The 55,196-nt window shown below is 61.6% G+C and carries 60 protein-coding genes and 1 pseudogene (1 of these 61 running past the window's edge); 30 read left to right on the top strand and 31 right to left on the bottom strand.

The genetic code is table 11. The features are described 5' to 3' along the window. Positions 1-88: 88 nt before the first annotated feature. Positions 89-1,462 (bottom strand): annotated as a pseudogene (glmS, locus tag CHB90_RS07100) (glutamine--fructose-6-phosphate transaminase (isomerizing)); the annotation flags it as partial. Between the two features lie 97 nt (positions 1,463-1,559). Then, positions 1,560-2,072, bottom strand: coding sequence for a transcription termination/antitermination protein NusG (gene nusG / locus CHB90_RS07105; RefSeq protein WP_089277170.1), 513 nt, complete (start codon positions 2,070-2,072; stop codon positions 1,560-1,562). A 443-nt stretch (positions 2,073-2,515) separates the two neighbouring features. Here nusG and CHB90_RS07110 point away from each other — a divergent pair, with 443 nt between their 5' ends. From CHB90_RS07110 to CHB90_RS07185, 16 genes are all read left to right on the top strand, one after another. Next, positions 2,516-2,890 (top strand): MarR family EPS-associated transcriptional regulator, encoded by a 375-nt coding sequence (locus CHB90_RS07110; RefSeq protein WP_089277171.1) that lies wholly within the window; start codon positions 2,516-2,518, stop codon positions 2,888-2,890. A 3-nt stretch (positions 2,891-2,893) separates the two neighbouring features. Further along, positions 2,894-4,030, top strand: a complete 1,137-nt coding sequence (gene wecB, locus CHB90_RS07115) for a non-hydrolyzing UDP-N-acetylglucosamine 2-epimerase (RefSeq protein WP_089277172.1) — start codon at positions 2,894-2,896, stop codon at positions 4,028-4,030. Positions 4,031-4,032: 2 nt separating this feature from the next. After that, positions 4,033-5,310: a UDP-N-acetyl-D-mannosamine dehydrogenase gene (wecC, locus tag CHB90_RS07120; RefSeq protein ID WP_089277173.1), complete on the top strand. Its 1,278-nt coding sequence runs from the start codon at positions 4,033-4,035 to the stop codon at positions 5,308-5,310. Positions 5,311-5,474: 164 nt separating this feature from the next. After that, positions 5,475-6,473 (top strand): hypothetical protein, encoded by a 999-nt coding sequence (locus CHB90_RS07125; protein ID WP_141135813.1) that lies wholly within the window; start codon positions 5,475-5,477, stop codon positions 6,471-6,473. A gap of 81 nt (positions 6,474-6,554) precedes the next feature. Continuing rightward, positions 6,555-7,742, top strand: a complete 1,188-nt coding sequence (locus CHB90_RS07130) for a polysaccharide biosynthesis protein (RefSeq protein ID WP_089277175.1) — start codon at positions 6,555-6,557, stop codon at positions 7,740-7,742. Beyond that, positions 7,742-7,939: a hypothetical protein gene (locus CHB90_RS07135; RefSeq protein WP_089277176.1), complete on the top strand. Its 198-nt coding sequence runs from the start codon at positions 7,742-7,744 to the stop codon at positions 7,937-7,939. Before CHB90_RS07130 ends, CHB90_RS07135 begins: the two co-directional genes overlap by 1 nt. 79 nt (positions 7,940-8,018) lie before the next feature. Continuing rightward, positions 8,019-8,873, top strand: a complete 855-nt coding sequence (locus tag CHB90_RS07140) for an FkbM family methyltransferase (protein WP_089277177.1) — start codon at positions 8,019-8,021, stop codon at positions 8,871-8,873. 153 nt (positions 8,874-9,026) lie between these two features. Next, positions 9,027-10,103, top strand: a complete 1,077-nt coding sequence (locus CHB90_RS07145; protein WP_089277178.1) for a glycosyltransferase family 4 protein — start codon at positions 9,027-9,029, stop codon at positions 10,101-10,103. Positions 10,104-10,219: 116 nt separating this feature from the next. After that, positions 10,220-11,059 (top strand): class I SAM-dependent methyltransferase, encoded by an 840-nt coding sequence (locus tag CHB90_RS07150; protein WP_170941000.1) that lies wholly within the window; start codon positions 10,220-10,222, stop codon positions 11,057-11,059. Beyond that, positions 11,052-12,191, top strand: coding sequence for an N-acetyl sugar amidotransferase (locus tag CHB90_RS07155; RefSeq protein ID WP_089277180.1), 1,140 nt, complete (start codon positions 11,052-11,054; stop codon positions 12,189-12,191). Before CHB90_RS07150 ends, CHB90_RS07155 begins: the two co-directional genes overlap by 8 nt. After that, a complete protein-coding gene (gene hisH / locus CHB90_RS07160; protein WP_089277181.1) occupies positions 12,188-12,799 on the top strand; it encodes an imidazole glycerol phosphate synthase subunit HisH in 612 nt (203 codons plus the stop codon). Before CHB90_RS07155 ends, hisH begins: the two co-directional genes overlap by 4 nt. A 2-nt stretch (positions 12,800-12,801) precedes the next feature. Further along, positions 12,802-13,584: an AglZ/HisF2 family acetamidino modification protein gene (locus tag CHB90_RS07165; protein WP_089277182.1), complete on the top strand. Its 783-nt coding sequence runs from the start codon at positions 12,802-12,804 to the stop codon at positions 13,582-13,584. Continuing rightward, positions 13,581-15,695, top strand: a complete 2,115-nt coding sequence (locus tag CHB90_RS07170; protein WP_089277281.1) for a bi-domain-containing oxidoreductase — start codon at positions 13,581-13,583, stop codon at positions 15,693-15,695. Before CHB90_RS07165 ends, CHB90_RS07170 begins: the two co-directional genes overlap by 4 nt. Next, positions 15,692-16,411 carry a class I SAM-dependent methyltransferase gene (locus tag CHB90_RS07175; protein WP_089277183.1) on the top strand — a complete coding sequence of 240 codons (720 nt, stop codon included), beginning with the start codon at positions 15,692-15,694 and terminating at the stop codon, positions 16,409-16,411. Before CHB90_RS07170 ends, CHB90_RS07175 begins: the two co-directional genes overlap by 4 nt. A 47-nt stretch (positions 16,412-16,458) precedes the next feature. After that, on the top strand, positions 16,459-18,048 hold the full coding sequence (locus CHB90_RS07180; protein ID WP_245823190.1) for a heparinase II/III family protein: 1,590 nt from the start codon (positions 16,459-16,461) through the stop codon (positions 18,046-18,048). Then, positions 18,036-19,238, top strand: a complete 1,203-nt coding sequence (locus CHB90_RS07185; protein ID WP_212591577.1) for a glycosyltransferase family 4 protein — start codon at positions 18,036-18,038, stop codon at positions 19,236-19,238. Before CHB90_RS07180 ends, CHB90_RS07185 begins: the two co-directional genes overlap by 13 nt. On the opposite strand, the gene CHB90_RS07190 is transcribed toward CHB90_RS07185, so the two are convergent. The 10 genes from CHB90_RS07190 to CHB90_RS07235 form a co-directional block, all read right to left on the bottom strand. Beyond that, a complete protein-coding gene (locus CHB90_RS07190; RefSeq protein WP_089277185.1) occupies positions 19,214-19,606 on the bottom strand; it encodes a hypothetical protein in 393 nt (130 codons plus the stop codon). The two genes, CHB90_RS07185 and CHB90_RS07190, sit on opposite strands and share 25 nt — an antisense overlap. Then, entirely contained in the window at positions 19,603-20,787 is a 1,185-nt protein-coding gene (locus CHB90_RS07195; protein ID WP_089277186.1) for a hypothetical protein, read from the bottom strand. Before CHB90_RS07195 ends, CHB90_RS07190 begins: the two co-directional genes overlap by 4 nt. Next, positions 20,784-21,050, bottom strand: a complete 267-nt coding sequence (locus CHB90_RS07200) for a spike base protein, RCAP_Rcc01079 family (protein ID WP_089277187.1) — start codon at positions 21,048-21,050, stop codon at positions 20,784-20,786. The genes CHB90_RS07195 and CHB90_RS07200 overlap by 4 nt, the downstream gene beginning before the upstream one ends. 837 nt (positions 21,051-21,887) lie before the next feature. Then, the gene (locus CHB90_RS07205) at positions 21,888-22,145 is read right to left on the bottom strand and encodes a hypothetical protein (protein ID WP_089277188.1); all 258 of its coding nucleotides are present in this window, start codon (positions 22,143-22,145) and stop codon (positions 21,888-21,890) included. Beyond that, positions 22,145-22,819, bottom strand: a complete 675-nt coding sequence (locus CHB90_RS07210) for a YcbK family protein (protein ID WP_089277189.1) — start codon at positions 22,817-22,819, stop codon at positions 22,145-22,147. Before CHB90_RS07210 ends, CHB90_RS07205 begins: the two co-directional genes overlap by 1 nt. A gap of 73 nt (positions 22,820-22,892) precedes the next feature. After that, positions 22,893-23,201 (bottom strand): hypothetical protein, encoded by a 309-nt coding sequence (locus tag CHB90_RS07215; RefSeq protein WP_089277190.1) that lies wholly within the window; start codon positions 23,199-23,201, stop codon positions 22,893-22,895. A gap of 16 nt (positions 23,202-23,217) precedes the next feature. Continuing rightward, positions 23,218-25,143, bottom strand: a complete 1,926-nt coding sequence (locus CHB90_RS07220; RefSeq protein WP_089277191.1) for a DUF2793 domain-containing protein — start codon at positions 25,141-25,143, stop codon at positions 23,218-23,220. A gap of 10 nt (positions 25,144-25,153) precedes the next feature. Continuing rightward, positions 25,154-29,152, bottom strand: a complete 3,999-nt coding sequence (locus CHB90_RS07225; RefSeq protein ID WP_089277192.1) for a baseplate multidomain protein megatron — start codon at positions 29,150-29,152, stop codon at positions 25,154-25,156. 10 nt (positions 29,153-29,162) lie between these two features. Beyond that, positions 29,163-29,603 (bottom strand): NlpC/P60 family protein, encoded by a 441-nt coding sequence (locus tag CHB90_RS07230; protein ID WP_089277193.1) that lies wholly within the window; start codon positions 29,601-29,603, stop codon positions 29,163-29,165. Further along, positions 29,603-30,487: a DUF2163 domain-containing protein gene (locus CHB90_RS07235; protein WP_089277194.1), complete on the bottom strand. Its 885-nt coding sequence runs from the start codon at positions 30,485-30,487 to the stop codon at positions 29,603-29,605. Before CHB90_RS07235 ends, CHB90_RS07230 begins: the two co-directional genes overlap by 1 nt. Before the next feature lie 79 nt (positions 30,488-30,566). Between CHB90_RS07235 and CHB90_RS07240 the strand changes: the two genes are divergently transcribed. Both CHB90_RS07240 and CHB90_RS07245 read left to right on the top strand, forming a co-directional pair. After that, positions 30,567-30,860 carry a type II toxin-antitoxin system TacA family antitoxin gene (locus tag CHB90_RS07240; RefSeq protein WP_089277195.1) on the top strand — a complete coding sequence of 98 codons (294 nt, stop codon included), beginning with the start codon at positions 30,567-30,569 and terminating at the stop codon, positions 30,858-30,860. After that, complete coding sequence (locus tag CHB90_RS07245) at positions 30,848-31,372, top strand: GNAT family N-acetyltransferase (RefSeq protein WP_089277196.1); 525 nt, start codon at positions 30,848-30,850, stop codon at positions 31,370-31,372. The genes CHB90_RS07240 and CHB90_RS07245 overlap by 13 nt, the downstream gene beginning before the upstream one ends. A 4-nt stretch (positions 31,373-31,376) precedes the next feature. Here the strand turns inward: CHB90_RS07245 and CHB90_RS07250 are convergent, their stop codons facing one another. The 6 genes from CHB90_RS07250 to CHB90_RS07275 are packed head-to-tail and all read right to left on the bottom strand — an operon-like array spanning position 31,377 to position 36,502. Further along, positions 31,377-32,003 carry a DUF2460 domain-containing protein gene (locus CHB90_RS07250; protein ID WP_089277197.1) on the bottom strand — a complete coding sequence of 209 codons (627 nt, stop codon included), beginning with the start codon at positions 32,001-32,003 and terminating at the stop codon, positions 31,377-31,379. After that, on the bottom strand, positions 32,003-34,450 hold the full coding sequence (locus CHB90_RS07255) for a phage tail tape measure C-terminal domain-containing protein (RefSeq protein WP_089277198.1): 2,448 nt from the start codon (positions 34,448-34,450) through the stop codon (positions 32,003-32,005). The genes CHB90_RS07250 and CHB90_RS07255 overlap by 1 nt, the downstream gene beginning before the upstream one ends. Then, the gene (locus CHB90_RS27535; RefSeq protein ID WP_089277199.1) at positions 34,443-34,658 is read right to left on the bottom strand and encodes a DUF7697 family protein; all 216 of its coding nucleotides are present in this window, start codon (positions 34,656-34,658) and stop codon (positions 34,443-34,445) included. Before CHB90_RS27535 ends, CHB90_RS07255 begins: the two co-directional genes overlap by 8 nt. Positions 34,659-34,672: 14 nt before the next feature. Next, positions 34,673-35,110: a hypothetical protein gene (locus CHB90_RS07265; protein WP_089277200.1), complete on the bottom strand. Its 438-nt coding sequence runs from the start codon at positions 35,108-35,110 to the stop codon at positions 34,673-34,675. A 2-nt stretch (positions 35,111-35,112) separates the two neighbouring features. After that, entirely contained in the window at positions 35,113-36,054 is a 942-nt protein-coding gene (locus CHB90_RS07270; protein ID WP_089277201.1) for a phage tail tube protein, read from the bottom strand. A gap of 25 nt (positions 36,055-36,079) precedes the next feature. Then, entirely contained in the window at positions 36,080-36,502 is a 423-nt protein-coding gene (locus CHB90_RS07275; RefSeq protein WP_089277202.1) for an acyl-CoA transferase, read from the bottom strand. 41 nt (positions 36,503-36,543) lie between these two features. Here CHB90_RS07275 and CHB90_RS07280 point away from each other — a divergent pair, with 41 nt between their 5' ends. Next, positions 36,544-37,410, top strand: a complete 867-nt coding sequence (locus CHB90_RS07280; RefSeq protein ID WP_141135814.1) for a hypothetical protein — start codon at positions 36,544-36,546, stop codon at positions 37,408-37,410. 39 nt (positions 37,411-37,449) lie between these two features. Here the strand turns inward: CHB90_RS07280 and CHB90_RS07285 are convergent, their stop codons facing one another. The 5 genes from CHB90_RS07285 to CHB90_RS07305 form a co-directional block, all read right to left on the bottom strand. Continuing rightward, complete coding sequence (locus CHB90_RS07285) at positions 37,450-38,079, bottom strand: DUF6441 family protein (RefSeq protein WP_089277204.1); 630 nt, start codon at positions 38,077-38,079, stop codon at positions 37,450-37,452. Continuing rightward, entirely contained in the window at positions 38,076-38,387 is a 312-nt protein-coding gene (locus CHB90_RS07290) for a head-tail joining protein (RefSeq protein ID WP_089277205.1), read from the bottom strand. Before CHB90_RS07290 ends, CHB90_RS07285 begins: the two co-directional genes overlap by 4 nt. Positions 38,388-38,397: 10 nt before the next feature. After that, entirely contained in the window at positions 38,398-39,420 is a 1,023-nt protein-coding gene (locus CHB90_RS07295) for a major capsid protein (protein WP_089277206.1), read from the bottom strand. A 69-nt stretch (positions 39,421-39,489) separates the two neighbouring features. Beyond that, positions 39,490-39,870 (bottom strand): head decoration protein, encoded by a 381-nt coding sequence (locus tag CHB90_RS07300; protein ID WP_089277207.1) that lies wholly within the window; start codon positions 39,868-39,870, stop codon positions 39,490-39,492. A 108-nt stretch (positions 39,871-39,978) separates the two neighbouring features. After that, positions 39,979-41,391 carry a S49 family peptidase gene (locus tag CHB90_RS07305; protein WP_089277208.1) on the bottom strand — a complete coding sequence of 471 codons (1,413 nt, stop codon included), beginning with the start codon at positions 41,389-41,391 and terminating at the stop codon, positions 39,979-39,981. Between the two features lie 80 nt (positions 41,392-41,471). Here CHB90_RS07305 and CHB90_RS07310 point away from each other — a divergent pair, with 80 nt between their 5' ends. Together CHB90_RS07310 and CHB90_RS07315 are read left to right on the top strand one after the other, a co-directional pair. Continuing rightward, the gene (locus CHB90_RS07310; RefSeq protein ID WP_089277209.1) at positions 41,472-41,723 is read left to right on the top strand and encodes an AbrB/MazE/SpoVT family DNA-binding domain-containing protein; all 252 of its coding nucleotides are present in this window, start codon (positions 41,472-41,474) and stop codon (positions 41,721-41,723) included. Continuing rightward, positions 41,720-42,118 carry a type II toxin-antitoxin system VapC family toxin gene (locus CHB90_RS07315; protein ID WP_089277210.1) on the top strand — a complete coding sequence of 133 codons (399 nt, stop codon included), beginning with the start codon at positions 41,720-41,722 and terminating at the stop codon, positions 42,116-42,118. The genes CHB90_RS07310 and CHB90_RS07315 overlap by 4 nt, the downstream gene beginning before the upstream one ends. Here the strand turns inward: CHB90_RS07315 and CHB90_RS07320 are convergent, their stop codons facing one another. From CHB90_RS07320 to CHB90_RS07335, 4 genes are read right to left on the bottom strand one after another with little or no spacing between them, the layout of a single operon-like run. Further along, entirely contained in the window at positions 42,119-43,639 is a 1,521-nt protein-coding gene (locus CHB90_RS07320; protein ID WP_089277211.1) for a phage portal protein, read from the bottom strand. Continuing rightward, positions 43,639-43,848, bottom strand: coding sequence for a phage head-tail joining protein (locus tag CHB90_RS07325; protein ID WP_089277212.1), 210 nt, complete (start codon positions 43,846-43,848; stop codon positions 43,639-43,641). Before CHB90_RS07325 ends, CHB90_RS07320 begins: the two co-directional genes overlap by 1 nt. 10 nt (positions 43,849-43,858) lie before the next feature. Further along, on the bottom strand, positions 43,859-45,883 hold the full coding sequence (locus CHB90_RS07330) for a phage terminase large subunit family protein (protein ID WP_425426594.1): 2,025 nt from the start codon (positions 45,881-45,883) through the stop codon (positions 43,859-43,861). 46 nt (positions 45,884-45,929) lie between these two features. Then, a complete protein-coding gene (locus tag CHB90_RS07335; RefSeq protein ID WP_089277214.1) occupies positions 45,930-46,496 on the bottom strand; it encodes a hypothetical protein in 567 nt (188 codons plus the stop codon). Positions 46,497-46,635: 139 nt separating this feature from the next. Between CHB90_RS07335 and CHB90_RS07340 the strand changes: the two genes are divergently transcribed. From CHB90_RS07340 to CHB90_RS07370, 7 genes are all read left to right on the top strand, one after another. After that, the gene (locus CHB90_RS07340; RefSeq protein ID WP_089277215.1) at positions 46,636-46,854 is read left to right on the top strand and encodes a hypothetical protein; all 219 of its coding nucleotides are present in this window, start codon (positions 46,636-46,638) and stop codon (positions 46,852-46,854) included. Positions 46,855-46,856: 2 nt separating this feature from the next. After that, positions 46,857-47,066 carry a DUF6900 domain-containing protein gene (locus CHB90_RS07345; RefSeq protein WP_089277216.1) on the top strand — a complete coding sequence of 70 codons (210 nt, stop codon included), beginning with the start codon at positions 46,857-46,859 and terminating at the stop codon, positions 47,064-47,066. A gap of 12 nt (positions 47,067-47,078) precedes the next feature. Beyond that, positions 47,079-47,291: a hypothetical protein gene (locus tag CHB90_RS07350; RefSeq protein WP_089277217.1), complete on the top strand. Its 213-nt coding sequence runs from the start codon at positions 47,079-47,081 to the stop codon at positions 47,289-47,291. Between the two features lie 32 nt (positions 47,292-47,323). After that, complete coding sequence (locus CHB90_RS07355) at positions 47,324-47,623, top strand: hypothetical protein (protein WP_089277218.1); 300 nt, start codon at positions 47,324-47,326, stop codon at positions 47,621-47,623. Beyond that, positions 47,620-47,982, top strand: a complete 363-nt coding sequence (locus CHB90_RS07360; RefSeq protein ID WP_089277219.1) for a hypothetical protein — start codon at positions 47,620-47,622, stop codon at positions 47,980-47,982. The genes CHB90_RS07355 and CHB90_RS07360 overlap by 4 nt, the downstream gene beginning before the upstream one ends. A gap of 103 nt (positions 47,983-48,085) precedes the next feature. Beyond that, positions 48,086-48,316: a hypothetical protein gene (locus CHB90_RS07365; RefSeq protein WP_089277220.1), complete on the top strand. Its 231-nt coding sequence runs from the start codon at positions 48,086-48,088 to the stop codon at positions 48,314-48,316. A 37-nt stretch (positions 48,317-48,353) separates the two neighbouring features. Beyond that, entirely contained in the window at positions 48,354-48,872 is a 519-nt protein-coding gene (locus CHB90_RS07370) for a DUF3489 domain-containing protein (protein ID WP_089277283.1), read from the top strand. A 21-nt stretch (positions 48,873-48,893) separates the two neighbouring features. Here CHB90_RS07370 and CHB90_RS07375 read toward each other — a convergent pair whose 3' ends face one another. The 4 genes from CHB90_RS07375 to CHB90_RS07390 are packed head-to-tail and all read right to left on the bottom strand — an operon-like array spanning position 48,894 to position 52,244. Further along, complete coding sequence (locus CHB90_RS07375; RefSeq protein ID WP_089277221.1) at positions 48,894-49,121, bottom strand: DUF7220 family protein; 228 nt, start codon at positions 49,119-49,121, stop codon at positions 48,894-48,896. Further along, positions 49,118-49,627, bottom strand: coding sequence for a hypothetical protein (locus CHB90_RS07380; RefSeq protein WP_089277222.1), 510 nt, complete (start codon positions 49,625-49,627; stop codon positions 49,118-49,120). The genes CHB90_RS07375 and CHB90_RS07380 overlap by 4 nt, the downstream gene beginning before the upstream one ends. Continuing rightward, positions 49,624-50,988 carry a site-specific DNA-methyltransferase gene (locus tag CHB90_RS07385; protein WP_089277223.1) on the bottom strand — a complete coding sequence of 455 codons (1,365 nt, stop codon included), beginning with the start codon at positions 50,986-50,988 and terminating at the stop codon, positions 49,624-49,626. Before CHB90_RS07385 ends, CHB90_RS07380 begins: the two co-directional genes overlap by 4 nt. Next, entirely contained in the window at positions 50,985-52,244 is a 1,260-nt protein-coding gene (locus CHB90_RS07390) for a site-specific DNA-methyltransferase (RefSeq protein WP_089277224.1), read from the bottom strand. Before CHB90_RS07390 ends, CHB90_RS07385 begins: the two co-directional genes overlap by 4 nt. 668 nt (positions 52,245-52,912) lie before the next feature. On the opposite strand from CHB90_RS07390, the gene CHB90_RS07395 reads away from it, so the two are divergent. Next, complete coding sequence (locus CHB90_RS07395; RefSeq protein ID WP_170941001.1) at positions 52,913-54,013, top strand: MraY family glycosyltransferase; 1,101 nt, start codon at positions 52,913-52,915, stop codon at positions 54,011-54,013. Between the two features lie 121 nt (positions 54,014-54,134). After that, positions 54,135-55,196 carry the 5' portion of a polysaccharide biosynthesis/export family protein gene (locus CHB90_RS07400; RefSeq protein ID WP_089277226.1) on the top strand. It continues 69 nt past the right edge of the window, so the window shows 1,062 of its 1,131 coding nt (coding positions 1-1,062); the start codon lies at positions 54,135-54,137; its stop codon lies off the right edge, out of view.

Here is a 55,196-nt window from a genome sequence, read left to right on the forward strand (position 1 = left end):
GGGGCATATCCTTTTCTCAGCAGAGAATCGCGGCGTCTGAACACCGCCATGATATGCCGCCCCTCAGGGCGTCACCAACTTTCGCGCCTATCTCTTCGGCGACGCGTTTGTAGTCGTCCTCGTGATCGAGTGCCTGTGCCACGTAACCGGGCGCTGTTTGAAGCATTGCAATATACGCGCCGGAGCTCTCGGCGTCGAGCTGCCCGCGATCCATGCCTGCCTAAATAGACAAAAGCGCCAGCACAAGCAGTTGCGCCGTAAAGGCTTTGGTCGAGGCCACCCCGATTTCGGGGCCAGCATGCAAAGGTAACGCCACGTCCGCCTCGCGCGCAATCGATGATGTTCTCACATTCACCACAGCGATAGTGCGCGCGATGTGTTCTTTGACGTGGCGCAGTGCGGCAAGTGTATCAGCGGTTTCACCAGACTGGCTGACAAAGATTGCGATGGTATTCCTGGTTAAAACAGGATTGCGGTAGCGAAACTCTGATGCGATATCAATTTCCACGGGAACACCGGCAATTTGCTCGAACCAGTATTTGGCGACATGACAGGCATAATGTGCGGTTCCACAGGCGACCATGATCACTCGATCAGCGCCGGCGAAATCCACGGCCTTGGGCAGCTCTAGCACGCGTCCCTCCGGACACAGGTGAAACCCAAGGGCAGCCTGAAGAATTGCGGGCTGCTCTGCCATCTCTTTGGCCATGAAGTGGCGATGGCCTGATTTGTCGACCCGTGTGTTTTCGACCGCGATTCGCGTGATCGGTCGCGATACGATCTTTCCTTGGGCGTCATGGATGCGCACATTGCTGCGCGTGAGAACCGCATAATCGCCTTCTTCCAGATAGATCAGCTGATCTGTCAGCGGTGCGAGGGCGATGGCATCCGAGCCGACGAACATCTCGCCATTTCCCACGCCGATAACCAGCGGCGAGCCACGCCGCGCGGCAATCAAAAGGTCGTTCTCGCCCTCGAACAGAAATGCCAGGGCAAAGGCACCGTCTAATCGCGCCAACGTCGCTTGGACGGCATCGGGCGGCGACATGCCCTGATCCAGATAGCTGCTCGCAAGATGCACGATGGTCTCGGTGTCGGTTTGTGACGCAAAATCGGCACCATTCGCGCTCAACTCTTCTCGCAGGGCGCGAAAGTTCTCGATAATGCCGTTATGGACAACCGTGACGCGCCCGGCTTGATGGGGGTGCGCATTTGCAACTGACGGACCGCCATGTGTTGCCCAGCGTGTATGGCCAATTCCTGCTTTGCCTTTTAGCGGCTCGTGCACCAGCAGATCTGAGAGATTGATCAGTTTGCCGAGAGCTCGGCGACGCTGGATCGACCCGTTATCTAGTGTGGCAATGCCTGCGCTGTCATAGCCGCGATACTCGAGGCGCTGCAACGCATCGAGGATGATGGGAGAAACTTCATGTTTGCCGAGAATACCGACGATGCCGCACATAGGCGCTCCTAGAAATGGGGTGCAAGGTTTCGAAACTGATCATGAGTTACGCGTCGGAAAGGCACTTCCGCCAGACCGAAAAGCTCTGCCGACACGATCATCTTGGCCGCAAGTGTTTGGCCTTGGATGCTACGCGCGTCTGAGCGCCCATCAGCTCGATAAGCACATGTACTCGACGATCCGGCGAAACGCTTTGGATGGTTGCCACGAAATCGGCGAACGGTCCTCCGGACATTACAACCCGATCACCGGTTCCGAAATCTTGTGGCGGTAGAAGCTTGCCGTCTAGATCGCAGCGCCGCATGAGTTCGCTGACCGACCCTCCGGGAACAGGTGTCGGCTCGGTGCCGAGGCAGACGAGGCGTGTGATGCCGGTGGTCGAATTCACCGCGCGCCAGCCGCCCCGCGCCGGATCGAGAGCGACAAAGATGTAGCCGGGAAAGAGCGGCCGCATCCGGGTGATGAACTTGCCATTGGTGCGCCGCGTCTCTTCCTGCATCGGCAGAAAGGTGCCGAAGCCTTGTCGCGCGAGGTTGCGCTCGGCGATGCTGTGGCTGTTCGGCTTCAACTGAGCCAGGAACCAGTTGATGTCGTTATCGAGTTTGCTCATGATTGCGGTCCTTGCACGATGGTACTCTACGTTCGATCCTGAGCGATATCAACGCTCGGCATCGCCCTCGAGCTCCTCTGCGGATTAGGGGCCTTTAGCGTGTCCGAAACCGTCTGAACCCTCCAACCCGAGCGGCAAGAAATGCGGGGATGGCTCCCTCACGGTCCTGAGCACCTTGCTTCGACGCTGAAAGCCGTTGCAGCCCCCAACGCCCTTCGGTACTCGAATGCGTATGGACCGAAGCTTGGGAGACGATGGCCTCCCTTTGGTGGTACCGCTCTCGGATTGCATTGCCCAAGAGTCACGCCTTCAATCATTCGTTGACTCTTGGCAGTGGGTAACTTAACGCTCATTTTTGAGCGATCATGAAGTTTCGGTTCCCCATCGCGGAGAAAAATGCAGCAAGGCACCTTCTGGCAGTCCTTGTGCGGTAGCTTTAGGAAATGGTTACGAAGCAGGACAAATTTCGCGAGGAGGTGAGATTTCGCCTTCTGCGGCTCTTGAATGAAAACCCGGAAATGAGCCAGCGGGAGCTCGCCCGGGCAGTCGGCGTCAGCAACGGGGGCGTCCACTACGTGATCAACGCGCTCGTCTCCAAGGGTTTGTTAAAGCTCTCGAACTTCACCGCTGCCGAGGACAAGCGGCGATGTGCCTATCTGTTGACACCGAAGGGTGTCGAGGAAAAGGCCAGACTCACGCGCCGTTTCGTTCTACGAAAGATGGCCGAGTACGAGGCGCTGCAAGCCGAAATCGAGGAAATCAAAGCAGACCTGTCCGATGAGGATAATCGCGCGATACGTAGTTTGATTGGAAAATGATTGATGTTTAAAGTGCTAGCGGTTTTCGGAACGCGACCAGAGGCCATCAAAATGGCGCCGGTCGTAAAGGCGCTCTCACAATCATCGAAGGTTGAGCTTGCAGTCGCCGTCACCGCTCAGCATCGCGAGATGCTCGATCAGGTGCTCAAGCTCTTCGACATTGTTCCCGATCATGATCTCGACATCATGAAGCCGGGCCAGGGTCTGCATGAGATAACCAGCAGCGTCCTGACCGGCCTCAAGCCGATATTCCAGCAGGTTCGCCCCGATCTTGTGCTCGTGCATGGCGATACGACAACGACCTTGGCCACATCGCTTGCGGCTTATTATGACCGCATCCCAGTCGGCCATGTCGAGGCCGGCTTGCGGACAGGGAACATCTACTCTCCCTGGCCAGAAGAGATTAATCGCAAGGTTGCCGGAACGATCGCGCGGCTTCATTTCGCCCCGACCGAGAAATCGCGCCAGAACCTGCTCAGCGAAGGCGTGCCCGACGCGCATGTCCATGTGACCGGCAACACCGTCATCGATGCCTTGCTCGATGTGGTCGCGCGACTGGAGCGCGATCCGCAGACCAGTACGGCGCTGGACCAGCAGTTGGGCATCGACCCATCCCGCCGGTTGATCCTTGTCACCGGCCATCGCCGCGAGAGCTTCGGCGGCGGATTCGAGCGGATCTGCGATGCCCTGCGCCGTCTGGCACGGCGTGGGGATGTTCACATCATCTACCCGGTCCATCTGAACCCCAACGTCATCGGGCCAGTGAAGGAACGCCTTGGTGAGGTCGGGAACATCTCGCTCATCGCGCCCCAAGACTATCTTCCTTTTGTTCACCTGATGCGACGGGCCGATGTTATTCTGACCGACTCGGGCGGCGTTCAAGAGGAGGCCCCTTCGCTGGGAAAGCCGGTCCTCGTGATGCGCGACACAACCGAGCGGCCGGAGGCTGTCGAGGCCGGGACCGTGAAGCTGGTGGGCACCGACAGCGATATGATCGTGGGAGAGATTAACCGCCTGCTGGACGATCATGCCGCCTATGATGCCATGGCCAAGGCCCACAACCCCTATGGCGACGGGCTCGCAGCGGCCCGGATCCGGGATGCCATTCAAGATTACGCTAAATTAACATTCGGACAATGATTATGCAGGACAGGACATTCAGGCGCATTTCGGTCATCGGTCTGGGCTACATCGGCCTTCCGACAGCCGCGATGTTTGCCTCGCGCAAAATCGAGGTGGTGGGCGTCGATGTGAACCCGCGCGCCGTGGACACTATCAACCGCGGCGAAATCCATATCGTCGAGCCCGACCTTGACATGGTGGTGCATGCTGCTGTCAAGGAAGGGTATCTCCGCGCAACCATGGCCGTAGAGCCCGCCGAGGCCTTCCTGATCGCGGTACCCACCCCCTTTAGGGGCGAGAAACACGAACCAGACCTGTCCTACGTCGAGGCGGCTTCCGCGGCCATCGCCCCGGTGCTGGCGCCGGGTAATCTGGTGATCCTGGAAAGCACCTCACCAGTCGGAGCAACCGAGGCGATGGCGGGCTGGCTGGCCGAGGCGCGGCCCGACCTAACCTTTCCCCAAACCCATGGCGATGCGTCAGACATCAGGATCGCTCATTGCCCAGAGCGTGTTTTGCCCGGCAAGGTCATGCAGGAACTGATCTCCAACGATCGGGTGATTGGCGGTATGACCCGGGCTTGTTCGGAACTGGCGGTGCGGCTCTATCGGACATTCGTCACGGGCGACTGCGTTGTCGCCTCGAGCCCGCGCGTGGCAGAGATGTGCAAACTTACCGAGAACAGCTTTCGCGATGTGAACATCGCCTTTGCCAATGAATTGTCGATAATCTGCGACAAACTGGACGTGGATGTTTGGGAACTGATCCGGCTGGCGAACCGCCACCCCCGGGTGAACATCCTGCAACCCGGACCAGGCGTTGGGGGGCATTGTATCGCGGTGGATCCTTGGTTCATTGTGTCCTCTGCACCGGACGAGGCGCGGCTGATCCGCACTGCGCGCGAGGTCAATGACGCCAAGCCTGTCTGGGTCCTGAGCAAGGTGCGCGAAGCGATCGGCACCTATCTGATGGAGAACCCTGGCAAGACGGCAGCCGACGTGTCACTGGCAATCTACGGCCTGACCTTCAAGCCCGATATCGATGACATGCGCGAAAGCCCGGCATTGGCGATTGCCAGACGGCTGGTGTCTGACCATCCGGGGCCGGTATTGGTGGTCGAGCCCAATATTGCTAGTTTACCAGTATCACTACAATCCGCGATGCTAGAAGATGACTGGCCGAACGCCGCTGACGTTCACGTCATGTTGGTTGATCATTCCTCTTTCAAGGGGAGATCAAGGCCCAAGGGTCATTTGATCGACGCAAGGGGAATATGGGCGAACCTTAAATGCCCATGAAGGCACTTAGACGATGGTTTCTTTACTTGTCCTTGTCGTTGGGGCCAATTTATTGGCTGCCGATCGTCCCCATTTCGGGAATGTATTTGATAAAGGGAGCGATTGCGTGTTCCTTTATCGCAATAGTCATTATTTCCTATCGAAACATTCATCGACGAGACATAATGCAATTGTGTGTCGCTGCAGTTCTTATTGCCTGCGTAAGCAGTATTGTGCACGTTGATCTATTTTTTCTTGAAATCATTCCAGCAATTGTTCTGCTCTTGATCGGCTCGAATCTCCACAATGTCATCCCGATTGATGAAATGGTTTCCATAATCAACAAGGCAGGGATTATTTTTGCCGGATTCTGCAGCTTGGTCGTGCTTGACTTTCTGCTTGGCGGAATATTCGTTAATCCATTTTATGAACAATACTCTGTATATCTTTATGCGTCAGGGTTCACTGGTGGGCGAACTGCCTGGGCCTACTCTTCAAATCTTTTTCTCGCTCTGCTTCTTCAGAACTCGCTGCGGGCCAAGCAACAGGGTAAGTCAAAAACGGCCGTTTCTCTTGTCGCCGCGATAGTCATAATTGTTAATATTCTTATTGTTGGTGCTCGCGGTGGATTTATCGTCGCAGTAATCATATCCACGATTTTCCTTTTCCTTTCGCTGAAGAAGAAGTCGACCCAATCTGTTACGCTGATCACGCTGCTCTTCTGCATCCCGATCGGGTTCTACATGGTTTATGACAAGCTGGACTCCCTACGAATCTTTACGACCTTTCTTTCGGCGGATACAAGGAATCTACATACTGCTGAAATTCGAGGCGATCTTCTCGAATTAGGATTTAGCAGTTTCATTCAAGCTCCACTATTGGGTCCGGGAGCAATGGACATCGACGTCGGAGCCGAAAATTTCGAGATACACAGTGTCTGGTTTCGCTTCATCCTAGAGCGGGGCGTGTTGTTCGGCCTCCCATTGGTTTTGATATCTTTTTTGATTTTGTGGCTCTCAATGCTCGGCGGCAGGAGGGACAAATACAATCTGGTTCTGATATTGGCAGCAGGGGTACTTACAGGACTGTTTGAGCCAAAGGCGATCTTCGGAAACTATTTTGCGTCTCAAGTGTTTTGGCTGCCCGTTTCCTACTTCTTATATCCTCGGCGTAAGTTCGCTTAGTCTTGGTTTTAAACCGAGCAGGTCTGGGTTGCAGATTTACGATCATTCTTCGGGAATTCTTCCGATATCCAAGGGGAAGGTGTGCCTAAAGCGTTTCTTTCCACCGCCGCCGCAGAGTTCCTGTCGCGGTTCCTCATCTGGGCCCGCGTCCTTGCGCTTGGCGCCTTTATGCCTGTTGACGATTACGGCTTCATCCTCGTTCTGCTCGGAATCGAGGGGCTGCTGGCGGCCGTGGTGGCCTATCCGTCGATCAAGGACGTGGTTGTCCGGCAGGATATCTCGGTCTCGGTCTTCAGGCATTTCTCCCTTCTGTTCTGTATCATCGCGTTTCCCGTCCTGTGCATCCTGCTCTGGGTATCCGGCCAGAGCATGGCGGTGGCGTTGACGGCAATCATCGCGGCGCTGCTGAATGGATGGGGCCAGATCGGCCTCTACATGATGCGGGTGTCCGACCTTTCGACCTACAACCGGACAAAGTTGATCTGGGCGTTTGCAACCACCGCGGTGTTCATGGTCGCCTTGCCGATGCATTGGGCGTTCCTGCCCCTGGTCTACGGCGTGGGCGCGCTTCCGATTATGCTCGGCCTGGTCCGGTACTTTCGAGAACCGTCGTTCGCTCCGGCCTTCGTGCCTATACGCGGCTATCATGCGCGCGGCTGGATCATCTACAGCACCCAGGCGCTGCTTACCAATTTTCCGCAGTTCGGTATCCGCCTGTTCGTCGCCAGCACCATGACCCTTGCCCATGTCGCCGCCTATACCCAAACCTACATGGTTTCCACGGCGGTATTCTTCGGGTTCTCCGCCGTTATGGTCGTTTTCGAGCCCAGACTGTCGCGTGCAGCACCCATCAAGGAGATCGCAGCCCGGCTACCGCTGATGCTGAAGGTCTCGGCATTGTTCGTCGTGCTGACCATCCTGTATGCGGTGTTCCTGTCGGTTGTCGTGCAAAGCGGGCTTCTGACACACGTATTGGGCAAGGATGTTACCATCGATCAGCAGCTTCTCGTTCCAATCATGGTTTTCATTGCGCTCAGCGGTGTCTTTACTGTAGTGAACTGCCTGGTGCTTGCGGGATCGGGCCGGGCGATATCCTTGCTGTCCACGGGCCTAGGGTCGGCCACTCTGTTCCTCGGCCTGGCGATTTCACTGCCGGTGCCGACACTGTTCGGAGTCGGGGTGGCAATTGCGCTTTCACAGGGAGTCGCCTTGGCAATTCTCGTTCTGTTCTTGACGAGTCGTGTCGCTCAAATTGACGGAGCAGTCTGATGACGCAAGCCACGCCGCTCCACGGCCCGCGCAAGCGTGTTCTCATCGTCTATACCGAGATCATGGAGTATTGGGTTCCGATCTTCGCTAAACTTGGCAAAACCATTGATTTACCATTGACTAAGTGTAACCCCAGCAGACGGACAGACCAAGATGATGCCGTGTTTCGCGAGGTTGCGATGGCGGTATTCAAATAAGTACATTAGATAGCGACAATTGGACCAAGCTGGGCTTACAGGCGGCCCCTTATTTCGGAAGGTAATTCGTGGTGAACGCATGAAATGGCTCGTACGGAAAATAAAAGGCATCCCCGTTGTTTATAGGACGTACGTGACGCTCAAGCACAGCTACCAACGCGCGACCGGACTCCGGCATCCGATCCAGGACACTGGTATTGTCTCTGGTTACAAGTTGACCAGACTGGGATCACCAAACTGCGGCTGGACCTTCGTGGACGATCCGTCGTTGAAGAACAGCATCATTCTGTCTGCGGGGTTGGGCGAAGACGGCTCTTTCGACGTCGAATTCGCTTCGAAATATGGCGCAACGGTGCACATCGTTGATCCCACGCCACGCGCAATCTCTCATTTTCGATCAATCATCGAACGCCTCGGTCAGCCGAAAGAGGCCGCCTATTCCGACACCGGAACCCAACAACCAGAATGTTATGAGCTTGGTGATGTGACCGTCGAGCAGCTTCAACTGCATAAAGTCGCAATCTGGAGCGAGCGGAAAAAGGTAAAATTCTTCCTTCCAAAAAATACGGATCATGTGTCACATTCAATTGTCAACTTCCAAAACGAGTATGCCAGTAACACGCCCTTCATCGAAGTCGATGCGATGCCGGTACGGGATATACTCGAAGAAAATGGAGTTGCCTTGAAAGACGTAGCGATGCTCAAACTGGATATTGAGGGCGCGGAAATTGAGGTGATCGAAAGTATCTTTGTCGCAGGCTTTCTGCCCCGTCAGGTTCTGGTCGAATTTGACGAATTCAATGTGCCGACCAAACGCGGTGTAGCGCGGATCAACCGGGCACATGCCTTGCTGGTCGAAAAAGGCTACGGGATCATCTATACTGATCTCCAAAAAAGCACAGTAAAACACAGTAAAGGCCTGATAGACGCATGACCCCGATGCATCTTAGCTGAGCTGCAAACCTGTCCCGAAAAGCAGGACCACTTCAGTCATGATGAACATAAACTAGAACGGCGGGTGTCTGCGTTAATCGGATAGGCTCGGATCTAACTAGATACTAATGACGAGATATGAGCAAGTTAGCCAATGACGACTGACAATAGGAAGAAGATTCTCTTCTGTTACGTGGAATATCACCATTATCGCGTGCCAATCTGGAATGAACTCGGCCGACGTTACGATGTTACGGTTTTGCATGGCAGTACCGCACAGACAGACGGACAGGCAGGGTTCAATGAAATCCCTTGCCCTCCTCGCAAGCTTGGGCGCTTTCGCTACCAACCCGGACTAGTGCGTGAAGTACGGAAAAGCGACTACGATGCCGTGATCTTTTTGTTTGATCTCGCATGGCTGTCGCACCTATTGGGATTCTTTCTGTGCCCTCGCAGCACTAGGCGTATCTCTTGGGGATTTTGGGAAACCAAGTCCGAATTGGCTAACAAGGCGCGGTTCTGGCTGGCCAAACGGGCCGATGGTAACGTATTTTACTCCACCGGCGCTGCGCAGTATTTTTTCCGGAAGGGTTTGAACCCAAAAAAAATCTGGATCGCGCGCAACACCGTCAAAGTGGATCCCGCCGAGCGCGATACCTCACACCGCCGGGATGCGCTCTTGTTTTTAGGCTCTTTCAACGTGCGCAAGGGCAACGATGTCACTATAGCCGCCTTCAACGACGCCTGCTCCCAGATCCCTGAGCATATACAGCTCGTTCTGGTGGGGGACGGGCCGGCCAAGGCCGCCGCGCAGGCGCAAGCTGCCGGGTTGCCAAATGGGCATCGAATCGTCTTCCGCCACGGCACACTCGATGCCAATGAGATTCGCGAATACTACGCGCGGGCGCTGGCATCGGTATCTTTTGGGCAGGCGGGTCTTTCGGTGCTTCAGAGCTTTGGCCACGGGGTGACCTTCATCACCAAGAAGGGAGCGATCTCTGGCGGTGAAAGCGAAAACATCTTGCCGGGGCAAACGGGCTTGATCTGCGATCCGAACCAAGACAGCCTACGCGACGCGGTTATCACATTGTGCAACGATCCCGTGCAAGCCGAAGCGCTCGGTCAGGGAGCCTTAAGCTACTACAAAACACGCGCTTCAGCACAAACAATGGCGGAAGGCTTTGCCGAAGCCGTTGAGAACACGTATTTGAAAGCGAAACTAGTTTCATGACGTCTTTATCGGCAAGTCGCTGCAGCTCTTGTGGTAGCAATAGGACCAAACAACTCCACCTGCGAGACAACCTGTTTTACAATGTATGTATTTCCTGTCGGCACTGCGAAAAAGGCATGGTGAAGGATAGCTCAATCGAGGCAGCCTTTGAAGAAGCCCAGGAGAATTACTTTGGCGAAGATTCGGCGATCTTTCAGGTCACTTTATCACCTTTCGAAGCCGAGGTTCTGAGAAAGCGGACTAATGTGCTGCGGACGTATCTGCCCACAAAAGGTACAATCCTAGAGGTAGGACCGGGAGGTGGTGCCGTTTTGGGATGGTTGATCGCGCAAGGTCATACGCCCACTGCTGTTGAGCATTCCCCGAGCCTGTCCAAACATTTGGCCACGCACTACGATATCACCGTCAAGTCCGGTGAATTTGAAGCGCTTGATTTGGGTAAAGACATCTTCGATGCCTTCTGTTCGTTTCACGTCATCGAACATGTGCGCGACCCCCTGGCGCATCTACAAAATGCCTTTGATATTGTGCGTCCAGGCGGGATGGCCTTCGTGGCAACGCCCAACGCAGACTCATGGGAGCAACGTATTCCCGGCAACCTCTCGCCTAATTACGATTCCGCCCATTTGCGCGTGTTCTCGCAAGCCTCGCTTTACAAGTTGGCGGACGAGGTCGGCTGGCAGATTGAACAGACAAAAACCCCGGAATTCACGATGGGGTGGTTGAGGGTGTTGTCCAAGGCTGTACGTCGGTTCAAGGGCGAACACGAGGAGAGCACCGCCGGTAAATATGCGGGTGGCGCGCCTGGCAAAACGCGGATTTTGTTTCGCACCGCTCACATCCTATCTTGGCCTATTCGAGCGCTGCAAGCCAGTCTCGGCGGCGGCAATGAACTATTCTTTGTTCTGCGCAAACCGCATGTGACATCAACCGAGACAAGGGGAACAGATGTCTGAAAAGTATCTTCAAATCTGCACCAATTGCGTGATGGATACATCCGATTCCGTAATCGTGTTTGACGAGCGTGGGGTCTGCGATCACTGCAACACTTACCATGACAAGATCAGACCCAACTGGGACACCAACGAAAAGGGTGCCCGCGAGCTGGAAAAGATGGTCGAGACGATCCAGGCTGAGGGCAAAGGAAAGGATTTCGACTGCATCATCGGCATGAGCGGGGGGATCGATAGTTCATATCTCGTCTATGCCGCCAAGGAACTTCTCGGCTTACGCCCCCTGGTGTTCCACGTAGACGCGGGCTGGAACTCGCAGATTGCCACCAATAACATTGAGAGGTTGGTAGACGGGCTTGAGCTAGACCTGTTTACCGAGGTGATCAACTGGGAAGAGATGAAGGACCTTCAGCGCGCTTTCTTCCGCTCGGGCGTATCGCATATCGATACCCCGCAGGATCACGCCTTCTTCGCGGTCATGTACAAGTTCGCCACCCAGAACGGGGTCAAGCACATTCTGACCGGGGCGAATTATTCGACCGAATGCATCCGAAATCCCATGGAATGGATGTATTTCCAATCGGACTCGCGTCAGATCCGCGATATCCATCGCCAGTTCGGCGAGCGCCCGCTGCGGAACTTCCCCCTCACCTCGATCCTCTGGCACAAGGTCTGGCTGCCCTATGCACGCGGGATCAAGGTGCTGCGCCCGCTCAATTCCATGCCTTATATCAAGACCGAGGCGCGGCGGTTGCTGATGGATCGGTTCGGTTGGCAGCCCTATCCGCAGAAGCATTTCGAGTCCCGCTTCACGCGTTTTTATGAAAGCTATTGGCTTTTTGAACGTTTCGGCTTTGACGTTCGCAAGGTGCAGTTCTCCAGCCTGATCGTCACGGGCCAGATGACCCGGGATGAGGCGCTCGCCGAACTCCAGAAGTTGCCCTACGACCCCGGGACCATCGGCCAGGAGATCGAATTCGTCGCCAACAAGCTGGATATCACGGTTGATGAGTTGATAGGTTATATGGCGCTGCCGAAGAAGACTTTTCGCGACTATCGCAATCAGCAGGAAATCTACCGGCTCGGCGCGCGGGTGATGCGGGCACTTGGGATTGAGCGTGGGGGCAAGCGGTGATTGGAATCGTTGATTACGGTCTGGGCAACGTGCGGGCCTTCGAGAACATCTACCGTCGTCTGGGGATCCATGTGGAACCCGTACGCACAGCCGAGGAACTCGCGCGCGCTGATCGGCTGATCCTTCCAGGCGTCGGAGCCTTTGACTGGGCGATGGCGAAGTTGAAGCAGTCCGGGATGATCGACACGCTGAACCGGCGGGTCCTGCAAGACGACGTCCCGGTGCTGGGCGTCTGCGTGGGCATGCAGATCATGGCCAATGGCAGCGACGAGGGCCGAGCCGCAGGACTTGGCTGGATCCCCGGTCGCGTGGAGCGTTTTCGCGACGAATGGTTCAACACGCACACCCACCTGCCCCATATGGGCTGGAATGACGTCGAGCTTGTCGATGCACCCGTGTTGATGGCAGGTCTGCCGGATCCACGCTTCTATTTTCTGCATTCCTATTTCTTCCACCCTGACGACGAAAGCCACGTCATTGCCCGCACTTGTTATGGCAAGATCTTTGCCTCGGCGGTCCGGCGCGGGAATATCTGGGCAACACAGTTCCACCCCGAGAAGAGTCACGACTGGGGCGTCGGACTCCTGGCCAATTTCTCAAAGGTCTGACAATGCTGCGCCCACGTCTTATTCCCTGCCTACTTGTCCAGAATCGCGGCCTTGTGAAGACCCGCCGCTTTGGCGAGGCGAAATATGTCGGTGATCCGATCAATGCTGTGCGCATTTTCAACGAAAAAGTCGTTGACGAACTGATGGTCGTCGATATCGACGCCACCGCCAAGGGACGCGAGCCAGATTACCGCATGATCGCCAATCTGGCCAATGAATGCCGGATGCCGCTGTGCTACGGTGGCGGGGTGGCATCGGTCGAGCAGATCGAACGTATTATCGGGCTGGGGGTCGAGAAGGTCGCCATCTCGTCCGCGGCTATTGCCCGGCCCGCGTTGATCGAGGAAGCTGCCGCGCGTGTGGGTGCGCAAAGCGTGGTTGTGGTCCTTGACCTGCGCAAGGGTGGGTTGTTGCGGCGAACCGAAATTGTCACCCATAACGCGGCCCGCAAAACCGGGATCGACCCGGCAGCATTTATCCGTGAGGCAACCGCGCGCGGCGCGGGCGAGATCGTTCTCAACAATGTCGACTTCGACGGCATGATGGAAGGCTATGACCTCGATCTGGTCGAACGCCTTCGTGCCGAGACGAACCTGCCGATGACTGTTCTGGGCGGGGCAGGGACGCTGGACCATGTCGCGGCGCTTTGGCAAGCGCAGGGGATCATCGGGGCGGCGGCGGGCAGCCTGTTCGTGTTCAAGGGCAAGTACCGCGCAGTTCTAATTAATTATCCCAATCCGGAAGAAAAGGCCGCGCTTCTCGCACGCGCGGGATGGTCATCATGAAACAACTCCTTCAATCGCTCAAGGACGGCGCGACGACAGTGGCCGACATACCGGTACCGCGTTGTGCCGATGGGCAGGTGCTGGTGCAGACCAGCGTCAGTCTGGTCTCGGCGGGGACCGAGCGGATGCTGGTCGAATTTGGCAAGGGCAGCCTGATCCAGAAGGCGCGCTCGCAGCCCGACAAGGTCAAGCAGGTACTTGAAAAGGCCCGCACCGATGGCGTCGCCGCCACGCTCTATGCCGTGCGCTCGAAGCTCGATCAACCGCTGGCGCTCGGGTACTGCAACGTTGGTCGGGTGATTGAGGCCCGCACCGAAGGTTTTGCACTGGGCGACCGAGTGGTGTCGAACGGCAAGCATGCCGAGATCGTTGCTGCCCCGCGCAACCTCTGCGCGCGCATCCCGGAAGGAGTGTCCGACGAGGCGGCAAGCTTCACGGTGTTGGCTGCGATCGGGCTTCAGGGTATCCGGCTCGCGAAGCCGACCTTGGGGGAGTGCGTCGTCGTCACCGGACTAGGGCTGATCGGCCTTCTGACTGTACAGATGCTGCGCGCCCAGGGGTGTCGGGTGCTGGGGATCGACCTCGATCCGGCGCGGCTGGACCTGGCGCGCCGCTTCGGGGCCGAGACCGTGAACCCTGCGGCAGGCGAGGATGTGCTGGCGCGGGCTGCGGCGTTCTCGCGCGGCGCAGGGGTGGACGCGGTGATCATCACCGCCTCGACCAAGAGCAACGAGCCGGTGTCGCAGGCTGCCCGGATGTGCCGCAAGCGCGCGCGCATCGTTCTGGTGGGCGTGGTAGGGCTGGAACTGAGCCGCGCGGAGTTCTACGAAAAGGAGCTGACCTTTCAGGTCTCCTGCTCTTATGGGCCGGGGCGCTATGATCCTGCTTATGAAGACGGTGGGCAGGACTATCCCATCGGTTTCGTGCGCTGGACCGAGCAGCGCAATTTCGAGGCGGTGCTGGACCTGATGTCCTCGGGCGCGCTGGATTTGGCGCCGCTGATCACCCATCGGTTCGACATTGAAGAGGGCGCGCAGGCGATGGCGTTGCTGACCTCGTCCGAGCCATCGATGGGCATTCTGATATCCTATCCACAACCGGCAACCGGCGCTCCAGTAATCCGACGCGTCCCGCTGAGCGGGTCGGCAAAGCCAGGCAAGGGGGTTGTCGGCTTTCTTGGGGCGGGCAACTATGCGGGCCGCGTACTGATCCCGGCCTTCAAGGGGGCGGGGTCCAGTCTGCACACGGTGGTCAGCAGCGGCGGTGTCAGCGCGGTGCATTTCGGCAAGAAGTTCGGCTTTGCCCATGCCGCGACCGAGTCTGTCGCGGTGATCGACAATTCGGAGATCGATACGGTCGTGATTGCCACCCGCCACGACGCCCACGCCGGACAGGTGCTGGCCGCGCTGCGCGCGGGCAAGCATGTGTTCTGCGAAAAGCCGCTGTGCCTGACACTCAATGAACTGGCCGAAATCGAGGACGAGGCCAAAGAGCGCCCCGAGCAGCACCTGATGGTCGGCTTCAACCGTCGTTTCGCCCCGCAGGTGGTGAAGATGAAGGCGCTGCTTGTGTCGATCGACGCACCCAAGAGCATTATCATCACTGTCAATGCCGGTGACATTCCGCCCGATCACTGGACGCAGGACCCAGCCGTGGGCGGCGGGCGGCTCATCGGCGAGGCCTGCCATTTCATCGACCTCGCGCGCCATCTGGCGGGTCATCCTATTACGTCGCAGCATGTCGCGGCGCTGGGGCAGCATCCGTCGATACCGGTAAGAGACGACAAGGTCAGCCTGACTTTGCAATTCGCCGACGGATCGGTCGCCACGATCCTCTATCTCGCGAATGGGGACAAAGGCTTTCCCAAGGAACGGATCGAGGTCTTCGCCGCCGGTCGCGTGCTGCAACTGGACAATTTCCTGAAGCTGCGCGGCTGGGGCTGGCCGGGTTTCTCGAAGATGAACCTGTGGCGGCAGGACAAGGGGGTCGAAGATTGCGTCGCTGGTTTTCTGTCTGGCACGAAAGGAGAAGCTCCGATCGCCATCCCTGTCGCTGAAATCATCGAGATAAGCAGATGTTCCATTGAAATTGCGGAGGCCGCGCGGCTATGAACTTGATCCAGGCTTTAGATCGCCGGTTTTATCCCGATCACCAAAAGAACTGGGATGACCAGTTGTTTCGTGAACGGATTCTTCAGCTCATTGGTCCCGACACCCATCTTCTGGACCTCGGTGCCGGTGCCGGGATCATCGAGGCGATGAATTTCCGTGGCTTCGCCCGGCGTGTCTGCGGTGTCGACTTGGACCCGAGGGTTGCGAATAACCCGTTCCTCGATGAGGGACTGGTCTCGGATGCCGGCGAAATCCCCTATCCCGATAACAGTTTCGATGTCGTGATCGCCGACAATGTGATGGAGCATCTGGACCGCCCGGAACTGGTCTTCCGCGAGATCGCCCGGGTTCTGCGCCCCGGCGGGAAGCTCCTGTTCAAGACGCCGAACCGCAACCACTACATGCCGCTGATTGCCCGGCTGACCCCGCACAGCTTTCACCAATGGGTCAACCGCCTGCGGGGGCGGCATGAAACGGACACCTTCCCCACGCGCTACCTTTGCAACTCTCCTTCGCAGGTTCGCCGGATCACCGCCATGTCCGGTCTGCACATCGACAGTCTGGAACTGATCGAGGGGCGCCCGGAGTATCTGCGGATCACCGCCCCGACTTACCTTGTCGGGCTGGCTTATGAACGGCTGGTCAATGCCATCCCATCGCTCGCGCGGTTTCGCATTCTTCTGGTCGCGACGCTCTCTAAGCCGAATTCGCTGTGATCCACCGCGCCTCCAGGCTTTTGCGCACGGTTCGCCATCTTCGGCCCGTGCAGGTCTACGGCCGTCTGTGGTTTCGTCTGTCTCGCCCGCGACCGGACCTGTCTCCGGCGCCGAGCCTCCGGCCGATTTCGGGGCCGTGGCAGCCACCGGCCTGCCGTGCGCCAGCCCTGACCGGCCCGGGGGCGTTCCGGCTCCTGAACGAAGACGGCACGCTGGCCGCGCATGGCTGGGACGATCCCGCCAAGGCCAAGCTCTGGCGCTATAACCAACATTACTTTGACGACTTGAATGCCGTCAGCGCAGTCAAGCGTGGCGCATGGCATACGGCGCTGATCGACGACTGGATCGCGGCCAATCCGCCGGGGCGTGGCACTGGATGGGAACCCTATCCGACCTCGCTTCGGATCGTGAACTGGGTGAAATGGGGACTGGCCGGTAACAGCCTCGATGACACGGCGCGACGCAGCCTGGCGATCCAGACCCGCTGGTTGATGCGTCGATTAGAGTGGCACCTGCTGGGCAATCACCTTTTTGCCAATGCCAAGGCGCTGGTCTTCGCCGGGCTCCATTACGACGGACGTGAGGCTGCGCGATGGCTGGCCAAGGGCACCGAGATCCTCGCCCGCGAAATCCCCGAACAGATCCTGCGCGATGGCGGCCAGTTCGAACTCAGCCCGATGTATCACGCGCTTGCGGTCGAGGACTTGCTCGATCTGGTCAACATCGCCCGCGCCTTCGGCCGCGAAGATCTGGCCGAAGCCTGGGGCGCGCATGTGCCGTCGATGCTGCGCTGGCTGGTGACGATGACCCAGCCCGATGGCGATCTGGCCTTCTTCAACGACACTGCCATCGGCATCGCCCCGACGACGGACCAGCTTCTCGCCTATGCGGAGAAACTCGGCTTTCCGGCACCGCCCCCTCTCCCCGACCTGCTCCATCTGCCCGACTCGGGGTATGTCCGGCTCAAGCGCGGCCTGGTGGTGCTGATCGCCGATCTTGCGCGGATCGGACCGGATTATCTGCCCGGGCATGCTCATGCTGACACCCTGAGCTTCGAGTTGTCGCTGCACGGGCGGCGGGTGATCGTAAATTCCGGCACCTCCGTTTACGGCCTCGGCCCTGAACGGCTGCGCCAGCGCAGCACGGCGGCGCATTCGACAGTTGTCATTGGCGGGCGGGATTCCTCTGAGGTCTGGTCGGGTTTCCGTGTCGGCCGCCGGGCCAGGCCCTTTGACATCGACCTGCGCGATGAGGGCGGCGTGCTGATCGCGACGGGGGCGCATGACGGCTACCGCCATCTGCCCGGATCGCCCGTGCATCGCCGGACATGGGAACTGGGCGACGACGCGCTGATCCTGCAAGACCGCATCGAAGGGCGCGGGGAGCACCTGGTCGAAGTGATCTTTCATCTGGCGCCAGGTTTGGTTCCGGTTCAGCTTGATCAGTCCGAGGTCGAGATACGGACGCAAGCCGACGCGGTGCTGGCCGTGCTCTCGGTTCGGAATGGAGCGGTCGATGTGGTGCCGTCCAGTTGGCACCCGGAATTCGGGCGTTCCATGTCAGCTTACGCGACCCACATCAAGGCACAGTCCGCACTGCCGATTACCGTCGAAACCATGCTGAGATGGAAAGAATGAAACTGCTAATCCTGTCGAACTACTTTACCCCGGATCTCAGTGCGGGATCATTCCGCATGCAGGCTTTCGTCGAAGCGCTGGAGCCCCATGCCGCGCAGGGGCTCGAGGTGGACCTCATCACCACCCGCCCCAACCGCTATGCCAGCCACCAGACCGAGGCCCCGGAATACGAAGATCGTGGCTGGCTGCGTATTCATCGAATCGCGTTGCCCGCGCACAAGGGCGGCATGGGCGACCAGGCGCGCGCCTATGTGCGTTATGCGCTGGCGGTGCGACGCCTGACCCGGGGGCGGAGCTGGGACCTGGTCTTTGCGACCTCGTCGCGCCTGATGACCGCGGGGCTCGGCGCCCATGTGGCCCGCCGTATGGATGCACCGCTCTATCTCGATATCCGCGACCTGTTCACCTTGAACATGGACGAACTGCTGGCCAGAAGCCCGCTCAAGCTGCTGCTTCCGGTCTTCCGACAAATCGAGCGGCGGGCGTTCCGGGCCGCGCGCCGCATCAATGTGGTGTCCGAAGGGTTCCTGCCGCACATCCAGACGGTTGCACCTGGTGTTCCCGTATCCTGCTTCACCAATGGGATCGACGACATATTCCTGGCCGAGGATTTCGCGGTGCCGCCTGCGCGCGACGGCCTCCCGCTGATCCTTTATGCCGGGAACATGGGCGAGGGGCAGGGGTTACATAGAATCGTACCTCTGGTCGCCAAGGCACTTGAAGGGCGGGTGCGTTTTCGATTGATCGGCGATGGCGGAAAGCGACGTGACCTCGAAGCCGCCCTGATGGCGCAGGGCGTGACGAATGTCGAGTTGCTTCCACCAGTCTCCCGCTCAAACTTGATCGCCCAGTATCGCGAGGCGGATATCCTGTTCCTCCACCTCAACGATCTGGACGCGTTCTGCAAGGTCTTGCCCTCGAAACTGTTCGAGTATGCCGCGACCGGAAGGCCGATCCTTGCCGGGATCGCCGGCCATGCTGCCGATTTCGTAGCCGCCGAACTCCCGGACGCCGAGGTCTTTGCGCCCTGCGATGCCGCTGCGATGCGCACCCGCGTCGAGCGGCTGCTGACACAGGCGCCGCAGATCGAGCGCGCGGGCTTTCGTCACCGCTACGCCCGCCGCACAATCATGTCGGTCATGGCAGACGACGTGTTGGCATCCGGTCAGTCCTCCTCCTCCTTGGGATAGCTCAGACCCAGCGCCGAAATGGCAGCGGGGCCCTCCATCCGGGGGACAACGGCGATCCGGCCCTTGGTGGCCATTGGCGCGGATGCGGTTTCGGGATCCGGCAGATCCAGAACTGCCAAGGCGGCGGTCGCAGCCCCTAGATCGACAAGGCCGTCGACGTCCCAGTCCGGGCGCGCAAGGCTCGTTTTGAGCGCCGAAGGCAGGTCGGACGGGCCGACAAAACTGGCCAGCGCAAAGGCTGCCCCCTCAGAATTTCGCCAAGGCGACGCGCCGAAGGTCTGCATATCCTCGGGGCCCGCGCCAATGAACGCCGCGAGGTTGTTTGCCTGCTCGATCAGGCTTTCGTGAACGGCAATCGTGTATCTCATAGGCTGACTCCTATTTTTGCCGCCATGAAGCGCGTGGTGTTGCTGCTTGCGAAGGCGCTCGTTTCAGCTCCGCGGACGACCAGACCGTAGAGACGGCCGTTGAACCAGCGTTCGCCGGTCACGAAACCGCCGATGCCGAGCGCTCCATCCTGAAATGTCGAGGCTGCACCAGTTCCGCCAGTTACGACAGCGGGAGTGCCGCCATTGACTGACAGGCCCTGCGCGGCGCTTGCACCGATGTCATGCGTCGCCTCCAGCACGGTTGTGATCGGCGCGGCGCTGGTGACCATGGCATTGACCAAAGTCGTGTTTCCGGCAGTTGCTGCGAAATTGGGCGACCCGCCCGAAGACGGGGCATAGAGCGCGAAGGACCGCGCCCCGTGCGCGATCTGGTTCACGACCACGCCGCGCACCGCATCGCTCGGCTTGCGGACCCCGGCGAACAGGCTCAACCGAGAGGTAGCGCTCAAGCTCACCGAAGGGGTCAGCAGCAAATCGTCGATTCCATCGAAATTCAACCAGTTCAGGCTATCCGCTGTCTGATAGGTCGGTCGCCTGGCGCTGATGGGCTGGGCGGCATGTGCACCCGGCAATTCGCGCACAGAGATGGAGACAATACTGACGGCAGCCGCAGCGGAGTTTTCGAACCGAAAATCAATCACATCCGCCGCAGCCACTTGCCGCGCGTCGAAAACGCCTGTCGTCGGGTTGAAAGGAACATCGTTGATGCCTCCTGAGGTGTGCAGGCGTATTCCGATCAATCTGGAAAGGTCGCCGGATACCACGCCAGCGATGCGGTATCGTTTTCCGGCAACCAGGCCCACCGCAAACCTGAACCGTGGGTATCCGTTTTCCGTGCCCAGTGTCGGGTTCGTCATCGTACGCGTGATTGGGTCGTAGGCGCCGACTGAGCCGCCGGCGTTCGAGATCAAGGGCGTTGGCAAGGCTTCTGCAAGCTCAGGGCCGAGGCCGAGCCCGCGGCTCTTGTCCAGCATCAGCCCGACCGGTTGTTCATGCCCCGTGACAGGGGTGCTTCCGGCCGCGTCTTGATACAAGGTCGACAGATCGGAGGGATCGAACCAGACGCCCGCTGCACCGCTCTCGAAGAGCTGGAGCGGCGAATAGGGGCGCCCGATCCGGAGGCCGCGACCGGTCAGAGAAAGATCTCGAACCAGCTTCATCCCAGCACCAGCGCATGGATCCCCGCAGCCGTGGTTCCGGTCGCGCGGACCCGCATCACGCCGACCGGCAGGATCGTGAAGTCCGGCACGATCAGCGACCGGGTGTTGCCGGCCACTGTCACAAGTGACAGGGTGCCGCCCGTCTCGACATAGAGCGCTACCGCCACCGTCGCCAGGTCGGTGCCATCGTTCGGGACGACGGGCACGACATCGCGGGCAGGCCCTGTCAGGCTGCTGATTCGGTTATGAAACGGGTTATTCATTCCGGGTCCTCCAGGTTAATCCGAGGGGCCAGTCTGCCGAACAGACGTGACGAACCGAAGAACCGGGCGTCCGTTCCGTTAACCTCGCCGTAACCTGCAAGAGCGACTTGCGTTCGCGCAGCGTGCCTTTCTGATCCTTGCAGGCGGCCGGGCCGTCAGCTTAGTGCAAGGCTGCTTCTGGCACCGTCACGAAGGCTGTTGCTATTCGACGACGCCCGCGACCCGCGCCGATCTCTGGGCCGAGAAGTTTGCCGCGAATGTCAGACGCGATCGTGCATTACGCGTTACGTTGTTGGCCGATGGATGGTGCGTGGCAACGATATGGGAATGCGCGCAGCGCAAGCCGCGATCGGTCGAGCAGACTACTGCGGCAGTCGAGAAATGGCTTTTACGTGAAACCCGTCAGATTGAAATCGGCGAAGCGGACCCTGAATGATTTGTAGAAATTCGAAAGTACGCGGGTGAAGCGCTGCCGGGCTGATCGTCGATCCGATTTTCATGGCACGACCTATTCAAGGAGGCGGTGGTTCTGCCAGTTTGGCCTTGTCCGCATATATCGGATAGATATCAGGGAAATTGATAGTCATTTTTCCGAACCGTGGGGATTCGATGACAATCGAGAAGAGTGACGGAACGCAGGTTTTGGGCAGTCTAGTCGAGATTCAGCGGCTTGCACGTTGGGATCTGCATGCCCGAGCCTGCGCGCGCAGCACGGCATAATCCGCCAGCCATTCAGCAATCACGGCCTCCTCCGGCAGCACCGCCATTTCCTGTGCGACGCGCGCCTGCTCGGCCCGGCTGTACTCCACCACGGGTGGGCAGGCTCGCCGCGGGGTGTCAGAACTCCCCGCCGCGCAGGCGGTCAAGAAGATCGTCGCGGCTGCGAGGGCGGCGCGCGGCCGCGTCCAACATCTGGCGGTGAACGGCATCGTGACGCTCCAGTCGGTCGATCCGCTCGGCGGCGCGGCCGGCGCGCTCGGCCGTACGGCGAAGGTTGAGGATGAACAGGGTGATGGTGAGTGCGGCGAGGGCAAACCCTGCCGCTTGCCGCGCCCATGGCCGGGCCAGCAGCCCGACCGCGAATGTGCCCCACATCAGCGCAGGTCCTTCTTCCAGTCATCGATCCGCGCCCAGACGGCGACAGCGATCCCGCCGAGCGCCAGTGTAATGAACAGCCAGCGCAGGGTGTCGAGATACGGCACCAGTGGCAGAACCGCACCCTGTGCCTCAGCTAGTACCTCCTGTGCGAGCTCGACCCCGGCTGCGCCAACTGTTGCCACGCCCGCGGCCCCGGTGCCGCGCAGGGTGCGGCTTTGCGCGATGGCCTCGCGCGCTGGGCGTATCTCCGTCACAAACGGAACTTCGCGCACTGGAAACTGCTCGCCCCAACTGCGCGCCGGACCCAGATCGATATGTATGAAGCCGGAGCGGGGATAGGTGCCGAAGCCAAGGAAACCCACCGCGCGGGCGGCTTCCGCAAACGCAATCGGATCGTGGTTCGACATGGCAATATCAAACGCCGTGCCCTGCATGTGCTTGGAGGCCGGGGCCCCGCCAACGGCGCGATTGTGGCTGGGGCTGCGATAGGCGGAACGGACGATCAGCGGTTTGCCCAGCCGGTTGCGCAAGGACTGCAGCTTGTCCATGGCCTCGGTGTTGATCTTGATCGCCCCGGTGCCGCGGCAGGCAATTTCGGCCGGGGAAAAGCTCGGCCAGCGCCAGGCGCTCTCGGGCACGTCACGGAAATGGGCATAGGTTGTGGTCGGCATTGATGGTTCTCCAGAAATGCAAAACCCGCCTCGGGGGCGGGTGGGGTGGATCAGCAGGGTGATTTGGTCTCGGTCAGTCGGTGCGGCTGCGCTGGAACGCTATGAGCATCAGATCCCGCATGGCGCGGATATCCGTCTCGATGCGCTCTAGCCGGTCGGCATCGCCCTTGCGGTCTTCAGCGCGCTGGCGGTCCACGCGGTCGCGCTCGGTTAGCAGCTCGCGGTCCAGCCGCAACAGCATCGCGTCATTGGTGAAGGCGCGGCGCGTAACAGCGGCAAGGAGCGCGATGAAACCGCCGATCAACGCGGTGATGGCGGCGGTCAGTCCGTTGTCGCGGAAGGCCGCGCCGACCTCCTGCATCAGGGTGGTTCGTTCTGTCATGGGGATGTCCTTGGGTTCAGTAATCGGTCTCGACGTAGACACCGGAGCAGTCGTAGGCGACCGCCGCCGCCGTTGCGCCAGTGTTCATGTAGTTTCGCGGGCTGAGCAGTTGGGTGGCAGCGGGCATGTCGGTGGTTATGGTGAACTCCACCGCCGCTCCGCTGACTTCTTCGACCACCCGCACGCCGATATCCGACCCGTTTGGTGCGGCTGCGATGTAGAGCGTCAGCACGTTGGTCAGGCTGTTCACCGGGAAGCTGGCACCGAGGTCGGTCAGGCTTGGGGCGCCGGAGCCATCGTTGCGCACCAACTGCCAGTTGGTGTGGGTGCCGCGCTGGAAGCCGATGCCGATGCAGTTCAGCACTGTGGCCAGCGTCAGGGTGGTCGCCAACGCCGAGATTGATCCATAAAGCCCGAAAAACCCCATTCCAGTTGCCTGCAAAGCGGTCAGCGACAGGCGGTTGACGTAGTTCCAACCACCCAAACCAGCGACATTGCCGCGCCAGCAGACCCAACCCGCCGAGCGTTCCTCGGCCACCGCATCAACGGTTGCCGCACTGGTCACCCGCCAGCGCCGCATGCTGGATGACAGGTTGGTGGTAGTCAGTGTCGGCGTGGCAACAGTGCCGACGGCGGTGCGGGGCATACCGTTGGTGTTGACGGTGGTGCTGGTCGACGGGGCCCATGTCGCGATCCGGTTGACCCCGAAATGCGGCTGCAGCGGAAAGAACCGGCCCGAGGGGCGCTGCACATCCAGCCATCCGGCCCCGGCGCGGTCGCGTGCATAGACAGCCAACTTGCCTGCTGGTGGTGGATCGGGCGCGGCGGGCAGGGCGGGGATCACCAGCGGCTCGGGCAGTTCGACCCGGCCAGATGTGTGGTCGATCCGCATCGCGTCAAAAAAGGTCGAGCCGTTCGGGCTGACCTTGAAGCTGAAATCGTCGTTGCCCAAGAGGCCGGTCAGGGCGCGGGCGGAAAATCCCGTCTTGAAGGCGAAGGCCGCGTCATTCCCGGCGGCGGCCTTGTTGACGGTCGCCTCGATCCCTGCGCCTGCGTTGTTCAGCAGCACGGCAGGGGTGTTCATCGACAGGCGGTTGTAGCTGTCGGCTGTGGCCCCGCCGAGTCCGAGCAGCTGGGCGGTCAAGTTTGCTTGGGGCATTCCAACCTGCGTGACGGCGTTGGCGAAGGTGACATTGGGCGAGTTCACCACGGTCGTGCCGCCCGCGCCTGCCGTGGCGGACCCAATGTTGATGACAGTCGTGGATCCATTCGCCCCGCCAGTGCCGAGGTTCAAGGTCTTGGTGACGCCGGTGGTCGTGGCTCCTGTGCCCATGCCGTAGGTGGAGGTCGTTGTTGCCGTGCCGATGGTGGCCGCCGCCGCCGAAACTGTGACAGTGCCTGAGGCCGTCAGCGTGCCCGAAAAGGTCTTGTTGCCGCTGAACGTCTGGGTGCCCGCGAGGATCGCCAGTTCCGACGAGGTGTTCGGCAGCGTGAAGGTGCGGGTTGTCCCGGTGCTGATCCCCGACAGCGAGAATGTCGCCCGCTTTGTCGGATCGGCGGTGTTTACGAGGCTGAAGACGCTGTCAGGAACATCCACCGGTTCGCCAACCGGATCCCAGGCGCTGCCGTTCCAGACCAGAAACATCTGTTCTGCCGCGATCCATGCCAGCCAGCCCGGGCGCGGCACCAGCTGCATCCAGACGCCATCGACCCAGAAGGCCACGTTCAAGTCCCAGCCCGACCAGAGACCGGTCGCGCCCGACGCCACGATGTGCCGGTCACCATCGGTCGGGCTGGCAGGTGGGGCGGTGCGGGTTCGGTCGAGGACCGACAGTTGCACCATGGCGTCCAGCAGGCGCAGCGCCTCATTGTGGGTGACATGCTTCTGGGCCTGCGATGCCAGAATATAAGGCAGCAGAAGATGGGTGGTGATGTCGGACATGATCCTGCTTTCAGAATGTGAGCGTGACAGACCGCCCAGCGCCCCGGCCGATCAGGGCCGAGAGCTGATAGATGCGGATGGCGAGGAATTGGCCGGGCCCGAGGGGGGCGCCCCAATCGGCGGTCTGCTGGGCGGTGGTGTAAAGGACGCTAGTCGTTGCAGTCGTCAAGGAACGCTTGACAACTGACCCGTCCAGAATGTCGACCTGATATGCCTCAAAGTCCTCAGCCAGCGGCACATCGCCCATGCCCCAGGTGTCAGCGGCCAGGGATCGCGACCGGCGCGTCCAGCGAATGGTCAGATCGCCGGGGCTGCGGGCGGTGCGCCACGGCTGCTCGACATGCGCGACCGAAAACGGCCGGAGCCCAGCGCCCTCGGGGGTGAAACTGGTGGCAACAAAGGTTTCATCGCTGACCGGACGCGAGGCTGGGCCACTGCGCCAGTTCCATGGCAAGCCGAGGTCGGCCTCGCTGATTGGCAGCGATGCAAGCGCCGTGTCGAGCACAACGACTCGCGCGCCGGTCGGCACCATTCTGACCATCGCCCCTTCGGTTCCACGCTGCCCGCGCAGGAGGCGGGACAGGCGATATCGGCCGGGTGCGATCAACTCAGCCGATCCCGCCTGGACGATCTCCCACTGCCCAGCGCCGGTTTCCACGGCCAGCGCGTTCGATCCGCCCAGCAAGGTGATGTCCGTGACGCTTTCCAGCGTGCCCGAGAACAGATCGACCACCAGCGCATTGCCCAGATCGAAGCGCGACACCGGCCCAGCAAAGAAATCTGCCACCAGCACACCCATGCGCGCCCGCGACTGAGACGTGGTCAGCAGCGCAAAACCATCTGTCGCGGCGCTGCGATAGACGGCGATTGCGCCCGGCCACGGCTTTGCATGGGCGGCGACAAAGGGACGATGCGCAGGTTGATCTTCGCGCAGTTGTGGCAGATCCAACAACACGACATCGGGTGAGCCGAATACCGTTGGCGTTGCGAGCGTGGCCGGGCGAGGATCGCCGGGCGGCAGATCATAAACGGCACGGTCCTGGCGCACGGCGTCGATGCTGCGCAGGTCGGAGTCTGCAATCGAGACCAGCCGCATTTCTGTCAGGCGGCCATCGTGATCGAGCAGGATCACATCGCAGGGATCCAATGCCAGACGTGACGGCGGCAGTCGGAACACCGCAGTTTCCCGGCCGACCCAAGCCTCCATCAGCGCGCGGCGGCAGCGCCGTTCGGCTTCTTCGGGGGGCACCGCCATCGGGAAGCTTTCCGAGGCGATGCGCGTGGTGTCGACGGTGATCCGCCGCGCTTCGACCTGTGCCGCGTCATAATCCTCATCCGCCCGAGCGACTTGCCACTTCAAGGCCTGCGGCAGTTCGGTTTCCTGTGCGCGGGTCAGTTCCATCACATCGCCCTGTGCGGAAGCGGGCGCGACCATGCTGTCGGGTGTGACCGTGGCACTTGCGATCCGCCCCCGCATCAGGAACTTGATGCGCCCTTCGCTCTCCATGGCATCGAAGCCGAAATGCCGGGCCAGCGTCGAGATCGATGCGCGCGGGGCTTCCAGCGCGGAAATCACATAGCCCTCGACCGCACCCCAGAGGCCGGTCACGTCGATTTGTGTCTCCGGCATTCCGGCCCGAAAACAAAGGTGCCGCACCAGCGCTGCAAGCGACACCGCACCGAGCCGACCGGTCAGCCAGTGCCCGCGCCGCCAGTTGGGGCCATCGGTCCAGACATCGGTCAGGCCGGGAAAGAAAGGATAAGGCCGCGCGTCCCAGGTCCAGGCCGCGCATTCCGGAACGTTGACCATGCGCGCGCCGGTCACGCCCGACACAGGGTTGTTGGCTGGTGCTGACCAAAACAGGTAGGTCGCTTCGAGATAGGCCCGCTGGATCGCATCGTCCCGCCAGCCGCGTGAGAAGTAGGGCGTGTAGCTTTCTGACGACTTCGGGTCGAAGAACACGTTCGGCTGGTTGGTGCCGCGATCAATCGCCGGGCAGCCGAGTTCCGTGAACCAGATCGGCTTTGACTGCGGCACCCATGCGGTGGGCGCGCCGCTCTCACCGCCACCCGGACGATTGTAGTGGGCGTTTGACCACCAGGCGCGCAGATCCTTGAAGCGGAATACCCATGGTTTGCCCGCGCCAGCATCGGTGATGGGCGTTCTGATCTGCGCGGACCGGTCGGCAGGGCTGGCGTAGAACCAGTCAAACCCCTCGCCACCGGTGATGTTGGATTGTAGATAGGCACGGTCATAGATCGCTGAGGCCAGCGCGGCGTCAGCGTGATCAAAGCCGTCGCGCCAGTCCGACAACGGCATGTAATTATCGATGCCGATGACGTCGATGTTGGCGTCCGACCAGAGTGGGTCGAGGTGGAAGAACACGTCGCCCGAGCCGTCGGCAGGATGGTGGCCGAAGTATTCCGACCAATCGGACGCATAGCCGATCTTGGTCCCAACGCCGAGGATCGTGCGCACATCGGCAGCGAGCGATTTGAAGGCGGTGACTGAGGGGTAGGTGCTGGCGCCCGAGCGGATCGTGGTCAGGCCGGGCATTTCCGACCCGATCAGGAAGGCGTCCACGCCCCCGGCGGCTTTGCACAGATGCGCATAGTGCAGGATCATCCGGCGCAGCGACCATTCCCCGACAGGGCCGGTCCAGCTGACGCTCTCGCCCGATACCGCGAATTGCGCCGGGCTGGCAGCGCCGAACAGCGCCGCGACCTGCGTGGCGGCCGGGGCGGCCTTATCCACCGAACCGGCGAAACCTGCGGCTGGCGAGCAGGTGATGCGCCCGCGCCAAGGGAAAGTGGGCTGGCCCAAGGTGGCGGCATCGGCGCTATAGGGGTTCGGCTTGGTATTGCCGGGCGGCACGTCCATCAGGATGAAGGGATAAAAGGTCACACGAAGCCCGCGCGCCTTCATCTCATGGATAGCCTGCACCACAGCAAAGTCGGCTGGCGTTCCGCCGTAGACGGGACGATCCTCGGGATCACGGCTCACCAAGAATGCATCTGCGCGTGCGACACCGTTCACGGACCACGGCGACGGCGTTGTTGTCTTCGCGGCAACCTCGACGCCCGGACGTACCTTGCAACTGCCCGCGCGCAGGTCATCGCCGAACCAGGCCACCACCAGCGACACACTTTCCACCGCCGGGGCCATGGCCTGCAGCCGATCCAGCGCCACAACAATATCGGCGGTATCGATGATCGCATTCAGGTTCTCGGCAACCGTTGTGCCGCCCGAGGGCTGACCAAAGCCGATGGTCGTGCCGCCGCTGGTCTTTTTGACGGGCACGGTGGCATAGCTGAACTCGCCCGAGGCCGGGATCAGCGTCACAGCCTTGACTAACCCCTCGGCGGTGTCAGCATCGGCCAGCGGCCGGAATACCTCAAAACTGATCTGTGGCAGGCGGTTGCCGAAGGGGCTCAGATCGAGTTCCTCAAACACAACATAGGCGGTGCCACGATAGGCGGGGGTGTTGACCACCCCCATCTTGGCCGAAATGAACGGATCAGGGCTTTGCGCCTCGTCTCCGGGATACCAGCGCCAGGTGACGCCGGTCATGTCCATGGCCTTGCCGTCGGCCCAGACACGGCCAATGCCGGTGATCTCGCCCTCGCAGAGCGCCACGGCGAAGGAGGAATAATAGAGGTATTCCGTGGTTCTGACCTTCGGACCAAGGCCTTTCCCACCGCCCTGACTGGTGGTCTTGATCACCTCGCGAAAATCCGTGGCCCAGATGATGTTGCCGCCAATGCGCATGCGGCCGAACAGGCGCGGGATCACAGCACCTTCAGTCGAGGATGTGATGCGCAGACTGTCGAGCCGCGCGCCCTCGATCCGTTGGGCCGGGGCTAGGGACGAGACGATCCAACTGTCGACCACCGACCCGATGGTCGAGCCGATAAAACCGCCGATCGCTGCGCCGGAAAAGCCGAGGATGGCCCCGCCAAATGCGCCGCCAATCGCGGAGCCGACGGCGCCGAGAACAAGAGTTGCCATAATGAAAATCTCAGATGCTGCTGGGGAGCGGAAACACGAAAGCAAAGGCAATGCGCCGTCGCCATGCCGGGGTCAGGACTTCCTCGACGACGCCCAGCCGTTCATAGGCATGGATAAAGATGTTAGCGCTGGTGAGAATGCCGACATGCTTGGCGATGGCGCGTGGGGCCATCCGGAACAGCAGCAACGCGCCGGAACTGGCGTTTAAGGGAGCGATCTCCGGCATCATCTGGCGCGCGCCTTCGGCAAGCACCTCTCGCGGGCCGGTCTCGCCCCAATCCCGGCTATAGGGTGGGATCGGGAACGGCTCATCGCCCACCACCTCGCGCCAGACGCCGCGCGCGAGGCCGAGGCAATCGCAGCCGACACCGCGCAGGCTGGCTTGGTCATGATACGGCGTGCCGAGCCAGGAGCGGGCAGCCGCGACAACGAGTGCTGCATCGGCGATCATCACAAAACGCCTCCTTCGTGGCCGCCGTCTTGGCTGGCATAACGCAGCACCGCATCTTGGCCGGGGATGTTGGGAAAGCCTCTGAAATTTGAGATATTCGCGAATTTGGCGCTGCAGGTCGCGATGCGCTTGTCGCAACCCGCGCGGGCGATGAAACTGTCGCCTTCGGCGATGGCGCGCACTGGCGCTTCCAGCAGGGTCAGGGTGACGATGCTGCCGTCCAGCCCGTGTCCCAGCACCTCGGTGACCCGCCCCGCGTTCGCGCCGCTCGTCCAGGTAATTGTGCCGGAAGTGAACCATCCAGCGTCAAACCCGGACAGCCCTGAGGCCATGAAGGCCCGTTCGCGCAAGGTGTCGGTGACAACGCCCGTACCCTTGTAGACGGCGTTTTCCAGGTCGATGCCGCAGCGCGCATCGCCCAAGCGGGCGTCGCACCCCGCCTGAAACGTCCGCCCAACCGTCTGGCCCAGCACATGGGCGAGGCTGCGCACCTCTGCCACAAAAGCCATGCGCCCGCGCCGGATTTGCCCGACCGCACCCCGGCGCAGCAACACCCGCTGGCTCGTATCGGCCCAGTTCACCCGCCAAAGCTCCACAGCGGCATTGTCCCAGCGCCCATCGAGAATATCAGTTTCCGTGATCCGGTCCGAGGTCAGCACGCCGGTGGCATCTTGCGCATCAACCGCCAGATCAGAGCCAGCGCGGATTTCCGAGGCGGCAAATCCGCTTTCAGGTTCAAAGTAGGTGCCATCAAAAGCGAGGGCGCGATCATGATCGGTGAAGCCCAGTGCCACGCCGTCCGCGCGCGAAATCCTCCAGCACCAGGACAGGGTGGTGGTGCCATCATCGAGATGGGCCTGTAGCGCAGGGGAGAGGGCTTTCATTCTTTACGTCCGTTCCGTAGTTGAAATGTAAAGCTGTTGTCTTTACATATGGGGTGAATTCATCGCAGGAGAATCCGAAATGGTCGCCATGACACCCAATGAGGATGCCCAGCGTCGGTCGCTGATCAATCTTCGCGTCACCCCTCGGGACCGCGATCTGATCGACCGTGCTGCGGCGGCACTTGGCAAAAACCGCTCGGAGTTCATGATGGAGGCCAGTCGGCAGGCCGCCGAAGATGCATTGTTGGATCGCACGGCGTTTCGACTGGATGCCGATCAGTTCGGAGCCTTCATGGCGCAGCTGGACGCGCCACCCGCACCGAACGAACGCTTGCGCAAGTTGCTGGCCACACCCGCCCCATGGGACAAGTGACGTCCGGTGAGGGGCCTCTGACAGCACCCGAACCCCTGAACGATACCCATCAGGTTGATGCCTTCGCTTCTGGCGCGCCGACGCTTGACGCGTGGTTGAAGCGCAAGGCACAGGCCAATCAGGCATCCGGCGCATCACGGACCTTTGTGCTCTGCCGGGGCCATAGGGTTGTCGGTTTTTATGCGCTGGCAGCCGGATCGGTGAGCCACGATCTGATGCCGCGCAAGCTCAAGCAAAACATGCCGGACCCGATCCCGGTCATCGTGCTGGGCCGTCTGGCAATTGATGCGTCCGAGCAAGGCAACGGTCTTGGTCGGGCGCTGCTGCGCGATGCCATGCTGCGGATCACCGCCGCTGCACATGAGGTTGGCATCGCGGCCATTCTTGTTCACGCTCTGAATGACCGCGCCAAAGCATTCTATCTTGATGCCGGATTTACTGAGACGACAGCAGAGCCGATGACACTGTTTGCCCGCATCAAGGATCTGAAGGCGATGATGGGCGAGGCATAGCGTTTCATCTGCGGATCTCCAGCAGAGGGATAGAGGTGATCGACCCGAGCCGTTCAAAGTCGAGGGTGACGTCCAGCGTGTCGCTGTCGAACCGCACCGGCACATCGAATTCGAAACCCGCCGTGATGGCGATTCCAGCGCCGGGCGGGGCGGTGAAGGTGACGCTGCCAGTTGTGGTATCGACGCTCCAGCCGATCATCTGCTCGACCCCGTTCAGCGCCAGTCGGACGCTGCCTGCCACCGGTTTGGCAATGGCGCGGGTCCAGCTTTGCGCGCCGGAAGTGTAGCGCTTCAGAAGCGCGAAGGTGGTGACTGCCCCGTTGCCGGTGCCGATCGGCTGGTCCGTTGCGGCCACCGCTTGCGACGGCCGGCTGGATTTGTAATCGGCCCAATCCTTGGTGCGAAAGCCGTGCAGGCGACCGTTCCGGGCCTCGAAGAAGGCAACCACCGATGCCAGGTCATCAGCGCGGCGAATGCCATAGGCGACGTCGTAGCGGCGACGCGAATTGGCCCAGCTGGCGTTGCGTTCCTCGTCACCGCTGGCCAGTTCCACGATCTGGGTGCGCCGTTCTGGCCCGCCCCGAGCGCCCCGGCTGATATTGTCGGGAAAGCGAACCTCATGAAACGCCATTACATGCCCCTCCGGCCCAGCGACACGGCGCGGGCAATGTCTGCCGCGACCTGCGTGCGCGATTGCCTGAAGCTTTCAGCGTCGCGCGACATGATTGTCACCGAGATATTCGGGGCGGCGCTCTGCCCCTGCCCGTATCCCGCCGCCTCCCGACGCGACAGAACCCGTTCGCCTCGCTGCAGGATTGCCGGAACCTCGTCCGGGCGCAGTCCTGCCCAGCCACCGGAATGCATGCGCGGGGCATTAGCGAAGGCCAGTGCTGGCACCATTCGGCCCGGGCCCGGCGATCCGACCACGCCACCGGCGTGCAGGATGTTGGCGAACAGCCCGCCCGCCCCGCCCAGCGCGCCAGAGAGTGCATTAGCAATCGGGCCAAGAATGAAGCGCCGCGCCGCCAGTTTGGCCAGATCGGCGATCATCGAGGTGACCAGATCACGAAAGTCGAGCTTGCCGGTTTTGACGAATGTGGCCACGGCGTTCTCCGCGCTCTGGAAGGCACTGACCAGTGCCTGTCCGATATCGCCCCCGACGTCGCGCGCCTTGGCGGCATAGTCGGCGAGTGCGGCTGTGACCGCTGCCCAGCCGGTCAGGGCGGTGTCTGCGCCCTCGGCAGCCGCTGCCCCTGCCGCGCGACCAGCTGCCCCGGCGCGACTTGCCGCACCGCCCGTGTCGTCAAGTTCGTCGCCCAGCGCGCTGGCGGCAGAAGCGGCACCGGCCAGCGCAGCTTCGGCCTCCGATCCGCTGTTGGTCATTGCATCCTTCAGCGCTTGCCAACTGGCCAGTGGGCGGCCTGCGGCATCGGCGAGCATTCCAGCGGCTTCGCGATATCCATCGGCGCGGGCGCGGGCATCCTCGGCCATGGCCCCAAGGCCGAGGTCGGGCGGTTCCAGATAGGTGCGCTGCAGTGCCGCCGAGAAAGCATCGGCTGCGGCGGCACCGGCCGCCTCCGCTGCGCCTTCAAACGGGTTGCCGATCCGGCTCAGCCCCAGTGGGTCGAGCGTGCCGATCCGGACCCCGCCTTCGCCAGTCGCCCATTCCGGCAGCAGCGCCAGTGCTGCGTTTAACCCGTTGATGAAACTGTTGATCCGGGTAACGACACCATTCAGCATCGCCTCCACGCCAGAGATTAGCCCGTTCGCGGCCTGGAACGCGAAATCTCCGATGGCACCGGGCAGGCTGCCCCAGATGGCGACCGCCGCGTCATAGGCCCCCTGGAAGATCGCCGCCGTGCGATCACCAAAATTCACCACGTCTGCGATGGTCCCCTCCAGCGCCAAAAGCCCCGCCGCCTTCAGCCCCTCCCAGCCTGCCGCCATGCGCGCCAGCGCCCCGTCGAGCGCCAGCCCCATGCGCGACCAGACCTCTTTGGCGAGATCGCCCAGTAGGCGGAACGCCTCTCCCACGCCGCCCGCCCCGGCGACCAGCCTGGTGAACTGATAGACCAGTTCTCCCGCACCGACGATCAGCGCGCCTATGCCAGTGCGGATCAGCGCCCCGCGCAGGACGACCAGTGCTGTGGCCAGCCCGCGCACGGACAGCGCGGCCATGGCCATGCCCGCCACCCAGCGCCCGGCCATGAGGCCTGCGAACGTGGCGGCATAGGTCGTCAGCCGCCCGATATTGTCAAACAGCGCCTTGATCGCGATCCCCACCGGCCCGGTGGTGCGCGCGACAGCGGCCAGCGCATTGGCCACCGCCTCCAGCGCCGGGGCCGCCGCCACCGCCAGCTGGTTCGAAACGCCTCGCCAGATCAACCCCAGCCGAGAAATCGCATCATTGGTGCGTTCGATCTGGTCTGCGTCCTGCTCTGAGACGACAACGCCAAACGCAAGAACGTCCTCGGTCGCCTGGCGCAGTGTCGCAGTGTCGATCCGGGTGAACACCAAGGCCGCCCGGTCGCCGAACAGCTGCGAGGCGACAGCGGCGCGCTCGGCCTCGGGGACAAACTGGCCCAGCGCCTCCTGAATGGCCGCGATGCGCCGGTCGAGCGGCATGCGCTGCAGGTCTTCGGCCGACAGCCGCAGACGCTGCAGGGCGTCCACGGCTGGGCCGGTCCCGGCTGCCGCCTGTGACAGCCGCCGCGTCAGCTGCACGGTGGCCTGTTCGACCTGACCCATCGACACGCCCGCCAGATCGCCTGCGCGTTCCAGCACCTGAATGCTGGCAACGGTGGTGTCGAGCGAGGCCGCGAGCTTGGCCTGCGCATCCACTGTTTGCAGGCCAGAGCGGATCATCGCGGCCCCGGCGGCGGCCAGCGCGGCTGTGGCGGCGGCCGCAGCCAGTGTGGCACGACGGGCAAAGGCCGCGACGCGCGCATTCGCCATGTCCATCTCGCGCGAGAGCCGCCCGAAGCCGCGCGCGCCCGCTGCACCCACGCCCTCCAACTCGGCGCGCACCTGGCGGCCGCCTTCGGCGACGAGGCGCACGGATACGCGTTTTTCAGCCATCGCGGCCTCCTTCCATCTGTTCGTTGAGTTTGCGCACCATCACCGCCTCGATCTCGGGCAGCAGTTCGGCGGCGATCAGGGTGTCGATGCCCAGCGCTGCCGCAAGGGCGAGGGCCGCGCCCATGTCCCATCCGAGCACTGCGCCAGGGATTACGCGCAGCTGGCCTCCGAGGCGGCCGACCAGATCCCAGACCTGCCAGCCGTCCAATGTCTGGGGTTGATTCAGTTTCGTGGGGCAGTCGGGGCAGGCAACTTGGCAGGCCGCGCAGTACCGGTCGCCCCCGCCGAAAGACCAGTCGGCGAGGGCGCGGAGACGTTTTTTTCCGCGTCCAGGATCAGACCTTTGGCGACGTATTGGGTCTGGAACGCCTCAAAAACCGGCCAGATTTCCAGCAGGGCGTCGATGCCCTCGGGGCTGACAGGCACGATGTTGCCCACGTCATCACCGACGCCCTCCCAATCCAGCACGGCGCGACGCGCGACAGATTTGGCCATGGCGAGCGCCAGGTCTTCCTGGCTCGCGCCTTGGGGCAAATCCTCGATGGATGGATCGGCGCGGGCCGAGACCATCAGGGCGGTGGTCAGGGGCCCCACCAGAAGGCGCAAGCCGGGGGCGAGGTCCAGCCATTCGGGGGTGGCGGTCAGGTTCAGGCGGATCATGGTCAGTAACTCACAATGCTGTTGATGAGGACGGCGGTGCACATGCGGGCGGGGCTGGCGGCTTTCGCTGCTTGCCAGTCAAAACTGGCCTGCACGCCCTGCGGCCCGGAAATTTCGATCCGGGGGCGCGGCAGGTAAACGGCGTGAACGGTGAAGGTGAAGCTTTCGCCAGAAGGCAGGACGTAGGCGAAGCTGATCTCGCAGGGATCGCCGTTGATCGCCTGCGTCACCAGCGTGCTATCGGCGAAACGCACCTCAATGCGGCCGGTAAGTGCTGCGATGGACGGGTCGGCCCCGTCGATCTTACCGTCGCTGCGGATGGTCTCGATCCGGTCGAGGTTGTTGGCATAGGTGATTTCTGCCGACACCACGTTGCCCAGCGCAGAGCCGTTTCGGCTGATCGCGCCGTTGAAATGGCCAAACCGCTTCAGCGCCAGTTCAGCAGGCGTGCCCGCGCCAGTTGTCGTGGCGATGGTCTCGCCTTGCGCCACCAACCGGGCAGTCGCGATCAGCAGGCCCGAGCGTTGCACTTGCCACGACAACTGGTCCAGCACACAGCCCGAATACATGGCAAAGCGCGGCACCTCTGGCATGGCGGTCTCGATCGACATGCTGGGTATGACCCACGATCCAGACTGAAACTCATGAGCATAAGGTGCCGCAGCACCTGTGGTCGTGGGATCGCCGAAGGCTGCCTTGAGCCAAAAGCCGAGGGCCTCGGCATCGATCGGCACCATCACATCGCCATCGGCCGTCACCGCGTCCTTGATCGGCGCGAGAGGATCGCGGCCATAACCCAGCAATTCGCTGTTCAGAAGTGGCTGTTCAGACCCCAGCGAGGTGCTGGCGAAGGGCATCTTCGTGAAACCGCTGACCGGCGGGGTGCCGTAAACGGTCTCATACGCAAGCGCCATCTGCGCCCGCGCGCCTTGTGCACGTGCCATGTCTTTCTCCTAATGATATGGGGTGTCAGGCCAGCGGCCCGGTGGTGGTGTAGTGCAAAGCGACAGTGATCACCGCTGCCTTGAGTGCCGCCGCGCCCTCGATGGGCAGGTCGACCGAGGCCGGGGCTTCGGGTTCAACCCAGTCGCATAACCCGCCGAGCGTGCGGTCGGCTTCCAGCGTTGTGCCGATGGCGGCGATCAGGCTGTCGAAGGCGCTGGCCCGGTCGGTTCCGGCCTGGATGACGACCTCCAACTCGGCGCGGTGTTGATAGTGATAGCGCAAGGGCGACAGCGTCACTTCCGGCTCGCCCGGCTGGCCATCACGCAGGATGATCAGCCCCGCAGGTGGGATCCGCTCGGGCAAAACCTCATCGCGCAGGACAAGGGCGGAAAGTGGCTGCAGGCGGATAAGCAGGGCGGCGACGATGGTTTCGCGTGTGGTGGGCATGGGGTAATATATTCCATCCATATCAAGGTAAGCAGATCGCCATGTCCCGAATCAAACTCTCGATGCCACTCCCGCCCGAGCTAACGGAGTGGCTGGGCGATGTGTTTCCAGCCTGGCTTCAACTGCCGCAAGAAGCCTTTTACAAAATGATCCCGTTCAACGCTGCTGAATCTCCAATCCAAATTCAATATTCAGAACATGCAGCAGAAATTGGCCGATCCCATATTTTTGCAAACCTGAATGTGTTGCTGACCCTTATCTCGGAGGCGCGGGTTTGTTTGGATCCTGATTCTACCCTGACCTCGGACAGCCTTGAATTGCTTTTGCAGGCGACACATTGGCCGAATTATGACTATGAGCTGATCAAGGGGATTTCACGGCCTCTCCACGAAGGTATCATCGGTCCCTTGGATTTCTTGAAAGCACTCGCCTTGGAATGCGACCTGATCCAGATTGAAGAGGATCGCATCGAAATTCGTGACAACGGGCTTCGAATGCTTAAGAACCAAACCGATGTTGCTCTTGTTCGGCGTGTGTTCGAGGCGATTTTCTCCAAAGTAAATCCACGCAACTTGACGAAACTGGCGCATCCATGGGTGCAAGAACAGAGTGGCATTATGCTCTGGGCGCTGTCGATCACGGCAGACAAGCCTCGCAGTGCAAAAGAACTGACCAGATATTGTTTTGTTCCCCCAAAGCAATTCTTCGATCATCGACTGAGCACTCTCGACATTTATATGCGTGCCGTTTTTCTGGCCCCGCTTACTTGGCTTGGGTTGCTGGAAACGCAAACCGTCGAGGCAACCGATGCGAATGTTCAGGGTTTATTGTACAAGAAAACAGCCCTGTTCGATCAATTCATCCAGTTTGATTTTGAACGTTTGCAGCCAGTGGAACGCGCCAACTGAATGCCTTCTCGCAAGCGTTCATAGATAATCAGGCGGTGGTCAGGGCCTCTGACTGCCCCAATTCGCCACTATCAGGCCCGGCACGCCGTCCACCGCCCGCTCTGCATCCCGCGCCAGATCCAGCCGCTTGCGCAGCTTGACCTGTGGTACCAGCAGGAAAATCGGCACAGTTGCCACGCCGCGTCCGGTCTTGGACTTGGATGCGACAGCCCGACCTTTCGAATTCAGCCGCCCCTCGGCCACCAGCAGGCTTGGCCCGCGACGGCGGTAGATGAACCGCAGGCGAAGCCCAGTCCGACGTTCCCACTCGCCCGGGGTAATGCGCCCGCCCTTGCTGCTTTTGCCTGCTGCTGGCGTGGGGATTGCCAGCCAGAACCCATCCTTGGAACGGATCAACGGCCCTGTGTCATGCGCTCCAATGATCACCGGAGCCTTGGACCAGACTAGCGCCGCCGCATTCAGGCTGTCACTTGCCTTGGGATAGGTTGCCAGGCGGATCGAATTGCCCAGCCTTGTGCCGAGCCCCGCGCCGGTGATCTGCCCGCGCCAGGCAGATTTCAGGGAGGTGCCCGCCTCGCGCATGGCGGCAGTCACGGCGCGTTCTCCGGCTGCAACCTCGGCCGCCATCATGGCGACAATGTCAGGGTCAATGGCGAGCTTCAGTTTCATGCGGGGCGCAAATCCAAGGTCCAGACAAGCCGCTCGCGGTCGCGGACGGGCTCACCCTGAATGAGGAAGGCCTCGGAAGCGATCTCGATCCGTTCGCCGGGGCGCGGGTTGGGGACCTCGGCCACTCGCAGGTCGATGCGGGTGGTTTCCGACCAGAGACGCGCGTCGCCGAACGCGGTGATGTCGTCCGCGCGGCGCATGACCGCGCGGACGAGGACGGGCGTTCCACCGTCGGCGACATAGACCGCATCTCGGGCGATGTTGGGATCGCAGAAGACGTTGTCGATGGCAGCGATAAAAACGGACATGGGCAACCCCTCAGTTGGCGCTGAAGAGCCGGATCGCAAGGCGCGGGCGCTTGTTGACCGGCAGGATCGATCCTTCCGTCATCAGGTCGATCCAGCGGCCCTTGGCGTCCATCATCTGGCGGGCATAGAGCGGCAGGCCGATGGTATTGGCGGTTTCCAGCAGGTTTGCGGGTCCGCCATAGGTGGTGAAGGTATCAAACGTGCCCATGGGAAAGGCGATGCCCTCGCCGGTCGGGATCAGCCGCTCAGAAATGCCGCTCGAGAGCGTGACCGAGCCGTTATATTCCTCAAAGAGGACGCCCGCGAAGGGGAAAGCCCGACGCATGTCCTCGCGCAGCGGCTGGCCACCAGTGGCCGAGAAGAATTTGTAGGCGTCTTCCGTCTTGGGGTGGCTGATCAGCTTGTCGAAGAACTCGGAGCTGACCAGCGCGTGGGCGGTGGTCATGGTCTCGCCCATCAGATTGTCCTCGATGGCGCGCAGGGTGGTGCGGACTTTCCCCTGGATGTTGGTGCCAGGGGTCCCAAAAACAAAATCAACCGAGATCTGATCAAGGCCGAATTCGGTGAAGTAGTTGTAGAGCGTGGTGCCAGCGCCATCCTTTACGATGCCGCGTAGCGCATTCATCTCCATGTATTCGCGGGTCTGGGCGTGCTTGCGGCGCATCAGTGTCAGCTTGCGGTTCATCACCTCGACCAGCGGATCGGTCGCATCAGAAAGGCCGAGCGCAGGCATCCCCTGAACGTCGGCGGGCAAGATTACGTCGTCATGCGGGATCCACGGCAGGGCAAAAGAACGCATCGAGCGCGCCTCGCGGTTGCCGACGGTGGCGGGCGCGCCGAGCGGCACCGAGGGCAGCAGGCTGAGCACACCCTCGCGTTGTTCGATGACAATAGAGCGTTGGGTGACGCCCTCGAAGCGGAACAGGCCAATCTGGCCAAGGCGAGTGTAGAGGTTGGGCAGGATGTTGATGGCCTGCGTCATCTCGGCCAGCGAATAGCCGCCCACATCAAAGGGGTTGCGGGTGATGGTCATGGGGAACTCCTGTGGAAAGAGGGGAATAAAGGTTGGGCGCGCCAAGCAGTCGGCGCAGGCTTGGAAGGATCAGGCGGTGTCGCGCGCAAGGATCCCGGCTGCTGCCAGTTGGCCGATTTTGGTGATGATCTTGGCACCGTCATCGACGGTAGCGTCGTAAGCGAGCGCCGCCCGCGAGACGATGGCAGGGCCCCGCGCCACGACGATGCCAGTCGCATCGGCCAGCGTGGCGTCGACGGCGTAGAGCAGCACGGCACTAGCGGTCTGCGCGCCATCGCTGCCACCGCTGGTGGCCAGCTTGTATTTGCCGCTGGCGGTGATGCGGCCCAAGATCGAGCCGACCGGATAGGGCATGCCGGCCAAGAGCGTGATGGTCTCGCGGGTGTAATTCGGGTTGACCTCGTACTTGAGGACATCGCCCATGGTCAGGGGTTGGTTGAGGACGGTCATGGTGGCGTTCCTGTGTGAGGGGGCAAAAGGCATCCCCCGCCGGGGCGGTGCGGCGGGGGACAGTCAGGCAATGAAGTGTCGGGTTTTGGTCTGAGAATGGCGGTGGCGTCAGGCCCGGCCGCCTGCTGCAACTGCGCGTTTTGCAGCCGCGACGATCGGGCTTTCCTTCACCTGCGGCCGGACGGGCGAGGGCGGAGCGGCCACAATGTCGCGCGCGTCTGCGGCAGCACTTGCACGCTCAATCACGAGGCGACGCAGGGCTTCGGGGGATGTGCCCTCGCGCAGCGCTTTGGCAGCGTCGATGGTGACACCGAGCCTGCCTGCCTGCGCCGCGATCTCGGCGATCTCTGCCGCGGCTTCACGAAACTGCGCTGACAATTCCACCAGATTGCCCGGTTGCGTTACGGCAGGAGCCGTCGGTGCAGTTGCCGTTTGGGGCGTTGCCGGGGCGGCAGGCGGATCATCAGCCGTGTCTGTATTGCCCTGCTGCGGTTTTGTCGCCTGATCGAGAACGTCCTGTGGGCTGTCGCCGGGATCATGTTCGGTGGCCATGCGTGCCTCCTGTTTGGGGTGGGAAAGGGATGCGCGCTGAGCGCGCGCGGGTGATAGCGCTGGGGTGCGGGTCATCAGTTGCCGGAAGGCCGAAAAGCCGCGCGCAAGGTCGGTCACTTCATCAGCGAGGCCCGCAGCGATGGCATCGGCCCCACGATAGGTCGCGGCCTCAGTCGCCATTGCGGCATCCTGGCTCAGCCGCCCGGCACGACCGGCCGCGACGGTCTCAGTAAAAAGGAACCGCAGCACGTCGATCTCGCGCTGGATGTCGTTCCGGACCTCTGCGGGCAGTGGCTCGTAAGGGTTACCGTCAACCTTGTGGCTGCCAGAATGGATAAGAGTTACCCGCGTCCCGTCCTTATCAAGCTGCCCGCTGAAATCGGCGTGCATCACCACGACCCCGATACTGCCCAGAGCACCGGTGCGCGGCAGCAGGATACGACTTGCCTGACTTGCCAGCGCATAGCCCGCCGAAAAGGCGTGTTCGGCCACAAAAGCCCAGACGGGTTTGGTGGTGCGAATTGCACGAATGCGATCTGCGAGGTCAAAAACACCCGCAACTTCGCCACCAAAACTGTCAATTTCCAATGCGAGGCCGCGCACAGCAGGGTCATTGGCCGCCACTTCGATTTGGGCAGCGATCCCTTCATAGCTGGTCTGGCCCGAGGATTGTCCGATCCAGCCCCCACGATGGATCAGCACGCCAGAGATTTCGATCACGGCGATACCATCCACCACCGGGTAGGGCGCCTCACCATGCTGGTGGAAATCGTTCAGCATCCCACCGGCCAAGATGCTGGCGCGCGCGGGCGGGACGACGGTGCTTTCCAAGGCGCCGTTATCGTCACCAATCTCGACCCGGCGCCCAAGGATGCGCGGTCCAAGGCCTGAGAGAAACGCCATGGCCTTGGAGGGCTCAATCAGCAGCGGCGTATTGAAGGCGCGCGCGGCAATGCGGGCGTGCAGCATCAGGACTGGTCCTTTGTTTGGTTTTGCATTCCCAATCTCCATAAAGTAATGTGATGCAGTGATTTGTAAGGAATAGTGTCATGCAAGAATCAACCGTGACGATCAAAGGCCAGACGACCTTGCCCCGCGATGTCCGGGCAGCACTTGGCCTGACCAGCGGGGACCGGGTGCGTTATGTCATCCTCGACGGCGAGGTCCGCATCCTGAAGGCCCGCTCGGTCAAGGAACTGCGCGGGGTGCTGGCGCGCCCGGATCAGTCCCCCGTGACGCTGGAGGCCATGGACGAGGCCATCGCCAGCGGAGCCGCCGCAAGCATGAGGCCTGATCCGTGATCGCCGTTGATACCAATGTGCTGGTGCGTTTCCTTGTGCAGGACGACGTCGATCAGGCCCGGATTGCGGGCGATATCTTCGACCAGTTGACGGATACTGAGCCTGGCTTTGTCAGCCGCGAGGTGTTGATCGAACTCGTTTGGGTTCTGGAGCGTGCCTATGGCTACGGGCGCGCGCAGATTGCAGGGGCACTGGATGGGTTGTTGTCCTCGACTGAGGTGCGGATTGAGGCGGGTGATGATGTCGGGTCCGCACTGGATCTTTACCGCAATGACGGCTTTGGCTTTGCCGATCTGATGATCGCCGCCGCTGCCCGGCGCGCAGGTGCTGCCGAGCTTGTCACATTCGACCGGAAAGCTGCGAGATTGCCCGGGGTTCGCTTGTTGCAGGGGTAATCATCCCCTTTCCGGCTGGTCCTCTCCTTCGCGCGGACGGTCTTCCGCGTCATCAGTTTCATCTGTCTGGTCGGTGTCGTCGCCTTTGCCCTCATCCTCCCCCGGGCCCGACAAAGCCTGCACGCCTTGCGCGGGTGAGCCGGGGCGGCGGAAGTCGAGGCCCAGCGCGCGTTCGCGGGCGCGTTCCGCCGCGATATCGCGGTCGACTTGTTCTGCGTCATAACCACGCTCGGCGATGGCCTGCGTGCGGGATTTGAGCCCCGCCTCGATCTGAGCGATCTCGGCGTTGGCGTCTTTCAGTGGATCGACCCAGTCCCATTTTGTCGGCAGCCAATCGGTGGCGAGGAGCCGAGCCCGATTGGCCTCATAGCCCGGCAGCGTGAGGGCCCCTGACAACACGGCGGCGTCCATCCAGCGCGCGTAGACAGGACGGCAGAGCTGCCAGACCATCACGGAATGCTGCCAGGCCGAGACGCGGCGGCGGAACTCGATCAGCGCCAGGCGCGAATTCGAGAAGTTCCCCTTCACCATGTCATTGGCGAGATAGGGATAAGGAATGCCCAGTGCCGCCGAGATTTGCAGCAGTGTGCGGTACTGAAATGGCTCGTAAGTGCCGCCGCTGTCGGCAGGCTGACCGATGGTGACATCTTCGCCCGGATCCAGCCGCACAATCTGACCGGGACTGATTTCGACCCCGTCTGACCCATCTTCATCGTCCGGCGCGAGGGGGTTCTCCGGTGCGGGGGATGTCACGAACATCGCATACATCGCCGCGACCTTTTTGCGGTCCAGCTCGGCATCGTCATACTGGTCGAGCAGAAAAAGCTTCACGATGGCGGGAGCCAGCTTTGAGACCCCGCGCAACTGGCCGCCCTCGACCGGATCGATCACATGGATAACCTCGGAGGCGGGCACGCGCACGATCTCGCCCGCGAGCCCCGGATCGGTGCTGTCGCCCGGGTGGCGGCGAAAGAAATGATAGGCCACACGCCGCCCGATCCGGTCGAACTCGATCCCCTGGCGGATGGGATTGCCAGCAGCGGAAATGCCGGTCTGTTCCAGCGGCAGCATCTCTGATGGCAGCATCTGCATCTGCACAGGCACGCTCAGGCCGTCGCCCGCGCGCCGTGGGCGAAAGCGAAAGAACACCTCGCCCGCAAGGAAGACCTCTCGTGCCGCGCGGCGTTGCAACCCGTAGAAATCTGTCAGCCCTTCGGCATCTGCCTCGTCAGTCCAGGCAAGCCAGAGCCGCTGCAATCCCTCTTTGCGGGCGGCATCTGCGATCTTCGAGATCGGCTTTATGCCATCGCCGACGGTATTGGCGGCCCAGCTTTCGACGGCGTTCACGGCATAGCCGTTGTTGCGCACCAGCCAGCGCGCGCGGGCGGTGATGTCGGGCCCGCTGGCTGCGATCAGAGAGTTTACATGGGCGCGGGTCGCCCGAAACCCGCGCAGACGCCGGTGATGCTGGCCTGCGTCAAACCCACCAACAAACGCACCGAGACGCTGCCGCCAGTTCATCACAGATCCTTCGCGGCATAGGGGCGCAGGACGCGGCGGCCGGGTTTTTCCAAGGCCGCAATCCGCCGCTCGATGTCTGATGTCGCCGCCGCCAGTTCTGCGTCCGAGCCATAGGTCACGCTCTTGCCGTCATAACTGACACTGCGCGTGCCGCTGTAGCGCGCGACCAACAGTGCGCTGTGGCGGGATTTAAGGTCATCGAGGGTCATTGGGGATCCATCATTCCATGTATTTGGGCGTGCTGATCTTCCAGCCGCGTCGCCGGGGCGTGGTCACTTGCCCGGCTTGCGGGGTTGTCGGTTTCTCAGGCGTGGCGATCGGCGAGATAGCGACGGTCTCCACCCCGGCCTGTTTCTCCAGCTGCCGCCACATCCGCTCGTCAAAACGGTCAGCCCCAAGGATCCAGGCGGCGGCGCGGGCATAGATCCGTGTATCCAGCGCCTCGTTACGCTCGCGCATCTTTTGCCATTCCTGATGGGCATACCCGCGCTTGTTGCGCACTGTGACGAGCTGTTCAGCTACCAGCTGCTTCAGCCATTCGCTGTCCGCCCAGTCCGGCAGATGGATCGTGCCAGCGGGGGCGGGGGCATCCGGTTCCGACGGCCGCTCAACGCGCAGATAGCGGTAGGTCTCGGCCTTGAATGTCGCCGTGGCCACCGTCCAGAGCCGCGCGCCGCGCTTCAACTTTCGCCCATTAACGGTCGCATCGACGAAGGTCGGCCCCGAGACCGGCGTGGCCCGATTGAAGCCTTCGACCCCTTTCACGGGTGCCACCTGGGCGATTCCCTGCTTGCGCGCCCAAGCACAGACGGCAGCCGACTCGTAGCCGGTGTCGATGGCAAGCTTGGCCAGCGTCATGTTCGCACCCTTTTCATGCGCCCATGTGTGACCAAGAAGTGCTGTCAGCCGGTCCCAGCAGGCTGGATCGTCCGGTCCGCCCGGGATCACGATGTGATCGACAAGCCAGCTTTCAAGGCCACGGCCCCAAGCCCAGACATCGACCTCGATCCGGTCCTTCTGGACGTCTGCCCCGGCTGTGAGGAACAACCCGCCTGCGGGGATCCGCGCCGGGAACGCCCTGCGCCGATCTGCCAACCGCTGCCATTCTGGTGCCTCGCCACTCTCGGTCCAGGTCTCGCCCAGCAGCGTGTTGCGCGCGGCGCGCAGCATCTCGTCCGAGCCTTGGGCCGCGAGCCAGTCGCGCGCGATCTGTTCCCAAGATTTCCAGCCGATCGGCGAATAGAGCGCCGAGAGGTGAAAACCGATGGCGTTGGGGTCTCTTGAGACCGCCGTCGCCCGCCATTCGCCACGTGCCAGCATCTCCGTCTTGTGATGCTCGGCGATGGGGCGTTCGCAGCCCGTGCAAACATAGGCCGCCGTTTCCGGTTGCTCCTTCGCCCAGCGCAGCCGCTCAAAACGCAGCCATTGCCTGTGGTCACAATGCGGGCAGGGAACGAAATACCGTCGCTGGTCGGAGGCTTCGAACTCACGCTCGATGCGGCTCAGCCCCCGGATCGTCGGGGTCGAGACCATGAACACCTTGCGCCGATGTGCAAAGGTGGTGGTGCGGGCCTCGGCTAGCGTGACCGGGTCACCTTCCTCATCCGCTGACGCAGGATAGGCATCAACCTCGTCGAGAAACACATAGCGCGCAGGCATCGAGCGCAGGCCGGTGGCAGAATTTGCGCCGGTCAAGACGAGGATACCGCCGGGAAACTCCTTGGACAGCATCGAATTGCCCGCGTCGCGCGAGCGGGCGGGGCTCACTTGCTCTTTAAGGGCCGGGCTGTCTTCGATCAGTGGGTCAATCCGACCGCGCGAGGTGCGTTTTGCCATCTCCAAAGTGGGCAGCACGGCAAGCATCGGCCCGGGCGCATGGTGAATGACAAAGCCGATCCAGTTGTTGCCAGCCTCGGTCGCGCCGACTTGCGCTGCCTTCATGAACGTCACCCGCTGCGCTGGGTGGCTGGGCGACAGGGCATCCATGATCTCGCGCAGATATGGCGTGCGTGCGGTACGGTACTGACCGGGCTCAGCGGAGGCCCGCGACGACAACTTGCGATGCGCATCGGCCCACTGCGACACCGTCAGGTCCGGATCAGGGCGGATCCCGCGCCGCCAGTGCCGCAAGATATCCTCGGCGCCGTCAAAGGCGAGATCGAGGCCGTCGGTTAGATCGCCGTCGTTTAGATCGTGGTCGTGTTCTAGCCCTTCGCTTGCGCTCCGGGCATTCGTTCCTCGCAAAGGTCCACCGGACCTTTGCGTTTCGTTATCACGAAACCGGTCCTCATCATGCAAGCGAGACCCTGAGGTCGGCCAAGGCGGTGAGCTGCTCTCGGACATGGGTTTCCAGCGCCCTCTGCAGGATCGCAGTCTCGATCGTCACGGGCACGCCCGATGCCTTCTCCATCTCTGCGGATATTTGTGCGGCCATGAGGGCGGCCACCCGGGTGGGCCAGGTGACCCAGACATCGCGCTCCTGACGCGCAAGGCGAAACACCAGCGTCTCTGCCCGTGCGCGGTCGACAAGAACGCCCTTTTTCTTCTGGATCGAGAGCTGGCGTTCCTGCGCCTGATAAACCGTCAACGCGGTCCGCGCCTTAAGATAGGAGGTGCTGTCGCCCGGTCCTGAGACCGCATTCCCATCGCTGCTGGCACCGCCGCTGCCCGCAAAGCCACCCCGGGACCGCATTTGCTGATCAGGATCTGTCATCGCGACCCTGCGCGCATCCGAGGCGGCCACGTTGATCGATCCGTCGGCGAAAAGTACCAAACGGCCGGTCTTGCGCGCCTTTTGCAAGGCCCCGCGCGACAGGCCGGAATGGGTCGCATAGGCGCGCTCAGATATACCTTCCATGGCGCTTTGAATAACCTCAACATATTGAAAATAAATAGGAAAAACTGCCTATTTGAGTTGATTACACTTCCGGACAGAGCGATTCATGGTGTCAGAAAGCGGTTGCATCGCACCTCGCACACAAGGATCGGAGACAGCCATGCGCGCACAAGAGAAGATGGGACACAGCTCGATGAGCGAAGGGTGGAGAGACCACACCAGCCCCGCGCAGGAGCGGGTGAACTGGGTGATGGACGAAGTGATGTCCGGGCGGATGAGCCAGGCCGACGGGATGGCCGAGATGGCACGCGCCCAAGAGATGATGCGCGAGGAAGCCCGCGCGCGGACCACTCACCCCGAACATCGCTGGGAGGAGTGAGCATGGCGCGCCGCAAAGCCAATCCGACCGCCGCCCGCGATGCCCTGATCTTTGAGATCGCCCAGCGCCACCTCTTTCTCGAAACCTTGGAGACCCGCAACCGCGACCGGCTTGATTTCCACGACACCGCCGTCTGGGCGATCCGTTCCGCGTTGGTCGCCGCCTATGAGGCCGGACGCCGCTCCGCTGAAACCACCACACCCCAATCCTGACAGGACACGATCATGGCCATCGCCACCACCGCCGACACGACACGCATCTTTATCGACCGCAGCCGCTTCATTGAGGCCATGAGCGTGACCACGCTGCAGAACCACTTCAATGACCTCAACCTGAATTCCGAGGTCTTCGAGATGGCGGGGCGGGTCGGGATCGACTGCCTCACCATTGAGTTGGCCGATGTCGTCCCCGTCCTGAAACAGCACGGGCTCATCTGAGCCCGTGCGAAACCCGCAACACGGAGACACTCATGAGCACGCGCGCGCAGATCGCTATCGAAGTTAGGCCCGGGGAATGGGCCCACATTTATTGCCACTACGACGGCTATCCTCGCCACATGCTGCCCGCGTTGGCGCCTTGGACGCTCGAAGATATCCTCGCCGCCAAGGAAATCCGGCAAGTTCGCGCCGACAAGATCGAGGCATTCGAGACGCCCCGCGAACCGCTGGTCCTGTCGCGCCCGACCTGCCAGTTCTGCCACCTCTACATCTGGCAGGACGGCGCTTGGGCCGAGATCATTCCCGACCCCTGCGAAAGGCCCCTGCCATGACTCTGCCTCCCAACTGCCTGCCCGAAGGCGAGGCTCTCGTAGATCTAGCGCGCCGCGAGTGTGCCATCGGTTTTGAATTGCGCTTTTGCCGCAGCGTCGCTGTCTCGCCCGGCCACCGCGACACCATCATTTGCGATCCGCCCGAAGCGGAGTTTGCCACGCTTTTCGCCCTGACAGATCTGGGCGAGGCCATCGCCATCCATGATGTGGACCTCTCCAGCGCAGGGGCGGACGAGGTGGCCGTCGTCGCCCGCGCGCTGTTTGTCGCCATGACCAACGCGCGGCGCGATCCACCCGACGCAGCACAACGACACGAGGCCGAACAGGCGGCGCTGACCGGTTTCCACCAGGTATACTGATCATAAAGCAATGATATTGCTCGTTATTATCTACACTAACCGCCCCGCCAGAGCGATTGTGATTACACGAAAACGATGCAACTCACCGAAGGATGACCAAGCCATGACCACCCGCCGCGCCAACGCTTCTAACGACAAAGCCCTCGACGCCTTCATGACCACCAAGGTCCAGATTGACGCGATGCTGGCGCGCTTGACGGCCCTGAGCGATGACCATTTCAACACCCATCCCGACGAGATCAACTGGGGCAACGTTGGCACCCTGAACCACTATGCCAGCCTGCTGCGCCAGATCACCGACAGCGCCTTCAAGGAGGGCGAACATGCCGCGTAATCCTGCCCAGCGTCACCAGATCGAACAGGAGTCCGTCATGCCGAAACTTACCGACACCCAGACCATCATCCTGAGCGCGGGGGCCCAGCGCCCCGACAACATCGCCCTGCCGCTGCCTAAAGGGCTGGCGGGTGCGGCGGCGAAGATGGCTGTCACCAAAATGATCGCACATGGCTGGCTGCAAGAGGTCGACGCCAACCTGCGGCGCGGCGAGCCGATGTGGCGCGAAACTGGCGATGGCCATGGCACCACGCTGATGGTGACCGATGCGGGGCTGCTTGCCATCGGGATTGAGCCGGTGGCGGACCCGCAGCCGACCGCAGCGGAGACGCCGAAACTGGTCAATATCCGCGCAGGCACCAAGCAGGCCCAGATCATTGCGCTGCTGCAGCGCCCCGAAGGTGCGGCGATCACCGAAATCGTGGCCGAAACTGGCTGGATGGCCCATTCGGTGCGCGGCATGATCTCCGGGGCGCTGAAAAAGAAGCTGGGCCTTCCCATTGCCGCTGAAAAGGTCGATGGCAGAGGCACTGTTTACAAGCTGGACGCGGCCTGACGCCCTGCGTCGCCGCAAGGGTCAGCTGCGATGTGGACGAGTGCACCGGCGTTCGAACAGGCGGCGAAGGGTGTAACTGCGCAGCAAGGAGATACCCACGAAGATCGCGCCGATGGCGAGGTTCTCGCCCAAGCTCGTATGCAGCCCGAACCATGGGAACACCACGATCTGCGTTGCCATTGCCAGCCCGTAGCCCACAGTTACATTGGTAATGGCCTCGATCAGCGACATGCGGCGCGACTGGGTCATATCACCGGACCCAGAATCTGAAATTCATCTCGGATGACCTTGGCGGTCTCGGTCGCCTGCAATTCATTGAACACGCGCGCAGCAATGCGGCCCACATTCACGATGATGCAGGCGTTCTCGTTTGGCGCGATCAGCAGCTCCTCGTACTCGGTATGGCGCAGGAACTCACACGGGGCCTCAAAGGTGAGGTGGTCGTCACTCGGGCGGATCAGCCAAAGCACGCCGGCGCAATCATCCGGCGCGTCGATCCGACCCTGCAGAAACGGTGACAGGTGTTCTTGCACCAGCCCGAATGCGACAGACGGACCAAAGCCGAGCTTGCGCAGGTCCTGTGCCGCCGCAACCGCCACAACATCTCTCCAGCTATACCAGCGCGGCTTTCCGGGCTTTGGCGTGTCTTCCGGCCGAAAGTCGTTCCGGGATATGGCTTGGTTCAGGTCCGCGCGTGTGATCGGAATGGTCCGTATGAGGTCGGCGTTTCGCCAGATTGGGACGTCGATAATCATTTCTGTCGTGTCTCCCTGCCAATGGTGGTCTCGTTACGATTTTCCAGCTGTGCCTTTCGCCCCGTCGCCATCTCCCACCGCCGCATGGCCACGTCGCAATAAACCGGGTCCAGTTCCATCGCGAAGCAGCGCCGCCCAGCGCGTTCGGCGGCGATGATCTGGGTGCCAGAGCCGCAGAACGGTTCATAGATCAGGTCGTTGGCATTGCTGAACGCTGTCAACACAGCCTCGACCAGCGCCACCGGGAACACCGCCGGGTGCGATCCGGCTGCGCCCAGCCCGCCCTTATGTCGCATGATGCGAAAGACGCTGTCGGGAATGCGGTGGCTTTGGATCGCGTTGCCGCTGCCGGTCTTGGCGTGGACGGTGCCGTCGGCCCCGCGCAGCCCACCGCCGCCGAGGGTTTCGCCCGCGTGCTTGGACGGCACGGTCTTGTGCGGTTTGCGGGGTGCGCGGTTGAAGTGGAAAATGAACTCGTGCGACGGGGCCAAGCGGCCGTTCCAGTCGCCCGGCAGACCCGGGCCCTGATCCCAGACATACCAACCAAAGCGTCGCCAGCCAGATGCGCGCATCCATTCGACCCATCCTTCCCAATAGGGCTGCCATTCACTGTCGCGGTGCACGAGGCCAAGGTTGACCAAGACCTGCGCCTCGGCAGTGACCGGTGCTGCGGCGAAAACGCACTGCATCAGCGCATCCCAATCCCCGACCTTTTCCTTGGCCGCGCCATAGTCGCGCTGCTGGGCGTAGGGTGGCGAAGTGAACATCAGCGTCGCCTGTTCGCTTTGCATCAGCCTGGCGACAGCAGTTGGATCAGTGGCGTCGCCGCAGCACAGCCGATGCTTGCCCAGCGCCCAGATGTCGCCCGGCTTGGTGATGGGTTCTGCGGGCGGGTCCGGGATCACATCGGCCGCATCGTCAGAAATCGCCGATCGGTCGTCGGCGTCGGCCAGCAAAGCGTCCAGCTCATCCTCGGGGATCCCGATCAGCCGGAGGTCGAAATCCTCGGCCAGCAGCGCCTGCAATTCCTGCAAGAGCAGGGCCTCGTCCCAGCCGCCCAACTCGGTCAGCTTATTGTCGGCGATGCGATAGGCCCGGCGCTGCGCCTCGGTCAGATGGCCCAGAATGATGACCGGTGCCTCCGTCAGCCCAAGATGGGCCGCCGCCAGGACGCGACCGTGGCCAGCAATCAACTCCCCATCAGCACCCACAAGCACCGGTACTGTCCAGCCGAACTCGGCCATGCTGGCGGCGATCTTGGCAACCTGATCGGTATCGTGGGTCTTGGCATTGCGGGCGTAAGGCTTCAGCCGGGCGAGGGGCCAATGTTCGATCCGGCCCGGCAGGAGGGACGCGTTCATGCCCCCCGCCTCTTGGCCTTCAGGTCGGCGAAGGTTTCACCGGTTTCGGCTAGGACAGCGTTTGCGCCGGTGAACTGCTGCCAGCGCTCGATGGCCACATCGATGTAGGCCGGGTTCAGTTCGATCCCAAAACAGACGCGGCCTGTGGTTTCTGCGGCGATCAGCGTGGTGCCGGATCCCATGAACGGCTCAAACACCGCCTGACCGGGGCTGGAATTGTTCAGGATCGGGCGGCGCATGCATTCCACCGGCTTCTGTGTGCCGTGGATAGTGGCGGCGTCCTGATCCTTGCCGGAAATGTGCCAGAGCGTGGTTTGTTTCCGGTCTCCGGCCCAATGGCCCTTGCCGGTCTTTTTGACGGCATACCAGCACGGTTCGTGCTGCCAATGGTAATCACCACGGCTCAAAACCAGACGATCTTTAGCCCAGATGATCTGCGACCTCACCGCGAAACCCGCAGCTATAAGGCTTTCGGCCACCGTCGAGGAATGCAGTGCGCCGTGCCAAACGTAGGCCACGTCGCCGGGGAATAGCGCCCACGCTTCGCGCCAATCGGCCCGGTCATCGTTCAGCACCTTGCCTGTGCGCTTGGTCTTGGCCGCCCCAGCCTGGTTGCGCCAGCTTGGGTCGTATTCCACACCGTAGGGCGGGTCGGTCACCATCAGCAGCGGCCGCACGTCGCCCAGCAGCCGCTCGACCACATCGGCCGAGGTGCTGTCACCGCAGATCAGGCGGTGCGACCCTAGCTGCCAAAGGTCGCCCGGGACCGACACTGGCGTGACCGGCGGTTCGGGAATGTCATCCTCGCCCTCGACCACCCCGCCATCCACTTGATCCGGATCGCGCAGCAAAGCATCCAGATCCTCGTCGGTGATGCCCAGCAGTGACAGGTCGAAATCCTCGGCCAGTAGCCCCGCGATCTCGTCACGCAGCATGGCCTCATCCCAATCGCCGAGCTCGGTCAATTTGTTGTCGGCGATCCGGTAAGCCCGGCGCTCTGCCTCGTCGAGGTGGCTGAGCCGGATCACCGGCACGTCTTTCAGCCCCAGCATCGCCGCCGCCAACACCCGGCCATGCCCCGCGATCAGCTCGCCATCTTCCGCCACCATGCAGGGCACGGTCCAGCCGAACTTCGCCATGCTGGCCGCGATTTTGGCGACCTGGTCGGTGCCGTGGATCTTGGCATTGCGGGCATAGGGGCGCAGCCGGTCGAGAGGCCACGTCTCAATCTGGCTCGGTGTAAAGACCAAGTCCATGGGCGGTTCTCATTTGGGGCAGGGCGGACTTGCTGATGGGCGCAGGCAACTTGGCCAGCGACAGGATCAAGGTCCGCGATGTGGGGGAAACGAAAACGCCCGCGAGGGTTATCCTCCGGGCGCAATTCTTCGATGATTAATAGGTAGGTCAAGGGGGCTAGAAATGTCAATCCATTTTTTGTTTTGGAATCAACGTGTTCAGAGATGGCCGGAAGCTTCTGGCAGAGAGATGCGTTCCTATGGTGGCTACTGGCGAGGGTGGCTTCCATCAGGTGGCCACCCTGGCTTCCGAAAGAAATCCACCTTGCCCGGGCGGCGTGCCGGGTAAGTCACTGATATTGAGTCATAATGCCGAGGCGATCCGAGGGGGTGGCTTCCAAGTGGCTTCCCCGGTGAAAAAGCCACGCGCTAGCGAAATGGCGCGCTCAGCCCCCCCGTATACGAATAGAGCCCGGGAGGAACCATGCCGGGGGGGATGTTTCCCGTTTCTTGCATGTGGCAATGTTGCGGCACAACGATTATTGGATCCTTGTCTGGGCCGACCCTGTCGGCATCGTTCGCGCAATCAGACGTTGACCCGGCCCCTTCGAGAGGTTAACGGGTTTGTGATCCCGAATTGATTTTGGAATATGCACATTCTGGTGAACCCCGGTCGGGGGGGGGGGGTAATGTATCTGTCTATTTATTTATTTTGCGCATTTGTTGGGTCGCTTTTTTCTGGCTTTATTTTGCTCCGGATCAGGCAGCAACTGATCGTTGTATCAAAGCCGCGTGGCGATGGAACCGCCGTTCAATCCTCTCACGTCGGAAACCCGCTGCGTTTAGGTGGATCGGTGGTCATTGCCGGTCTGGCTTTCGCCGTAGCCCTGCAAATGCTGAACGGGGACGAAAGCTTCGCGCCGCTGTTGCTTCTGTCGATTCTTCCGGTATTCATCACGGGGCTGGCTGAAGATCTCGGCCATCACGTGTCGCCGCGCGGGCGTTTTCTGGCGGCAGTATTCTCTGGCGTTGCTGCGGTTGCCCTATTGGGAGTTTGGGTGCCTAAAGCGGACATACCGGGCATCGACTGGGCTATGGCCACGCCTGCGGTTGCCATCATTTTGACCGTGATTTTTTCGGCCGGGCTCTGTCATGCCGTCAACCTGATTGACGGGATGAACGGTCTGGCAGCGTCGGTGATCACGATATCGGCGCTGGGCTACGCCGCAATTGCTACGCTGGCATCTTTACCCGTCGTCGCCAGCTTTGCCCTGTTGCTGGTAGCCGCCACAATAGGTTTCCTGTTTCTGAACTGGCCGGTAGCGCGTCTGTTTCTCGGTGATGCCGGGGCCTATGGTTTGGGTCATCTGCTTGTCTGGTTGATGATCCTGCTGGCGTCGCTCTCCAGCGAAGTGGCAGTGCCGGCTTTGCTTTTGGTGATCTTCTGGCCGCTTGCCGACGTATTACACACGATCCTGCGGCGCGTGGCCGACAAAGTGTCGATCCTTCGACCCGACAGGATGCATCTGCATCAGAAGGTCCGGCGCACGCTGGACATCGTCTGGTTCGGATACCGGGGACGCTATCGGTCCAACCCTCTGACAACGATCATCCTTTTGCCATTCATCATCGCCCCTGTTGTGACCGGTGTCCTGCTCTGGAGCAATCCGGGTGCCGCCTGGATTGCGCTGGGGGGCTATATGCTGGCATTCTCAGCCGCCCATACATTGACAGCGAGACTCGCGCGGAGGTTCCGGAGATGGACATTTTACACCCGCAAGTCGCATTGACCGCGCAATATATGCTGGCAAGACACCTGTCAGACCGCTAGAGATGGAGTAATGGGCAACCAGTTTGTTGTCCGGGCATTTTAAATGGGTTGAACCGGCCCGATTAGGTAAGAACAGATATATGACAACCACAGCTGCCCACTATGTATCGCTTTTCGGGACCGTGGTCGGTGGTGGCTGGCTTGGAAAGTGGATCCGCGCTTTGATGGGTCTGCTTGCCGTTCTTGTGCTTGTGGCCTGCTCGGACGGTTATGTTGTCTTCCCTACCACGCCCGAAGGTCAGCGCGCGCTGGGCGACGATGTTGAGGTGTTTGTCCTCGATGCGACGAACATCGGCAACTACACCAGTCCGGCCCGGGGATACCGTGCATCGTCGCTGCCGGCAGGCCGCCAGTGGATCTATCACGTCGGTCCCGGCGACATCCTGTCAGTGATCGTTTTTAATCACCCCGAATTGACGCTGCCCTCAGGCCCTCAGCGCAGCGCTGCGGAAAGCGGGTTCCAGGTCGGCAGCGATGGGACGATCAACTATCCCTTTATTGGTTCGGTACAAGCTAGCGGTCGACCGGTTGACCAGATCCGCAGCGACATTTCGCAGCGGCTTGCGACGTTCATCCCCGATCCCCAGGTCGAAGTTCGGATCGCGGCCTTCAACGCACAAGCGGTCGTGGTCTCGGGCGAGGTGGAAACGCCGAATCGTCAGCCCCTTTCCGCCGTTGCGCTGACGCTGATCGAGGCCATCAACGCCGCAGGCGGGTTCACCGAAAACGCGGATCCGCGCATTGTGACCGTCCAGCGCGGGGGACGGGTCTATCATGTCGATGTGCAGGGCTTCCTGTCGGGCGGCCTGGCGCAGAACAACCCTGTCCTGCGCAACGGCGATGTGGTTAGCGTTCCGCGCCGTCGCGCCGAAGAGGCGTATTTACTTGGCGAGGTGGCGAGGCCTGATGTCATCGACCTGTCGCTGGAGCCGATCACCCTGACCCAAGCCATCACGCGCCGTGGCGGGTTGCAACAACCCCGCGCCGATGCGCGCGGGGTGCTGGTCTTCCGGGCGGCGGGTGTGCTGACGCGAGTGTTCCAACTCGACACGTCCAGTCCCACCGGGCTGCTCCTGGGTACTCGCTTCGTGCTGGAACCCGGCGACGTGGTCTATGTTCTGCGATCGCCGCTGCAGCGCTGG

Source organism: Antarctobacter heliothermus (genome assembly GCF_900188425.1).
Classification (GTDB): domain Bacteria; phylum Pseudomonadota; class Alphaproteobacteria; order Rhodobacterales; family Rhodobacteraceae; genus Antarctobacter; species Antarctobacter heliothermus.

Excerpts from the sequence above, each read along its gene's own strand:
- CHB90_RS07325 (WP_089277212.1), bottom strand. The coding sequence starts at position 43,848 with ATGACCCTCGATGACCTTAAATCCCGCCACAGCGCACTGTTGGTCGCG.
- CHB90_RS07300 (WP_089277207.1), bottom strand. The coding sequence starts at position 39,870 with ATGACCGTCCTCAACCAACCCCTGACCATGGGCGATGTCCTCAAGTAC.
- CHB90_RS07215 (WP_089277190.1), bottom strand. The coding sequence starts at position 23,201 with ATGACAGAACGAACCACCCTGATGCAGGAGGTCGGCGCGGCCTTCCGC.
- CHB90_RS07135 (WP_089277176.1), top strand. The coding sequence starts at position 7,742 with ATGACGCAAGCCACGCCGCTCCACGGCCCGCGCAAGCGTGTTCTCATC.
- wecC (WP_089277173.1), top strand. The coding sequence starts at position 4,033 with ATGCAGGACAGGACATTCAGGCGCATTTCGGTCATCGGTCTGGGCTAC.
- CHB90_RS07285 (WP_089277204.1), bottom strand. The coding sequence starts at position 38,079 with ATGAAACTGAAGCTCGCCATTGACCCTGACATTGTCGCCATGATGGCG.
- CHB90_RS07155 (WP_089277180.1), top strand. The coding sequence starts at position 11,052 with ATGTCTGAAAAGTATCTTCAAATCTGCACCAATTGCGTGATGGATACA.
- CHB90_RS07145 (WP_089277178.1), top strand. The coding sequence starts at position 9,027 with ATGACGACTGACAATAGGAAGAAGATTCTCTTCTGTTACGTGGAATAT.
- CHB90_RS07355 (WP_089277218.1), top strand. The coding sequence starts at position 47,324 with ATGAGCACGCGCGCGCAGATCGCTATCGAAGTTAGGCCCGGGGAATGG.
- CHB90_RS07200 (WP_089277187.1), bottom strand. The coding sequence starts at position 21,050 with ATGAATAACCCGTTTCATAACCGAATCAGCAGCCTGACAGGGCCTGCC.
- CHB90_RS07340 (WP_089277215.1), top strand. The coding sequence starts at position 46,636 with ATGCGCGCACAAGAGAAGATGGGACACAGCTCGATGAGCGAAGGGTGG.
- CHB90_RS07320 (WP_089277211.1), bottom strand. The coding sequence starts at position 43,639 with ATGAACTGGCGGCAGCGTCTCGGTGCGTTTGTTGGTGGGTTTGACGCA.
- CHB90_RS07290 (WP_089277205.1), bottom strand. The coding sequence starts at position 38,387 with ATGTCCGTTTTTATCGCTGCCATCGACAACGTCTTCTGCGATCCCAAC.
- CHB90_RS07150 (WP_170941000.1), top strand. The coding sequence starts at position 10,220 with ATGGTGAAGGATAGCTCAATCGAGGCAGCCTTTGAAGAAGCCCAGGAG.
- CHB90_RS07395 (WP_170941001.1), top strand. The coding sequence starts at position 52,913 with ATGTATCTGTCTATTTATTTATTTTGCGCATTTGTTGGGTCGCTTTTT.
- CHB90_RS07370 (WP_089277283.1), top strand. The coding sequence starts at position 48,354 with ATGCCGAAACTTACCGACACCCAGACCATCATCCTGAGCGCGGGGGCC.
- nusG (WP_089277170.1), bottom strand. The coding sequence starts at position 2,072 with ATGAGCAAACTCGATAACGACATCAACTGGTTCCTGGCTCAGTTGAAG.
- CHB90_RS07210 (WP_089277189.1), bottom strand. The coding sequence starts at position 22,819 with ATGCCGACCACAACCTATGCCCATTTCCGTGACGTGCCCGAGAGCGCC.
- CHB90_RS07375 (WP_089277221.1), bottom strand. The coding sequence starts at position 49,121 with ATGACCCAGTCGCGCCGCATGTCGCTGATCGAGGCCATTACCAATGTA.
- CHB90_RS07140 (WP_089277177.1), top strand. The coding sequence starts at position 8,019 with ATGAAATGGCTCGTACGGAAAATAAAAGGCATCCCCGTTGTTTATAGG.
- CHB90_RS07335 (WP_089277214.1), bottom strand. The coding sequence starts at position 46,496 with ATGGAAGGTATATCTGAGCGCGCCTATGCGACCCATTCCGGCCTGTCG.
- CHB90_RS07235 (WP_089277194.1), bottom strand. The coding sequence starts at position 30,487 with ATGAAAGCCCTCTCCCCTGCGCTACAGGCCCATCTCGATGATGGCACC.
- wecB (WP_089277172.1), top strand. The coding sequence starts at position 2,894 with ATGTTTAAAGTGCTAGCGGTTTTCGGAACGCGACCAGAGGCCATCAAA.
- CHB90_RS07170 (WP_089277281.1), top strand. The coding sequence starts at position 13,581 with ATGAAACAACTCCTTCAATCGCTCAAGGACGGCGCGACGACAGTGGCC.
- CHB90_RS07275 (WP_089277202.1), bottom strand. The coding sequence starts at position 36,502 with ATGCCCACCACACGCGAAACCATCGTCGCCGCCCTGCTTATCCGCCTG.
- CHB90_RS07305 (WP_089277208.1), bottom strand. The coding sequence starts at position 41,391 with ATGCTGCACGCCCGCATTGCCGCGCGCGCCTTCAATACGCCGCTGCTG.
- CHB90_RS07265 (WP_089277200.1), bottom strand. The coding sequence starts at position 35,110 with ATGATCCGCCTGAACCTGACCGCCACCCCCGAATGGCTGGACCTCGCC.
- CHB90_RS07365 (WP_089277220.1), top strand. The coding sequence starts at position 48,086 with ATGACCACCCGCCGCGCCAACGCTTCTAACGACAAAGCCCTCGACGCC.
- CHB90_RS07125 (WP_141135813.1), top strand. The coding sequence starts at position 5,475 with ATGCAATTGTGTGTCGCTGCAGTTCTTATTGCCTGCGTAAGCAGTATT.
- CHB90_RS07350 (WP_089277217.1), top strand. The coding sequence starts at position 47,079 with ATGGCCATCGCCACCACCGCCGACACGACACGCATCTTTATCGACCGC.
- CHB90_RS07390 (WP_089277224.1), bottom strand. The coding sequence starts at position 52,244 with ATGGACTTGGTCTTTACACCGAGCCAGATTGAGACGTGGCCTCTCGAC.
- CHB90_RS07240 (WP_089277195.1), top strand. The coding sequence starts at position 30,567 with ATGGTCGCCATGACACCCAATGAGGATGCCCAGCGTCGGTCGCTGATC.
- CHB90_RS07255 (WP_089277198.1), bottom strand. The coding sequence starts at position 34,450 with ATGGCTGAAAAACGCGTATCCGTGCGCCTCGTCGCCGAAGGCGGCCGC.
- CHB90_RS07230 (WP_089277193.1), bottom strand. The coding sequence starts at position 29,603 with ATGATCGCCGATGCAGCACTCGTTGTCGCGGCTGCCCGCTCCTGGCTC.
- CHB90_RS07245 (WP_089277196.1), top strand. The coding sequence starts at position 30,848 with ATGGGACAAGTGACGTCCGGTGAGGGGCCTCTGACAGCACCCGAACCC.
- CHB90_RS07195 (WP_089277186.1), bottom strand. The coding sequence starts at position 20,787 with ATGAAGCTGGTTCGAGATCTTTCTCTGACCGGTCGCGGCCTCCGGATC.
- CHB90_RS07220 (WP_089277191.1), bottom strand. The coding sequence starts at position 25,143 with ATGTCCGACATCACCACCCATCTTCTGCTGCCTTATATTCTGGCATCG.
- CHB90_RS07270 (WP_089277201.1), bottom strand. The coding sequence starts at position 36,054 with ATGGCACGTGCACAAGGCGCGCGGGCGCAGATGGCGCTTGCGTATGAG.
- CHB90_RS07295 (WP_089277206.1), bottom strand. The coding sequence starts at position 39,420 with ATGACCATCACCCGCAACCCCTTTGATGTGGGCGGCTATTCGCTGGCC.
- CHB90_RS07250 (WP_089277197.1), bottom strand. The coding sequence starts at position 32,003 with ATGGCGTTTCATGAGGTTCGCTTTCCCGACAATATCAGCCGGGGCGCT.
- CHB90_RS07175 (WP_089277183.1), top strand. The coding sequence starts at position 15,692 with ATGAACTTGATCCAGGCTTTAGATCGCCGGTTTTATCCCGATCACCAA.
- CHB90_RS07385 (WP_089277223.1), bottom strand. The coding sequence starts at position 50,988 with ATGAACGCGTCCCTCCTGCCGGGCCGGATCGAACATTGGCCCCTCGCC.
- CHB90_RS07380 (WP_089277222.1), bottom strand. The coding sequence starts at position 49,627 with ATGATTATCGACGTCCCAATCTGGCGAAACGCCGACCTCATACGGACC.
- CHB90_RS07225 (WP_089277192.1), bottom strand. The coding sequence starts at position 29,152 with ATGGCAACTCTTGTTCTCGGCGCCGTCGGCTCCGCGATTGGCGGCGCA.
- CHB90_RS07310 (WP_089277209.1), top strand. The coding sequence starts at position 41,472 with ATGCAAGAATCAACCGTGACGATCAAAGGCCAGACGACCTTGCCCCGC.
- CHB90_RS07185 (WP_212591577.1), top strand. The coding sequence starts at position 18,036 with ATGGAAAGAATGAAACTGCTAATCCTGTCGAACTACTTTACCCCGGAT.
- CHB90_RS07360 (WP_089277219.1), top strand. The coding sequence starts at position 47,620 with ATGACTCTGCCTCCCAACTGCCTGCCCGAAGGCGAGGCTCTCGTAGAT.
- CHB90_RS07165 (WP_089277182.1), top strand. The coding sequence starts at position 12,802 with ATGCTGCGCCCACGTCTTATTCCCTGCCTACTTGTCCAGAATCGCGGC.
- CHB90_RS07345 (WP_089277216.1), top strand. The coding sequence starts at position 46,857 with ATGGCGCGCCGCAAAGCCAATCCGACCGCCGCCCGCGATGCCCTGATC.
- CHB90_RS07205 (WP_089277188.1), bottom strand. The coding sequence starts at position 22,145 with ATGTGGGGCACATTCGCGGTCGGGCTGCTGGCCCGGCCATGGGCGCGG.
- CHB90_RS07280 (WP_141135814.1), top strand. The coding sequence starts at position 36,544 with ATGTCCCGAATCAAACTCTCGATGCCACTCCCGCCCGAGCTAACGGAG.
- CHB90_RS07110 (WP_089277171.1), top strand. The coding sequence starts at position 2,516 with ATGGTTACGAAGCAGGACAAATTTCGCGAGGAGGTGAGATTTCGCCTT.
- CHB90_RS07190 (WP_089277185.1), bottom strand. The coding sequence starts at position 19,606 with ATGAGATACACGATTGCCGTTCACGAAAGCCTGATCGAGCAGGCAAAC.